General features: G+C 60.6%; 45 protein-coding genes and 2 pseudogenes (1 of these 47 running past the window's edge). 36 read left to right on the top strand and 11 right to left on the bottom strand.

The genetic code is table 11. The features are described 5' to 3' along the window. The 4 genes in view from P0D73_RS33170 to P0D73_RS33155 are tightly spaced (at most 49 nt apart) and all read left to right on the top strand, a layout consistent with a single transcriptional unit that may run on beyond the window. A protein-coding gene (locus P0D73_RS33170; RefSeq protein WP_408285911.1) for a porin crosses the window boundary here: on the top strand, positions 1 to 261 show its end. Its footprint begins 801 nt before the window's first position; the window shows 261 of its 1,062 coding nt (coding positions 802–1,062); the start codon falls outside the window, past its left edge; its stop codon occupies positions 259 to 261. 14 nt (positions 262 to 275) lie between these two features. After that, positions 276 to 1,637, top strand: a complete 1,362-nt coding sequence (locus tag P0D73_RS33165; RefSeq protein ID WP_132377152.1) for an MFS transporter — start codon at positions 276 to 278, stop codon at positions 1,635 to 1,637. Positions 1,638 to 1,662: 25 nt separating this feature from the next. Next, a complete protein-coding gene (locus P0D73_RS33160) occupies positions 1,663 to 2,652 on the top strand; it encodes a substrate-binding domain-containing protein (protein WP_408434666.1) in 990 nt (329 codons plus the stop codon). A gap of 49 nt (positions 2,653 to 2,701) precedes the next feature. Beyond that, a complete protein-coding gene (locus tag P0D73_RS33155; protein ID WP_408315210.1) occupies positions 2,702 to 3,622 on the top strand; it encodes an alpha/beta hydrolase in 921 nt (306 codons plus the stop codon). Between the two features lie 31 nt (positions 3,623 to 3,653). Here the strand turns inward: P0D73_RS33155 and P0D73_RS33150 are convergent, their stop codons facing one another. Next, on the bottom strand, positions 3,654 to 5,624 hold the full coding sequence (locus tag P0D73_RS33150) for an APC family permease (RefSeq protein WP_408434664.1): 1,971 nt from the start codon (positions 5,622 to 5,624) through the stop codon (positions 3,654 to 3,656). A 685-nt stretch (positions 5,625 to 6,309) separates the two neighbouring features. On the opposite strand from P0D73_RS33150, the gene P0D73_RS33145 reads away from it, so the two are divergent. The 5 genes from P0D73_RS33145 to P0D73_RS33125 all read left to right on the top strand — a co-directional run bounded on the left by P0D73_RS33145 (position 6,310) and on the right by P0D73_RS33125 (position 15,120). Next, positions 6,310 to 7,602 carry an ATP citrate lyase citrate-binding domain-containing protein gene (locus P0D73_RS33145; RefSeq protein ID WP_408434662.1) on the top strand — a complete coding sequence of 431 codons (1,293 nt, stop codon included), beginning with the start codon at positions 6,310 to 6,312 and terminating at the stop codon, positions 7,600 to 7,602. Between the two features lie 42 nt (positions 7,603 to 7,644). Next, positions 7,645 to 10,350, top strand: a complete 2,706-nt coding sequence (locus P0D73_RS33140; protein ID WP_408434660.1) for a CoA-binding protein — start codon at positions 7,645 to 7,647, stop codon at positions 10,348 to 10,350. A 70-nt stretch (positions 10,351 to 10,420) separates the two neighbouring features. Continuing rightward, the gene (locus tag P0D73_RS33135; protein WP_408434658.1) at positions 10,421 to 11,812 is read left to right on the top strand and encodes a 2-hydroxycarboxylate transporter family protein; all 1,392 of its coding nucleotides are present in this window, start codon (positions 10,421 to 10,423) and stop codon (positions 11,810 to 11,812) included. A gap of 91 nt (positions 11,813 to 11,903) precedes the next feature. Next, positions 11,904 to 13,769 carry a sensor histidine kinase gene (locus P0D73_RS33130; protein WP_408434692.1) on the top strand — a complete coding sequence of 622 codons (1,866 nt, stop codon included), beginning with the start codon at positions 11,904 to 11,906 and terminating at the stop codon, positions 13,767 to 13,769. Continuing rightward, positions 13,759 to 15,120 carry a sigma-54-dependent transcriptional regulator gene (locus P0D73_RS33125; RefSeq protein ID WP_408181346.1) on the top strand — a complete coding sequence of 454 codons (1,362 nt, stop codon included), beginning with the start codon at positions 13,759 to 13,761 and terminating at the stop codon, positions 15,118 to 15,120. The genes P0D73_RS33130 and P0D73_RS33125 overlap by 11 nt, the downstream gene beginning before the upstream one ends. Positions 15,121 to 15,257: 137 nt before the next feature. Here the strand turns inward: P0D73_RS33125 and P0D73_RS33120 are convergent, their stop codons facing one another. Further along, positions 15,258 to 17,156: a serine aminopeptidase domain-containing protein gene (locus P0D73_RS33120; RefSeq protein ID WP_408434656.1), complete on the bottom strand. Its 1,899-nt coding sequence runs from the start codon at positions 17,154 to 17,156 to the stop codon at positions 15,258 to 15,260. A 1,756-nt stretch (positions 17,157 to 18,912) separates the two neighbouring features. Between P0D73_RS33120 and P0D73_RS33115 the strand changes: the two genes are divergently transcribed. The 15 genes from P0D73_RS33115 to P0D73_RS33045 all read left to right on the top strand — a co-directional run bounded on the left by P0D73_RS33115 (position 18,913) and on the right by P0D73_RS33045 (position 36,075). After that, entirely contained in the window at positions 18,913 to 20,097 is a 1,185-nt protein-coding gene (locus P0D73_RS33115) for a hypothetical protein (protein ID WP_408434654.1), read from the top strand. Between the two features lie 1,082 nt (positions 20,098 to 21,179). Then, positions 21,180 to 22,223: an NAD(P)-dependent alcohol dehydrogenase gene (locus P0D73_RS33110; protein ID WP_408315222.1), complete on the top strand. Its 1,044-nt coding sequence runs from the start codon at positions 21,180 to 21,182 to the stop codon at positions 22,221 to 22,223. A 36-nt stretch (positions 22,224 to 22,259) separates the two neighbouring features. Further along, positions 22,260 to 22,577 carry a hypothetical protein gene (locus P0D73_RS33105; RefSeq protein ID WP_408315224.1) on the top strand — a complete coding sequence of 106 codons (318 nt, stop codon included), beginning with the start codon at positions 22,260 to 22,262 and terminating at the stop codon, positions 22,575 to 22,577. After that, positions 22,574 to 23,596: a CobW family GTP-binding protein gene (locus P0D73_RS33100; protein ID WP_408315226.1), complete on the top strand. Its 1,023-nt coding sequence runs from the start codon at positions 22,574 to 22,576 to the stop codon at positions 23,594 to 23,596. Before P0D73_RS33105 ends, P0D73_RS33100 begins: the two co-directional genes overlap by 4 nt. Beyond that, positions 23,593 to 24,687, top strand: coding sequence for a WD40 repeat domain-containing protein (locus P0D73_RS33095; RefSeq protein ID WP_408315227.1), 1,095 nt, complete (start codon positions 23,593 to 23,595; stop codon positions 24,685 to 24,687). Before P0D73_RS33100 ends, P0D73_RS33095 begins: the two co-directional genes overlap by 4 nt. Positions 24,688 to 24,726: 39 nt before the next feature. Further along, a complete protein-coding gene (locus P0D73_RS33090) occupies positions 24,727 to 24,930 on the top strand; it encodes a hypothetical protein (RefSeq protein WP_132377162.1) in 204 nt (67 codons plus the stop codon). Between the two features lie 469 nt (positions 24,931 to 25,399). Further along, the gene (locus P0D73_RS33085) at positions 25,400 to 27,070 is read left to right on the top strand and encodes an aromatic/alkene/methane monooxygenase hydroxylase/oxygenase subunit alpha (protein ID WP_132377163.1); all 1,671 of its coding nucleotides are present in this window, start codon (positions 25,400 to 25,402) and stop codon (positions 27,068 to 27,070) included. Between the two features lie 57 nt (positions 27,071 to 27,127). Further along, positions 27,128 to 28,210, top strand: a complete 1,083-nt coding sequence (locus tag P0D73_RS33080; RefSeq protein WP_408285889.1) for an NADH:ubiquinone reductase (Na(+)-transporting) subunit F — start codon at positions 27,128 to 27,130, stop codon at positions 28,208 to 28,210. Between the two features lie 60 nt (positions 28,211 to 28,270). After that, on the top strand, positions 28,271 to 29,353 hold the full coding sequence (locus tag P0D73_RS33075; protein ID WP_132377165.1) for an aromatic/alkene monooxygenase hydroxylase subunit beta: 1,083 nt from the start codon (positions 28,271 to 28,273) through the stop codon (positions 29,351 to 29,353). 44 nt (positions 29,354 to 29,397) lie between these two features. Then, entirely contained in the window at positions 29,398 to 29,751 is a 354-nt protein-coding gene (locus P0D73_RS33070) for an MmoB/DmpM family protein (RefSeq protein ID WP_018434416.1), read from the top strand. 82 nt (positions 29,752 to 29,833) lie between these two features. After that, on the top strand, positions 29,834 to 30,859 hold the full coding sequence (locus tag P0D73_RS33065; RefSeq protein WP_408434652.1) for an amidohydrolase family protein: 1,026 nt from the start codon (positions 29,834 to 29,836) through the stop codon (positions 30,857 to 30,859). Then, the gene (locus P0D73_RS33060; protein WP_408315234.1) at positions 30,856 to 31,740 is read left to right on the top strand and encodes an iron-sulfur cluster assembly protein; all 885 of its coding nucleotides are present in this window, start codon (positions 30,856 to 30,858) and stop codon (positions 31,738 to 31,740) included. Before P0D73_RS33065 ends, P0D73_RS33060 begins: the two co-directional genes overlap by 4 nt. Before the next feature lie 42 nt (positions 31,741 to 31,782). After that, positions 31,783 to 33,420, top strand: coding sequence for a molecular chaperone GroEL (locus P0D73_RS33055; protein ID WP_408285880.1), 1,638 nt, complete (start codon positions 31,783 to 31,785; stop codon positions 33,418 to 33,420). 100 nt (positions 33,421 to 33,520) lie between these two features. After that, complete coding sequence (locus tag P0D73_RS33050) at positions 33,521 to 33,727, top strand: hypothetical protein (RefSeq protein WP_408285878.1); 207 nt, start codon at positions 33,521 to 33,523, stop codon at positions 33,725 to 33,727. A 356-nt stretch (positions 33,728 to 34,083) separates the two neighbouring features. Further along, a complete protein-coding gene (locus P0D73_RS33045; protein WP_408434690.1) occupies positions 34,084 to 36,075 on the top strand; it encodes a sigma-54-dependent Fis family transcriptional regulator in 1,992 nt (663 codons plus the stop codon). Between the two features lie 213 nt (positions 36,076 to 36,288). Here P0D73_RS33045 and P0D73_RS33040 read toward each other — a convergent pair whose 3' ends face one another. Beyond that, positions 36,289 to 37,506, bottom strand: a complete 1,218-nt coding sequence (locus P0D73_RS33040) for an FAD-dependent monooxygenase (protein ID WP_408434650.1) — start codon at positions 37,504 to 37,506, stop codon at positions 36,289 to 36,291. A gap of 173 nt (positions 37,507 to 37,679) precedes the next feature. Here P0D73_RS33040 and P0D73_RS33035 point away from each other — a divergent pair, with 173 nt between their 5' ends. Then, positions 37,680 to 38,624, top strand: a complete 945-nt coding sequence (locus P0D73_RS33035) for a LysR family transcriptional regulator (protein ID WP_408434648.1) — start codon at positions 37,680 to 37,682, stop codon at positions 38,622 to 38,624. 84 nt (positions 38,625 to 38,708) lie between these two features. Here the strand turns inward: P0D73_RS33035 and P0D73_RS33030 are convergent, their stop codons facing one another. Further along, positions 38,709 to 39,116 (bottom strand): DUF427 domain-containing protein, encoded by a 408-nt coding sequence (locus tag P0D73_RS33030; RefSeq protein ID WP_408434646.1) that lies wholly within the window; start codon positions 39,114 to 39,116, stop codon positions 38,709 to 38,711. Between the two features lie 68 nt (positions 39,117 to 39,184). Next, the gene (locus P0D73_RS33025) at positions 39,185 to 39,832 is read right to left on the bottom strand and encodes a glutathione S-transferase family protein (RefSeq protein ID WP_408181373.1); all 648 of its coding nucleotides are present in this window, start codon (positions 39,830 to 39,832) and stop codon (positions 39,185 to 39,187) included. A gap of 325 nt (positions 39,833 to 40,157) precedes the next feature. Between P0D73_RS33025 and P0D73_RS33020 the strand changes: the two genes are divergently transcribed. The 3 genes from P0D73_RS33020 (at position 40,158) to P0D73_RS33010 (ending at position 42,816) form a co-directional block, all read left to right on the top strand. Next, positions 40,158 to 41,057 carry a LysR family transcriptional regulator gene (locus tag P0D73_RS33020; protein ID WP_408181414.1) on the top strand — a complete coding sequence of 300 codons (900 nt, stop codon included), beginning with the start codon at positions 40,158 to 40,160 and terminating at the stop codon, positions 41,055 to 41,057. Between the two features lie 259 nt (positions 41,058 to 41,316). Then, a complete protein-coding gene (locus P0D73_RS33015) occupies positions 41,317 to 41,784 on the top strand; it encodes a MaoC family dehydratase (RefSeq protein ID WP_408181375.1) in 468 nt (155 codons plus the stop codon). Positions 41,785 to 41,925: 141 nt separating this feature from the next. Further along, a complete protein-coding gene (locus P0D73_RS33010) occupies positions 41,926 to 42,816 on the top strand; it encodes an NAD(P)-dependent oxidoreductase (RefSeq protein ID WP_408181377.1) in 891 nt (296 codons plus the stop codon). A gap of 10 nt (positions 42,817 to 42,826) precedes the next feature. On the opposite strand, the gene P0D73_RS33005 is transcribed toward P0D73_RS33010, so the two are convergent. After that, the gene (locus tag P0D73_RS33005; protein ID WP_408181378.1) at positions 42,827 to 43,420 is read right to left on the bottom strand and encodes a TetR/AcrR family transcriptional regulator; all 594 of its coding nucleotides are present in this window, start codon (positions 43,418 to 43,420) and stop codon (positions 42,827 to 42,829) included. A gap of 102 nt (positions 43,421 to 43,522) precedes the next feature. Between P0D73_RS33005 and P0D73_RS33000 the strand changes: the two genes are divergently transcribed. From P0D73_RS33000 to P0D73_RS32985, 4 genes are all read left to right on the top strand, one after another. Further along, a complete protein-coding gene (locus P0D73_RS33000) occupies positions 43,523 to 44,491 on the top strand; it encodes a quinone oxidoreductase family protein (RefSeq protein WP_408181380.1) in 969 nt (322 codons plus the stop codon). A 180-nt stretch (positions 44,492 to 44,671) separates the two neighbouring features. Further along, positions 44,672 to 45,403: an SDR family NAD(P)-dependent oxidoreductase gene (locus tag P0D73_RS32995; protein ID WP_408181382.1), complete on the top strand. Its 732-nt coding sequence runs from the start codon at positions 44,672 to 44,674 to the stop codon at positions 45,401 to 45,403. 197 nt (positions 45,404 to 45,600) lie between these two features. Continuing rightward, on the top strand, positions 45,601 to 46,569 hold the full coding sequence (locus P0D73_RS32990) for a zinc-dependent alcohol dehydrogenase family protein (RefSeq protein ID WP_408181384.1): 969 nt from the start codon (positions 45,601 to 45,603) through the stop codon (positions 46,567 to 46,569). 424 nt (positions 46,570 to 46,993) lie between these two features. Continuing rightward, a complete protein-coding gene (locus P0D73_RS32985; RefSeq protein WP_408434642.1) occupies positions 46,994 to 47,560 on the top strand; it encodes a cysteine hydrolase family protein in 567 nt (188 codons plus the stop codon). Positions 47,561 to 47,722: 162 nt separating this feature from the next. Here P0D73_RS32985 and P0D73_RS32980 read toward each other — a convergent pair whose 3' ends face one another. Next, entirely contained in the window at positions 47,723 to 49,324 is a 1,602-nt protein-coding gene (locus P0D73_RS32980; RefSeq protein ID WP_408434640.1) for a 2Fe-2S iron-sulfur cluster-binding protein, read from the bottom strand. A 61-nt stretch (positions 49,325 to 49,385) separates the two neighbouring features. Beyond that, a complete protein-coding gene (locus tag P0D73_RS32975) occupies positions 49,386 to 49,931 on the bottom strand; it encodes a carboxymuconolactone decarboxylase family protein (RefSeq protein WP_408181390.1) in 546 nt (181 codons plus the stop codon). A 136-nt stretch (positions 49,932 to 50,067) separates the two neighbouring features. Here P0D73_RS32975 and P0D73_RS32970 point away from each other — a divergent pair, with 136 nt between their 5' ends. Beyond that, complete coding sequence (locus tag P0D73_RS32970; protein WP_408285866.1) at positions 50,068 to 50,994, top strand: LysR family transcriptional regulator; 927 nt, start codon at positions 50,068 to 50,070, stop codon at positions 50,992 to 50,994. 215 nt (positions 50,995 to 51,209) lie between these two features. Here P0D73_RS32970 and P0D73_RS32965 read toward each other — a convergent pair whose 3' ends face one another. Together P0D73_RS32965 and P0D73_RS32960 are read right to left on the bottom strand one after the other, a co-directional pair. Continuing rightward, positions 51,210 to 52,091, bottom strand: coding sequence for an alpha/beta fold hydrolase (locus tag P0D73_RS32965; RefSeq protein ID WP_408181392.1), 882 nt, complete (start codon positions 52,089 to 52,091; stop codon positions 51,210 to 51,212). Between the two features lie 127 nt (positions 52,092 to 52,218). Next, the gene (locus tag P0D73_RS32960; RefSeq protein ID WP_408181394.1) at positions 52,219 to 52,941 is read right to left on the bottom strand and encodes an ABC transporter ATP-binding protein; all 723 of its coding nucleotides are present in this window, start codon (positions 52,939 to 52,941) and stop codon (positions 52,219 to 52,221) included. Positions 52,942 to 53,000: 59 nt separating this feature from the next. On the opposite strand from P0D73_RS32960, the pseudogene P0D73_RS32955 reads away from it, so the two are divergent. Next, positions 53,001 to 53,443, top strand: a pseudogene (locus P0D73_RS32955) (acyl-CoA dehydrogenase family protein); the annotation flags it as partial. 147 nt (positions 53,444 to 53,590) lie between these two features. Here P0D73_RS32955 and P0D73_RS32950 read toward each other — a convergent pair. Continuing rightward, a complete protein-coding gene (locus P0D73_RS32950) occupies positions 53,591 to 54,262 on the bottom strand; it encodes a hypothetical protein (RefSeq protein ID WP_408434638.1) in 672 nt (223 codons plus the stop codon). A 616-nt stretch (positions 54,263 to 54,878) separates the two neighbouring features. Here P0D73_RS32950 and P0D73_RS32945 point away from each other — a divergent pair. Further along, entirely contained in the window at positions 54,879 to 57,404 is a 2,526-nt protein-coding gene (locus tag P0D73_RS32945; RefSeq protein WP_408434636.1) for a type VI secretion system Vgr family protein, read from the top strand. A 5-nt stretch (positions 57,405 to 57,409) separates the two neighbouring features. After that, positions 57,410 to 57,671: pseudogene (locus tag P0D73_RS32940) on the top strand (M23 family peptidase); the annotation flags it as partial.

The following is a 57,671-nucleotide window of genomic DNA, read 5'->3' as shown; positions in this document are numbered from 1 at the left end:
CTGGGCGCCACGTGGCAGGCGAGCGCGCCGCTTACGCTATCGCTCGGCGGCTATCAGGAGCGCATTCGCGGCAGCGGGCAGAAAACATCGAGCGGCGTGCTGCTCGCCGACTATTTTCTGTCCAAGAGCACCGACCTCTACGCGGAGGTCTCGTATGTCAGCAATTCCAACGGCCTGAACATCGGCGTGCGCGCGATCGGCGACGTGACGACGGGCAGCAACCAGACCGGCGCGATGGTCGGCATCAAACACAGTTTCTGAGAGCGGAGAAGATCATGGCTCAACTTAAAGTGTCGATGCCGGCCAGCCGCATCGATGTTCGGCAGGAACTGGAGGAGGCGCGCCTCGGCCGCTTCCACATTCGTCTGGGTATCCTGATCTCGCTGATTCTGTTGTTCGACGGCTACGATCTGTACAACTCGGCGTATATCGTTCACTACGTCACCGGACCGTGGGGCCTGTCGCCGGTGCGTATCGGCGTGATGCTGTCGAGCGGGCTTGCGGGGTTCGCCGCCGGGTCGGCCGTCAGCGGGCTGCTCGGCGACCGCTTCGGGCGCCGCAAGATCCTGCTGCTCGGCTGCTGGGGCTCCGGTGTGATGAGTCTCGCGATCGCGCTGTTCGCGCACAATCTCGCGTCGTACATCGCATTGCGTGTGACGATGGGGCTGGCACTCGGCCTGCTGATGCCGCTCGCCGTCACCTACATCAACGAGATCGCGCCGACGCGCTCGTCCAACGTCTTCACGATCGTGTTCTTCTCGCTCGGGTGGGTGAGCGGATCGTCGTCGGCGGGGCTGATCGCGGCCTGGCTCACGCCGCATTACGGATGGCAGAGCCTTTACTACGTCGGCGGCATTGCGCTGGTGTTCGCGATGGCGATCCAGCTATGGCTGCCGGAGTCGCCGCGCTTTCTCGCCAATCGCGGCCGGTGGGACGAGTTGAAGCCGCTGCTCTACAGGTTGCGCCCGGAACGCGCCGCGGCGTACGACATGGGCGAGTTCGCCGCGGGCGGCACGCTTTCGCACAAGAGTCCGCTCGGTCGGTTGCTGGCCCAGGATTACCGGCTGCGTACCTTGAGTTTCTGGGCCGCCGGCGCGTTGAGCCTGTTCGCCGCTTATGGTCTGTCGGGCTGGCTGCCGACCATCATGCTCAAGCGCGGCGAGAATCTGTCTTCGAGCTTCGCCTACGGCTCGCTGTTCGCCGGCATGGCGGTGGCGGGCGGACTGATTGCCGGTTTCGCCGCCGACCGCGTCGGCGACCGCCGCAAGGTCCTTGCGCTATCGTATCTGCTTGGCGCCGCGATGGTCGCGCTGCTGGCCTGGGCGACCGACCGCACGACCACGCTGCTTGCCGTGGCCGGCGCGGGCGCCTTCGTGGTCGGCTCGCAGATGGTGCTGAACAACCTCGTCGCGTCGGCGTATCCGACCGAAATGCGCGGCACGGGCGTCGGCGTATTCCTCGGACTATCACGCGTCGGCGCGATGTTCGGACCGGCCGTGGCCGGCCTCCTGCAGCAGTGGTCGGGCGGTCCCGGCATCATGTTCGTCGCGATCGGCGCGGCCGTGCTGATGACGGCGACCCTGGTGCTGACCGTCGGTCCGTCGCAACCGCATGCGGTCGTGACCAACGCCCATTGAAATTTTCGCTTCTACGAGAACCGTTATGTCAAGACTGTCCTTAAGCCTCGCCGTCAGTGATTACGACCACGTGCGCGATCTGGTCTCCGGGCGCGTGCAGCCCGAAGGCATCGAACTGCTGCCCTCGGTCCTGAACGTCGAGGAGATTTTTTATCGCACCACGCATTTCCAGGAGTGGGACATCTCGGAGATGTCGTTCGGCAAATACTCGTCGTTGCGTTCGCAAGGCGACGACCGCCTCGTCGGCTTGCCGGTGTTTCCGTCGCGTTCGTTCCGGCAGTCGTCGCTCTACGTGCGCCGTGGCGGCGCAGTGCGACGTCCGGAGGATTTGCGCGGCAAACGCGTCGGCATTCCCGAGTGGGCGCAAACCGCGGCGATCTATTCGCGCGGCTGGATCGAACATTCGCTGGGTATTCCGCTGTCCGAGATCGAATGGGTGCAGGGTGGCGTGAACCAGGCGGGGCGTAAGGAAAAGGTCGACGTGCGAGTGCCGGAAGGCGTGTCGTATCGATCGGAACCCGGGCATTCGTTGACGTCGCTACTGCTCGACGGCAAGATCGATGCGGTCATGAGCGCGCGTCCGCCCGAGCCGGACAGCGGCCGCGCGGACGAGATCGTGCGGCTTTACCCCGAATTCATCGATGCGGAGCGCGCGTACTACGAGGCGACCCGGATCTTCCCGATCATGCATCTGATCGTGCTGCGCCGCGAGACTTTCGAAAAACACCGCTGGATTGCCGGCAATCTGCTGAAGGCCTTCGAGGAAGCGAAGCGCAACAGCCTGTACCGGCTGAGCGATATCACCTGCTCGCATTTTCCGCTGCCGTGGATGCCGTCGCGTGTCGCCGAAGCGCAAGCGTTGTTTGGCTCGGACATCTGGCCATATGGGCTCGAACCTAACCGCACGACGCTCGAAGCGTTCCTCAAGTTCGGCTACGAGCAGGGCGTGTGCCATCGGCTGCTGAAGCCGGAGGAATTGTTTCCCGCTGAAACGCTCAGTGCGGTGCGCGTATGAACACGAAGCGCGGCAGGCAGGCGAGCCGTGACAAGAACCGGTGCGGCCGATGATCACGCTGCGCAAGACGGGTAGCTTCTTCGTCGGCGGGCGGCGTGTGAGCGTGAGTGGCCGCACGCCGTATCGGGTCACGCTCTCTTCGACATCGACGCGCGACTATGATCCGAACGGCACTTACTGGATCGAGGCGGCCTACGTGCAGTACTTCCTGCAGGCCACGCCGCGCTATCCGGTGCCGCTCGTGCTGATGCATGGCGGCGGTCTGACGGGCGCGATGTGGGAAGACACGCCCGACGGCAGGCCCGGCTGGCTCCAGCGGCTGCTGGAAGAGCGCGTGTCGGTGTACGTGGTGGATAACGTCGAACGCGGACGCGCGGGCTTCTGCGCACTCGACGATGTCTGGCCCGACCAGCCGTTGTCGCGCAGCGATGAGGAGTCCGCGAAGATCTACCGCTTCGGCTACGCTGGCCACCGTTTCCCGCTCGGCGCGCTGCGCGGTCTGTCAGCGCAAACGGTGCCGCGTTGGCCTGGCACGATGGCGCTGCAACGGCAGGCGCTGATCGATGTAGTGACACGCGTTGGCCCGTGCGTGCTGCTCGGCTTTAGCCAGGGTGGCGGATTCGTATTCGACGCGGCCGATGCGGCGCGCGACCTGGTGCGCGCATGCATCGCGCTGGAACCGCACGGCGTGCCCGCGTCGTTCGATGCCGGTTTGCCGGGCACGCCGGCGCTCGTCGTGTTCGGCGACTTTATCGAAGAAGACGAAGCGTGGCGTGCCCATTCTGCTCGCGCGAGCGCCTCGATCGCTGCGTGGAATGCAGCGGGCGGACGAGGCGAACGCATTGATCTGCCGGCGCTCGGCATGCGCGGCAACACGCACATGATGATGATGGACACCAACAGCGACGACGTGTTTCGGATCGTGCTCGACTGGCTCGACGGTTGTGCGGGGATGCGGGTGCCTGGCTGATCGTGACAGGTCGTTACGCCAGGGCCGCCCGTCAACCGATCTTCATCGGCAGGAGCACCATCCGTTTGCCTTGCGACTGTAGGCGCTTCCGGATCTCGGCCGGAGTCCGATTGTGCAGCCACGCCGACAAGTTGACCCGACTGAAGGCGAGCTTGCTGGCGAAACACACACTGTTCGGAAACTCGTCCATGGTGGCTTCGGTAAGTCGCACCAGTCCGTCCATCGGACGCGTGACGAACTCGATCCGGCAATCGGCTGCAAACCCCTGATAGCGGCTCTGGGCCATATAGTACGCAAGCGATGACGACATCTCTTGCCGCAAATGCTCGATATGGTTCGTGTCTTCCCAGCTTTGCGCGTCCACTTCGCCGACTGTCAGGACGATCATGTTGTCGAACCGCCCCGGAAACATGCGCGCAACGCAAAGCAACGCGTGCATGCTTGTACCGCGATGCCGGTCGACAAGCACGATCGCAGTTGACCGGGATGGGTCCGGCCTGAGCGCCGTGTCGCCATCGCCATCGACCTCGGGCGCCGCGCCGGCAAACAGTGCGTCTTCCTTCGCCAACTGCATGGAGATTTCCCTGTAGTGACGCCTGACGAGAAAACACAGCACGATCACCACGCCTGTCACCAGCACGGTCAGCCAGCCGCCCGCAGTGAATTTTTCGACAAGCGTCACGGCGAGCACCGTGACCGTCGTCGAAAGACCGAGCACCGCCAGCGCAAAAGGCCGCAACCAGCCTCCGCGGTCGCGGCGGCCCCACCGGTAGATGCACAGGCCGAGGAACGACAGGCTGAAGGTCAGGAATACGTTGATGCTGTACAGCACCACCAGCGTCGTCACATCGCCGTGCGTCCATAGCAGGATCGCGAGATTCGCAACGCCGATGACGACGACGCCGTTCCGTCGTACCAGCCGCGTCGACAGTTGGCGGAAACAACGCGGCATCCATGAGTCCGCTGCCATGTTCGACAAGACCGTTGGTCCGTCGAGGAATCCCGCTTGCGCACCGACGAGCAGCAACCCTGCCTCTAACGCAAGCACTGCAGCCAGCAGGGCGTGGCGTGCAAGCGACGAGCCCACCCCGAGATGATCGATCACGCTGCCAAACACGACAGCGTTGAGCGTTTTGCCCTCGACCGGCCTGGCGTGCCAAAGCATGTAAAGCATGATGATGCCTCCCGCCGTGAAAGCGAGCGACGCCGCCATGGAAAACATGGTCCACTTGCCATTGCGCACGCGCGGCTCGACGATCATGTTGACGTTGTTCGACACGGCTTCAAGGCCGGTATAGGTGCCGCCTCCCAGCGAGAACGCTCGCATCAGCAACGCCGCGACCACGAGCGGGCCGAATGCATGCGACATGCCGCGCGCCTCGCCCACGGCGGCCGGCACGATAGCCGTCAGTTGACCGCTGTGGACTGCCACGCCATATACGATCAGCGCCGCATGAATCACGACGAAGCCAAGGAAAACCGGCAGCAGCACAAGGATCGACTGCTTCATGCCGCGCAAGTTAAGGCAGCTCATCAACACGATCAGGCCTAGCTCCGTGACGAGCCTGAACGCCTGGGCGGTCGCCGGCAACAGACTGAATAGGGCTTCGACACCGCTCGCAATGGACGTCGCGACGGTCAGCACATAGTCGACCAGCAGCGCCGCACCGGACACGACGCCACAGCGCGGGCCGAGCAGTTCGGTCGCGACGCGATAACCGCCGCCACCGGCGGGAAACAATTCGATGATCTGGCTGTAACCGAACGAGACGATGAAGACGGTGGCCGCCGTCGCCGCAGCGAGAAACAGAGCGAGCGGCATGTGCTGTCCGAGCGCGAGAAACGCCTCTTCGGGACCATAGCAAGCTGAGGACAGTCCATCGGCGCCGAGACCGATCAACGCGAACAACGGCGTAATCGCGATGGCCTGGCGCGTGCGCGGGTCGAGCGGATCCAGCGCCTCGCCGGCAATCAGCTTCTTTATTTTCCGGAAGGCGGTCACGGCGGACGAGTTACCGTATGAGCGTCCGGGGATAAATCACGTCTTCAAAACGGACGATTTGAACGGCGTTGTTTTTAGTCATTTCTGGATATACGGCCGCGTAAAGCAGGTTCCACCCGACAGGTACAAGGGAATCTGTCATGCTCGGTGGGAGTGCAGAGGATACTTCTGGCGAGATATATTCGTTATAAAATTTCCGCGAATAGAATTAAAACCCCGTATCTGCCCATCTGAATCCACAGCGACATCTGCCGAGCAATCGCAACGTTCTGCTGGATGAACTTTAAGCCTGCGCCGCGGGCGAATTCTGAGGTTCGAGACTTTCCCCGCCGATCCGGCACTTTCAATCAACACTAAAGCCATATAAATCAAAGGCATACGTCTGTTCGCCAACCGTCGATCATTTGGCATGGGCCTTGCGTTAGTGGATGCATAGGCGTTCAACGCCATCAAGGCGTCCGTTCAGGGCGCGATTACGGAGACGACACCCATGATTCGATTGATCGCCCTTTGCGCAAACGCGCGGCGCTAGCGCACCGCAAATCACCTTTTCCCAACCGACTTCAGCACCGACCGCCTCACGCGGCCGGCGGGAAAGATGCGTCCGTCACGGGCTCTTCAATGCTTGCCCCCGACGCTGCCAACTCTCAGTTTCATTCAAGAAGCAACTCTGAAAGGAGACGATATGCAAGTCACCGGAATGTTGTACGGCGCAAAACTGCTGAAGTTCGGCGGCTTTCCAACTGCCGAAGTGCTCGGCCCGGACGCGAGTGAAGAGCAGATCAAGGCCCTCATCGATCGCCATGGTTCCGTGTTTGTGAAGCCGATGTTCAAGGGCGGGATAGGCAAAAAGGGCAAGGCAGGACTGATCGGGCGCGCGAGCGACCTGAAGACCGCATTGAAGGAGAAGGAGCGCCTGTACTTCGCCGAACACCGGCATGGCAATCAGACGGCCAAGGCCAATGGCGTGACCTTCGAAGGCGCCGTACCGGCTCAGCACGAAGTGTATTTCTCGATCACCGATTCGACGCGTTTCAGGGCGCCGACGATGACGATCACGCATCACGGCGGCGTCGATATCGAGGAACTCGACCCCAGCATGATCGCGCACGTGCCATTCGATCCGCTAACCGGCCTGAAGGCGTTCGTCGTCGCCAACGCGCTGTCACGCCTGAATGCGCCTAAAGAGATTATTTCGCCGCTGGTCCAACACCTGCCGAAGCTCTGGGAGCTGTATCACAACTTCGGCATGACTACCCTCGAACTGAACCCGATTCGCATGCAGCCGGGTCGTGACGGCCGACTGACGCCCGTCGCCTGCGACTTCAAATGCGGCTTTGACCGCGACGACGTTCGCTGGCAGCGCCTCGACATACCCGCGCATGTGTTCTCGGTCGACTATTCCGATTTCGAATCGGAGATCAACCAGTTGCGGACCTACCAGGGCCAAAGCGACGTCTACGTGATCAACGAAAGCGGCACCATCCTCGCGCCGACATTCGGCGGCGGGGCGAATTCGCTGGTGTCGGAGATGCTCGGTGACGACGCGATCATCTCCTCGGACTTTGGTGGAAATCCGCCCTACGACAAGATGAAGGAAGTGGCTCGCATCTGCTTCAAGCACTGGCTGAAGCAGACCAACGTGCTGTTCATCATCGGCGGGAAGTCGAACAACACCGATATCTTCGAGACCTTGCGCGCCATGGCCGATGCATTGCGCGAGCACTTCAGCAAGAACGGGCCGACGCCGCTCTACGTTGTGATCGGACGTGGTGGACCGAATCTCGTGCGCGGCATGGGTGCGATGCGCGATACCTGCGATGCGCTCGGCCTGCCGTACAGCATCTTCGGATTCGATTCGGATATCAGCGAAGTGATCCAGTACGCGAAGGCAGCGGATGGATGGATGAAGGCAGGCGGCCGCGAACAGGTGGCCGCGCGGCTCAATAGTGCGCAAATCGAGCCCGCCCAGGCATGAGCCGCCACGACTCGCGTGCATAGATCAATCCGGAGGAAGACCATGTACAGGCAAGGTGCAGGAGATTTCAAATACTACGTCGGCATCAGTTCGCTCGCGCAGGCGGCCAGCCGCGAGGACCGCGTGTGCGTGCTGAACATACTCGGCGGCGAGTCGCGGCAGGTCACGCCGGTGGGCCACGTGTATTCGGGTGGCAACGTCGTTTTCGGCACATCGCCCGGGCGGCGCGGACAGGTGCTCGAGACTTCGCTTGGCGATATCCCCGTGTACAACAGTGTGCTAGAAGGGCTGCAGGACGGCCACCGTTTCAATTGCGGAGTGATCTACTTGCCGCCATCCGCCGCACGCGATGGCGTGGCCGAACTGATTCGCGTCAACCCCGAACTCAAGAAGATCTTCATCGTCACCGAGAAACTCTCTGTGCATGATTCGCGCGAAATACGGGCGATGGGGCAGCAAAACGGCATCGACATCTTTGGCGGCAACAGCCTCGGTATCGCCGATGCATGGAACCGCGTGCGCATCGGCGGTGCGCTCGGCGGCGATAGTCCCGACGAGGCGCTGAAGAAAGGTTCGATAGCGATCTTCTCCAACTCGGGCAACTTCACCACGACGATCGCCACCTACCTGCGAATGGCCGGGTGGGGGACGACCACGCTCATGTCGAGCGGCAAGGACGTCTATATCCACTTCGCGGCGCCGGAGTTCGCGTTCGCGCTCGCCAACGACGCGCGCAGCAAGGCGGCCGTCCTGTACTCGGAGCCGGGCGGCTATTACGAGCTCGAAGCGGAATTCAGCAAACCGGTGGTAGCTTGTGTGGTCGGCCGCTGGAAGCAGAAGCTCACGCGCGCCGTCGGCCATGCGGGAGCATTGGCCGGCGGCAATGACGACGCGGCGTCCAAGGAGCGCTGGTTCATGGAGAAGTTCGGCGTCGACCGGCCGTTCACACCGGACGATCCGGTATGCAGTGTAAAGGGCGCGCTGGTGACCAACATCGCCTACATCCCGGCCGCGCTGACTGCGGTAATGCGCGAAAACGGCGCGCGGCCGGATTTCGAGCCGGAAGGAAGTCTCGCGCTCAAACCGTGGTTTCGTTCGTCGAACGGCATTGCCATGCCGCCCGAGCTCGACCTGCCCGTTGTCGCAGCGCTGTCGCCGTACGACGCGCAGATCGCCACACTGAACCAGCAGGTCGGCATCGTGTTTCCGCGCCAGAACATGAAGGACGCTTCCGGCGCATCGCAGATGGACCCGGGCACGCAGGTGACGAGCCTGCATGGCGTTCCGGTGCTGCAGGCCGCGCAGTATTCACTCGAGGGCAACCTTTGTCTCGCGCTGCTGCATGAGCCGGGAGGCGTGAACGACGCCAGGCTTGTCAGAGTCGCGGTCGGAGCCGAGCTCAATCTGCTTGGCGACGCGACGCTCGCAGCGGCGCAGGCCGCACGCGACGCGGGCAACGCGCCAAACAGCGTACTCGCGGCGGCGGCGAGCATTGTCGGGCCGCGTCGCGCGGACGGCGCGCGCCGGGCCGCGCGGGCGCTGGTCGAACTCGGCACCGCGGCGGGCTTGCGTGATGCGCTTGACGAAGCTTTCGACGTCACGTCGATGCATTCCGATGCCGAGGCGCGCACGTTGCTCACGTGCGATGCGCCTGACGAAAAGGCCACGGCGATGCTCGCGGGTCTCACGAAAAGAGAGGCGCAGTCCGTGTTCATCCGCTATTTACAGAGCCTCGACGGGCATCCGAGTTCGGATGCCGTGCTGGCTGCTATCACCACGACGCTCGCGTGGGGACCGTTGATGCGTAAGCGCGTATCGCGGATAACCGTTGAAAATCTGCCATGGTGGATGCGCCTGTTTGGGACGTTGATCGGCGCGTCGGTCGATGCAAGCCAACATGAAGTGGGGCGCTTTTGCGGTATTGCGATGGACGAGATACTAGGACAACGCTCACTGACCGATGTTGCGTGCGCTGCGTTGATCGGGGGTAAGCCCGATGAAGCCGAACTCTTCGGATTCCAGACACTCGTGGGCCTGCTGCTCACTAACGGACCCGGGGCGATCTCCGCGCAGGGAGCGAAGGGCGCGGTATCGGCGGACGGTCCCGAGACGCCGGAGCGCGTGCAACTGAACAAGGCAATGGTTGGCTTTCTGACGCACGCGGGCTACGCACATGGCGGCAATGGCTTCGAGGGTGTGGCGTTCCTGCTCGAGCGCTTCGAGCAGATCGCGATGTCCGACCCCGGCGACTCGGCGCACGGTATCGACCTGAAGGCGATGGCCGCCGGATTCGCACGTGCCTATGGCGAGGAGCGGGCACAGCGCAAGGAGGTCGGCGCACAGCAAGCGACCGCGCTGCCCTGCATCAACCATCCGGTGTTCAAGGGCAAGCCCGTCAACGTCGATCCACGTGAAGTGTTTGTACGTCAGTGCTTCGAGGCTCGCGGCGAATACAACGTGTTCCACCACTACTATCGGGAGCTGGTGCAGGCGCTCTACGACGAGAACGTGACACGCAACGTGTTCGCGGTCAACGTCGATGCAGTGATTGCTTCGGTGCTGCTAAAGATGCTGTGGGCGCGACATCGCGCGGGCGACTTCCCCAATGAAGCACTCGAGACCGCAGCCTTCACTGTCTTCCTGTATGGCCGGATGATCGGCTGCGCCGCGGAGATCGACGACCACCTGAATCGCGGACGAAATCTCGACACTCGCACGCCTCAGGCGAATGTCCGATTCGTCGCATGAACGGGCTGAAGGCTGCCACTATCATCCACTGATCAGACAAAGACCGGGCCGCATTCGACCGCTTATTGCAATGCGGCACCGGTCTTCAACCGCGAGGAGACGCTTCGTGCACATCACTTCACACACATCACACCCGACGCCGGCGCAGCAACCCCAAATCAAGCCGCACTTCTGGCCTGAGGGCTGGTGGAAGCTGATGGAATACCGGATCGGTATTATTCCGCTGCCGGTGTACGTCATTCTGCTTGCGCTGATCGCGGGCTTCGCGATCACCGGAAAGGTGCCGGGTGAGATCTCGATGGCGATCGCCGTGCTGGCCTTTTTTGGTTTCACCTGCGCGGAGATCGGCAAGCGCCTGCCGATCGTCCGGAACATTGGAGCTGCCGCAATCTTCGCAACTTTCATCCCCTCGGCGCTGACCTACTACCATTTGCTGCCCAAGCCGATCCTCACGCTCACGACGGATTTCACGAAGTCGACCAACTTCCTCTATCTGTTCATCGCGTCGATCATCGTGGGCAGTATCCTGAGCATGGACCGCCGCGTGCTGATCCGGGGCTTCATCAAGATCTTCGTTCCGCTCGCCCTCGGCTCGGTCGCGGCAGGCATTGTCGGGACACTGGTCGGCACGGCACTTGGCCTCGGCGCACGCCATACGTTCTTCTATGTGGTGGTGCCGATCATGGCGGGCGGCATCGGCGAAGGCGCAATACCGTTGTCGATCGGCTATTCGGAAATCCTTCACCTGCCGCAGGGCGAACTGTTCGCCCAGGTGCTGCCGCCCGTAATGCTCGGCAGTCTCACCGCGATCATCTTTGCAGGGGCGCTCGACATGGTCGGAAAACGCCTTCCGCATCTCACGGGTCAGGGCCGTCTGCAAGTCGGAGAGGAAGACGAAATGGATCCGGTGCAGGAGGAAATTCGCGGACATGTCGACGTCTCCCATATCGCAGCGGCGGGAATCACCGCCATCACGCTGTACCTGCTGGGGCTGATGTGTCGCAACATGTTCGGGCTGCCGGCGCCGGTGGCCATGTTGTTTCTCGCGGTGCTGGTCAAGCTCGCCCGGGCAGTGTCGCCGCCGTTGCAGGAAGGGGCCTTTGTCGTCTACAAGTTCTTCTCGACGGCCGTTACCTATCCGTTGCTGTTCGCGATCGGCGTGGCGATGACGCCGTGGGACAAACTGATGGCGGCGTTCACGTTAGCCAACATCATCACCATCGTCGCAACAGTGGCAACGCTAATGGGGACCGGCTTTGTGGTCGGACGCATGTTGAAGATGTACCCTATCGACACGGCGATCGTGAACGCCTGTCACAGTGGGCAGGGCGGGACCGGTGACGTTGCCATCCTCACAGCCGCCAACCGCATGCAACTCATGCCGTTTGCGCAGATCGCCACCCGCATCGGCGGGGCGATTGTCGTCACGATCACGTTGATCGTGCTGGCGCACATGGGATGATCATTGCTATTGGCGACCGCCGGGACGCCGCTCTGCACGTCGGAGTCGGCGGTCATTCTGCAATCGGGCGACCGGTGGGGCGACCTTGAGCATGAGGAAAAGCGGTATTCCATTGTGGGGCTTGGTGGCGGCAGCCGCGCTTTACTTCGGCGCGGCTGCCGCCGCGGTCGAGTTCGCGTGGGACCGGTCGATCAATGCGCTGGCGGAAATCGGCACACACCGGCTCGACTTGTATGCCGCCAGCCTCAAAAGCGAACTCGGCCGGTACGAGATGATGCCCTCCATCGTCGCGCGACAGGAAAGCGTGCGTGCATTGTTGGGCGCGATGCCCGACCCGGCGGCCGGACTTCTACAAACGGTGAATACCTATCTCGACGCAGTGAATCACGAGGCCGGCAGCGTTGCCGTGGATGTGATCGACCAGCACGGCTTGGTCATTGCCGCGAGCAACTGGAATCGGCCAGAGAGCTTCGTCGGCACAAACGTGTCCTATCGACCGTATTTCCAGGACGCGCTCGCGCATGGCGCGGGTCGCTTTTTCGGCATCGGTACCAACACCGGCATGCCCGGCCTTTATTTCGCGAGCGCGGTGAGGGATGCGGGTGGGCCGATCGGTGTGACGGCAGTCAAGGTAAGCGTCGACGCGCTCGAATCCGCGTGGAGGACGCCGGGCGAAGCGTCGATGGTGATCGACGCTAATGGCGTAATTGTCATTTCGACGATTCCGGCGTGGAAGTTCACCGCGCTTAGACCGATTACCGCTGAGCAGCAGCACCGGATCCAGGCGTCGCGGCAATACGCGGGCCGCAGCGTTGAAGCGCTGCCGTATCGGCGTCTCGATGATTGGGGTACCTCGGCGTGGTTTGCACGCTTTCCCGACTGGGCTCACCCTGGCCACGAGCGGCGCTATCTGGCGATGTCGCGAACCGCGCCGCAGGCCGGCGATTCGATCCTCGTTCTGCTCGACATCGCCGGTGCGCGGCACCAGCAGCAAATCGCGCTCGCGTTCGTCACGGGGGCCTTCCTCATCGTGGGTCTTTATTGCCTCTATGCGATCCAGCGCCGTCGCGCAATTGCGGAAAAACTAAAGGCACAGGACACCTTGCGCAGCGCCAATGATCGACTGGAGATCACGGTTCGCGAGCGCACGGCGGCACTGACGCAGGCCAACGAGCGGATGCGGCAGGAGATCGTCGAGCGCACACGCGCTGAGCAGCTTCTGCGGGACTCGCAGCAGGAGGTCGTGCATGCGGGCAAGCTTGCCGTGCTCGGACAGATGGCGGCCGGTTTGACGCATGAGTTGAACCAGCCGCTCGTTGCCATCAAAACGCTTTGCGAAAATGCAGTCACGTTTTTCGAACGCAATCAACCTGCACCTGCCATCGGAAACCTGCAGCGTATTTCGCGGCTGGTCGACAGCATGGCGGTACTGACAAGTGAACTCAAGACCTTCGCCCGCAAGCCTGATTTCGAACGGGTTGCCGTGTCACTGAATGAGGCGGTGACGCATGCGGTGCTGATCTACGAAGCGCGAATTCGCGACGAACACGTGCAACTAGACGTCCTCATCCCGGCCGGCACGAAGATATGCGCGGAGCCGAGCCAGTTGCAGCAGGTGATCGTCAACCTGCTCGGCAATGCGCTCGATGCAGTCGCCGGCCAGGCCGAGCGTATTATTTCCATTGAAGCTTCCAGAAATGAGCAGCCGGGCCGCGTGCTCTTCAGCGTCAGTGACAGTGGCCCCGGCATCGCGCCAGAGGTGCTGTCGCATCTGTTCGAACCATTCGTTACCACGAAGCCGCGAGGGCACGGCCTGGGACTCGGACTCGCTATCACCTCCCGTCTTGTCAACGGCTTTGGGGCGCGAATCTTCGCCGCCAATCGACCCGACGGCGGTGCACAATTCACGATCGAATTCTCCGAGACGACGGCACAGGAGACAGCAAATGGGCGATGAGATTTGCGTTGTTGTAGTCGAGGACGATGAGAACGTTCGTCTCGGCGTCGAGCAGGCGGTTGCCCTGGCGGGATTTCCTGTGCGGGCTTATGCGGCTGCGGCTGAGGCGCTGGCGGAGGCCACGCCCGGAGCGCCCGTAGTGATCGTGTCCGACGTTCGGATGCCGGGCATCGACGGCCTGAAGTTGCTCGAACGCGTCCTCGCGGTCGATGCGCAGATCCCGGTGGTACTGATCAGCGGGCACGCGGACATCGCGACCGCGGTGGGTGCGATGCGAACGGGTGCCTATGACTTCATTGAAAAGCCTTTCTCGTCGGACCACATCGCGAGTCGAGTGGCGCGCGCTGTCGAGAAGCGCCGTCTGACGCTCGAAGTACAGGGCTTGCGCGCGGCGCTGCGAAACTGGAAAGGCATAGAAGGCCTTGTGCTCGGCAAGTCACCCGCGATCGTCGAGGTTCGTAGGAAAATCCTGCGGCTCGCGGATACATCTGTGTCAGTGCTGATTACGGGAGAAACGGGCACGGGCAAGGAACTGATCGCGCGCGGGCTGCACGATTTCGGCGGCCGCCGCGATCATCATTTCGTTGCGCTCAATTGCGGCGGTCTCCCGGAGCAGCTATTCGAAAGTGAGTTATTCGGTCATGAAGCCGGCGCGTTCACGGGTGCGATCAAGAATCGCATTGGCAAAATCGAATGGGCCAACGGCGGCACGCTCTTTCTCGATGAGATCGAAACCATGCCCATCGCACTGCAGATCAAGATGCTGCGAGTACTGCAGGAACGCCGAATTGAACGGCTGGGCGCGAACGAGGAGATCGCCGTCGATTGCCGGATCGTGGCTGCGTCGAAGGCGGATCTCGCCGAGCTTTCGACAGATGGACGTTTCCGGGCCGACTTGCTGTATCGGCTGAACGTCGCGCAGATCGAATTGCCGCCTTTGCGCGAACGTCGTGAAGACGTACCGCTGCTATTCGAGCACTTTGTACTCGCTGCCGCGGTTCGTTTCGGGCAGTCCGCTCCGATTGTGTCGGCATCGCAAGTCTCCGAGCTGATGTCGCACCAGTGGCCGGGCAATGTGCGGGAACTGCAGAACGTCGCAGACCGATTCGTGCTGGGTCTCGGCGGCGATTGTCTGTTGCCGAACGGCAGTCAGCGAATCAAAAGCGGAACGCTTGCGGAGCAACTTGCGCATTTCGAGCACATGCTGATCGAAGATATGCTGCGCCGGCACAATGGAAACATTGCTGAGGCCAGCGCGGAACTGGGAATGCCGAAAAAGACGCTGTATCACAAGGTGCGTCAATTGAAGTTTTCGGCTGGAGACGCGCAAAGCGAAGGGCTCGACGTGTGAGAGTCGGTCATACCGATGGATCATGTGCCTTTCCACGATGCGCGGGATACGGTGCCGTGCGCGACATAGTGAGTCATATCGGCCAGCACGATGACTATCACCAACGCCGCTTTCAAATGCACCCGCACAAATCGTTTTCACCACCTTCTCCGTAGTGGAGCGCGGCTCAAGACAGTCGGAGCCTGTCTTGACCCATCGTCGGATGCCCGAGCTCCGGCTTCTTGCCCACGCTGCTGCGACATGGCCAACACCGGATCGACGACCTTGGGCGCCACCGCCTTCTCGTGCAGATCCTTGATGAACGCCTCGCTTAGCGCAATGACCTTCGCGGATGCTCGCGGATCGAAAAGCGCGTGATCGAGCTCGTCATAAACAACCGCCTTGACATTCGAAAAGCGCGCCAGCTTCTTTCCGCGTTTGCCGAAATGCGCGTTGAACTGCTCCATCCCTTCGTCGCCTGAACCGTAGATGAAGAGAGTCTGCACGCCTTTGCGTTCGAGCGCATGAACGACGCTATGCGGGTCCGTAGCGGCTTCGGCCGCGCCGGCACCGTTGCCGGTCACGCCCAGCGTATGCGAACGCAGGCGCGCGATCAGGTTCGAAGCGACGGCCTGCGCGATGGGCCGGAACTTGCGCTTTCCGCTCAGGACGAGCCACCACTTGGACGGCTTGAATATCGCAGGCCCGACACGCTTCATCGAGTTGCGCTGCTCCTCCTCCAACTCCGCCATCGACATGCCTGGGGGTATGTAAAAGCGCGCGATATTGACCGCGATGACGGCCGTGAGCGTCGGCTCCACGAGCGATGCGTGCAAGGCGCTGTAGGCGCCCGAGCAGATCCCGAACGAGATGACCGTGTGATAGCCCTTGCGCTTGAGCCAGGCGGCTGCCGTCGCGACATCCTCGATGGTTGTGGATGCATGAATCGACGGAACCAGATCGAGCGGCCCTTGTGCGGTGCGCGGCGGACTGTCGCCGATGCCGCGCGCATCGATACGCATGGATGCGATGCCGCGCCGAGCCATTTCACGCGCGATGCGAACCGACAGCCGGCTATCGCCGTGATGCACGCTGCCGGCGGTATTGGTGATCAGCATGACGGGCCCGAACGCGAGCCTGCCGCGCGGTTCGCACAGGATGCCGAACAGGCCGTTGGCGCCGAAGATGACCGGGTGCTCGCGGGCTTCGGGCGTTTCGATGATCGCTTCGTCGTCGAGTGATACGCTCGGCCGTGCGCCTTTATTCCCCGACCTTTGGACGCGCGTGCCCGGGGCGCCGTCCACGATCCACTGCACGGCCCGGTCAAACGAGCGAGCCGGCACGACCGACGACTTCGTCTCATCCACATATTCGAAGTAGCCTTCCAGCATGCTCGTTTCGACCTCGACGCCGCGTCCGCGCAGCGTCGAACACAGTGCGGCGCTAGCGCGGAAACGTGCATCGAGCACGAGAACGCGTGCGGGTAACGAAGCGTGTTCGTCCATTGACTTCGAGAGATCGAGCGCTTCCAGTTCACCGCAAAGCCGGTCGCTGTAAACCTGTCCGAGCACGTTAAACGGCCTGTCGCGCTGCGCGGCACGCAAGGGCGGGACGAGATTGTCGAGCCAGACCTTGCGCACTGCCGCCAGTTCGCGCAGATAGGCGTGCCCGCGTGTGACAGGCGCGAGCAACACGAGCGAGTCGGCCGCGCATCGACGCGACGCCAATGCTGCCACGGCCGCACCGAAACGCAAACCGCAGAGCGTCACGCTCGTCACACCGGTTTGTTCCTTGAGCCGCTCGACGGCCGCTACGGTATCGGACACGAAGGCATCGAGGTGATGGGCATTGCCGTCGACGCCTACGGAGTCTCCCGTTGCCAGATAGTCGAAGCGCAGCACGGGAATGCCGTACGCGGACAGCTCTTCGGCGAGGTAACGGATGCCCTTGTGGCACCACGGCTCTTCATGGCCAAAAGGACTGCAGATCACCACGCCATGTGTGCCATGCCCAGGATGAAGCCATCCAAATCGTCCACCGAATGCGATCGGCCTCATGGGTTACCTCGACCGGCTTGGTTATCGTCGCCTGTTATGGCCGGGTGGCAAAGAGCGGATGTTGCAGCCTCTTTTGCAACTTCGCCGCGCAATGTTCTTGTCTCGTAGCGCATGAGTGTCGAACCTCTTTTTTGTTTTGAGCATTTCGATCGATTGGATCGCTCTTTAGAAATGAGTTCGGTGCGCTAAACAACACTGCAGAAGCAGGGAACGAAGTTGACCTGGACACAGGGCATTGATGAGATCGCGCTGCAAGCAGTTGCCACCGTGTGGCGCTAAAGCTCCACGGTGGATGGAAAGGTTGTATTTTCAACGAGTGCTCGGGGACGCGGCCGAGGACTACGCATATCTCTTTCGAAGAGTCGATTGAGGCTTTACCCGTAACCCGCGCGCTTTATCGTGATGCCACTCGGGACTGTGGGAGTTCGCACATAGCATTGTTGCCCGGCGCAGTAATCTGTATGCGAGGGAGCGGAGCTCATCGTCAAGTACGGGGCATTGTTGGAATGCGACTGTTCGCCGGTGCCAGCCGGACGACAGATAAATACGCTATGACGCGTTGTTCCAATACGGGTGCGCGGACGAATCGCGAGAACTTCTTCAGGGGAGGCGTGCGCATGTACGCGCGCGAACCTTTGTTTCACAACATATCGGAGCGAGTCGCTCAGACACGCATGTCGCGCTTTGGCGCGGCGCTTGAGGTCTTCACACCGGCGAGCGTTTTGCGCGCTTCTTCCCAAGCTCGAGTTGAATTACGCGCAAAGCCTCCTCGGTCGGGAGATCGCGCCGGAGGAGTCGTCGGCGTTGACCGCTATAGCGGCTCGTCGCCGATGAGCGCGCGACCGTTTCGGCATGAGTTCGGAATATCTGAGCATGAGCGAGGACGCGGGAGTCGAACCCGGCGAACAGTTCGCACTCGATGCGCTGTGCTCACACATCAAGCGGCCGCAGTTCCAATCGATTTCCGGCTGCATTCGTGCCGGACGTGATCGCCGATCTTCCCCCGGCTGGGCCTGATGGTGAAGAACGTCGACGGCGCACATACCTGTCTCGTCGTCGAACCTCGCGACGGTCGCGAATATGCTCGCGCGCAGACTGATCGGCGCTTGCCGAGAATTGCGAGAGCAGTGTGAGTCGCCGCGCTTCCCATGCGCCTGGAACCCAGGAGTTTCAGGCGCAATCTCTCTTCAATTATTTTCTTTCAACCAAATTACTCATACGGTTAAAATCAGATTTAACTGACACAATGCGTGTACTCGATTATTCTTCATACGTTTAAAATCAACATCCAAAATCATCGGTATTGACATCCATACAAATGGGGATGTTCAGGAAATTTGTTCCGTGTTTGGTAAAAAGTATGATGATATGACGTACATGTTGTAACAAGTGTGACGTAGAACTGACTTTGGTAATCTGATACGATTGTTAAAAGACGGTAATATTTTACCGTCTAGCTATTCTTCTGCTCTCATCGGCGCTTTGCGTCATCGAAATGCAGGTCTGGCGATACCTTCCGGAAGACCCTGCTTTACCAATCCTGAAGTTCTCTTTGCTTTAAGCGGAGATTTCTTCGGGAATTCGCTCGCACCTTCGCGTATTCGCATCGCCGAATACGCGGGGCAGTGCGTATGTAAGCGTTCGGGCTTTTTGCGCCCGTTATCTCGCTTAATTTCCCTTTAAACGCCTGTGCGGTCGAGGTCGTCTGCTTGGGTTTTGGCTTTTCGATCGCGCCGGCATAGTTGGAACGACTTGAATGATTAAGAATACACCAGCTGCAACACTCTCAGTTTCTGACACTCAACTCGCGGTCCGTCGTAAATTTCTGACATCGTTATTGGCCGGCAGCGGTGCACTTGTGCTCGCCGCATGCGGCGGCGGCAGCGATCCCGCCAATGTCGACGCGGTAGCGAACAGAGGCCGGCACGGCGGCGGTGCCTCGAATCCGCGCGGCGCCAGTTCCCCGAGCGGCGCCAGTTCCCCGGCCGGCGCGAGCACGCCGGCTGCGCCGAGCACGCCAGCGAGCACGCCGTCAAACACCGATGGCGTTCTTCTCGACACGTCTTTCGGCGTAAAGGGCGATGGAACGACCAACGATCGCGCCGCGCTTCAGCGCGCAATCGACGGCTCCATCGGGCAGATTCTGCTGATTACCGGAAAGAGCCGGATCGATTCGGCCGGTCTCGATCTGCGCACCAATAGCCATGTGCGATTTGCAAGCGGCGCTTCGATCAAGTTGCTCCCGCATAATACCGACACTTATGAAATTCTTCGATTGGCGGACGTAAGCAACGTCACGCTCGAAAGCCCGTATCTCGACGGCAGCAAGGAATTGAATTCGGCGAAGTCGGGGGAATGGGGAATGGGGATTTCGATTAATGGCGCGACGAATTGCACCATTACGTCCCCGACCACGATTAATTGCTGGGGCGACGGAATTTATATCAATAATAGTGATAGTCAGAGTAGTTCCTACAGCAAAAACATTACGGTCAATTCTCACCATGCGACCGGATGCCGTCGCCAGGGTGTATCGATTATTAGTGGTAGTGGGATCACGTTCAATACTCCGCTTTGGGAAAATATCGGAGGGACGCAACCCGGATGCGGTCTTGATATCGAACCGAATGATAATACCGCCGTGTTTGAAAACATTCGCATCGTCAGCCCGACGACGAATAATTGCGCCGGTGGCGGGATTCTCATTTATTTCGGTTTCTTGCCAGGTCCGGTCAACAAGACGGTCAGCATCAGCATTACCGGTCATACGGATACGGGCAGTCCCGGCGGCTCGTTCAACGTTCAGGGCCTCCATCTGAACGGCTACGTCGTGAACGGATCGATTACCAGCGCCAATCCGGTCTGGAAACGCGCGATGAGCCTGGAAGACTGGGACAAGGGCGGCCCGACGGTGACGGTCACCAACGCGCGCATCGGGTGATGTGATTGTTTAGTCGGTGGCGCGATGCCGCAATGGATCGCGCCCCGGCTGTTTAATCGTCTGGTGGAACATTCTCCAGAGGAAAATGGCGATGGGTAGTTAAAAATCAGCGACGCTCCAGTTTGCCGGAATCATAGAAAAGCCTTCTTGTCGGAAGGAAGTTCCTTCGAGCGATTTCTCATCCGACGATCGATTCATATGTTTGGCGCGCAAGAGCTAAGTTGATGCGTTATACCTCAGTTGAATCCGCCGGTCTGTTCGGTTAAATCCGCCAATCAAATAAAAAAACGCAGCATTCTGGCGTTAATGGGCGAAGTCTGTGAAAAATCTCACAATACCATTTCCGCTTTATAGCTTCGCCGCATGGGTCCTCCGCGTTATTCAGTGCAACTTGGCGGTTTAGCTTTCCGTTCAAGGAACTGACACCGCGGCGCTTCGTGAGTGGACTTAGTAATGGGTGAGCGCCTTAAGGCGAAGGGCGTCACACTGACCAGCCACTTCGCCGAAGACCGCGTCGCAGTCTGCGGCACCTTATCGGTCACGATGCCGGCTTCGATGCATCGCGACATCGAGCTCGGAAATTCGCCTGGAATTGCCTTGACTTAGCGGTCGCGTCGCCGAGACGGGCAGGGAACTGAGCATTCCCACATCCTGAAACCAGGCGGATCAGACATCGTGGTACTTCGCGTTTCGAGAACGCACAAACAGGCGAGTTGGACGACGCCGGGTATGTCGGGCAAGAGCGCAGGCACGCAGCTAGCCGGGCGATGATGTCCCGCTACTGGCAATTCGAAATTCCGCGCGGCGTCAGCAAGCCTTCATGCCGGATGCGTCCCATTTTCGGACAAGCCGCCGATCCCCACCCACACTAAGCGTCCGATTTTGCGACAGTGCTCCAGCACGCGAGCCATCTGGTCGCTGCGGATAGCACCGCTTCCCATGCTCACGCGCCTTCTTAGGGAGGCGCGATCGCTTCCTTCTCCTTTGGCATGGACATTGCCTAGTCTGTGTCGGCCCCGCGCAAAAGCGCCGCTCGTATGGTTCGTGCATTTGCCGGCCATACATAAACGGAGGAGACAAAAGTGAAAGCTGCCGTGCTACATCAGTACGACGAGTCATTGACTCGTGAAGAATTCGTGCGCTACGAAGATGTCGACGATCCGAAGATCGAGCGACCCACTGATGTCATCGTCCGGATTGGCGGCGCCGGTGTGTGCCGCACCGATCTGCACGTCGTGGAAGGCATCTGGCGCAGCAAGGTCGATGTGACGTTGCCCTACATCATGGGCCACGAAAACGCCGGCTGGGTCGAAGAAGTGGGCCGCGGGGTGGAGAGTGTCAAGGTGGGCGACCCGGTCATCTGCCATCCCCTCGTAACGAGCGGACATTGCCTCGCCTGCCGTCGTGGCGACGATATGCACGCCACGGAGAGCCGGTTTCCCGGCATCAATGCCAACGGCGGCTACGCGCAATATCTGGCGACGGGCGAACGCTCGCTGATCCAGTTGCCGAAATCGCTCGCGCCGAAGGACGTCGCACCGTATACCGACGCCGGCTTGACCGCGTACCGCGCTGCGAAAAAAGCGTCGCGCCATTTGCTCCCCGGTCAGTTTGCCGTCGTGATCGGCGGCGGTGGTCTGGGGCACATCGGTATTCAGGTTTTGAACGCGCTTTGCGCGGCTGAAATCATCGTAGTCGACCGCTCCGAGGTCGCGCTGCAGCTTGCGAAGGATTGCGGCGCGCATCACACGGTCAAGGGCGACGGTGATGAAGTGGAGCGCGTACTCGAACTGACGGGCGGCAACGGCGCCGAAGCGGTGATCGATTTTGTCGGCGAAGGCGACGCAATCGCAAAGGGCCTCGCCATGACGCGCAACGCGGGCTTCTATTACATCGTTGGCTATGGCGGAAAGATCGAGTTGCCGACCATCGACATGATCACCAGCGAGAAGACGATCGTCGGCAACCTGGTCGGCACGTATCCCGAACTCGTCGAACTGATGGCGCTCGCCGACCGTGGCCTCGTCCATCTGTCAACCCGCGAATACCGTCTGAGCGAGGCGAACCAGGCGCTCAAGGATCTGCACCACGGCAAGGTCAAAGGCCGGGCGGTGTTGATTCCGTAGTCGCCTCGACGGGCGCACCTCAACGTGGAGATCGCCGTGACTGTGGAACGTGATGCAGCCGCGCTTTTCGAGCGCATGCGTCTGGTTATTGCACTGACCGAAGTCAATTCCCACCACTTGCGCGGAGAAAGCAGACGCGCGGGCGCGGAGATCGAACTGGCGTGCGCACTGGCTTGCGAGGAGCGCGACGGTGTGTCGCCAGAAGGAACGTCGCATATCGAGCAATTGCGCGAGCGCCTCGGCGAGGCCGAAAGCGCGTTGCGGGCGATCGAATCCGAGCGGGAGCGGCTTGCGAACGAGCTGGCTCAACTGGACAGTCGAGCTTCGTCTGAGACACAAGGGGGCTGGCAATGAATCGGATTCCGGTTACGGTGCTCACCGGCTTTCTCGGCGCTGGCAAAACCACGCTGCTCAATCGCATTCTGCGCGAGCAGCACGGCCGGCGTTATGCGGTGATCGTCAACGAGTTCGGCGCGATCGGCATTGACGGTGGTCTCGTCGTCGGCGCGGAAGACGAGGTCATCGAATTGAACAACGGCTGTGTCTGTTGCAAGGTGCGCGGTGATCTGATTCGCGTGGTGGCGGCGCTGGTCAAGCGTAAGGACGGCTTTGACGGGATCCTGATCGAAACCTCCGGTCTGGCTGACCCCGCGCCGGTGGTGCAAACCTTCTTTATCGATGATGAGATCCGGCAGCGCACGCGGCTCGACAGCGTAATCTGCGTGGCCGATGCCGCGCATTTGCAGGCGCGCCTCGCAGACAGCCGCGAGGCCGCGGAGCAACTCGCGCAGGCCGACATCGTACTGATCAACAAGATCGACCTCGTCGATCCGGCCGGTCTCGCTTCGGTTCAGGACGCCGTGCGGCGCATCAACCCGACCGTGGAATGGCGGACCAGTGTGCGCTGCGAAATACCGCTTGCCGCGCTGCTCGATCGCGGCGCGTTCGATCTCAAGCGCATGGCGCTTGCCACATCGGCGGGTGAGGGCGGTGAATCATCACGCGGCGAGCGGACTTACCACTACGTGCCGCTTCGTGCAGGCGCCCCCGTCAAACAGGGTCGCCATAGTCACGGTATCGACAGTGTATCGCTGCGTGTCGAGCGCCCGCTCGAACGCACGCGCTTCCTCTCCTGGCTGCAGCAGTTGGTGGTCGAGCAAGGCCAGAACCTGTTGCGTGCAAAAGGGATTGTCGATCTCGCCGGATCGGAGCGTCGCTTCGTGTTTCAGGGCGTGCACATGACGATGGATACGGATTTCGACCGGCCCTGGCGAGCCGGCGAACACCGTGACAGCCGCCTCGTGTTTATCGGCCGCAATCTCGACCGGCGCGAGTTGCGGGAGAGCATCCGGTACTGCGAGATCGACTCATGAACGCGCCTCCCGTTCTGATCGAACTGCTCGGGGCGTGTTGGGTCACCGACGCGTCCGTCGTCGAAGTCGTGTGGGACGCGGCGGGGCAATCCGCTGGATTCGCCCTCGGTGACGGCACGCTTGCGCTCGCCACGGGTGTCTGGGACGGCGGCCCTCGACTCAAACCACGCGAGAGCGGCGGCGTCGAGGTCGTGCAGGCGCAGGCACCACCCGCGCCGCTCGCGCGCTTCAGCGTGCATGAGGGCACGTGCCTGGCCCTTGCCGCCGACCCTGCGGGCGGCTTCTTGAGCGGTGGTGATGATGGCCGTCTCGTCCATCTGCGCCTCGATGGCACGAGCGAACTCGTCGCGCATGAAGCCGGCGCATGGATCGACCGCGTGGCCGCCAGCCAGGCGGGTGGTCGAGTCTATGCAAGCGGTCGCCGGATTCATTGGCTTGGGGCCAAACCTGCCTGCCTGATGCTGCCCGGATCGGCGACATCGCTGGCTTTCGACCCAACTGGTACACAACTGGCGATCTCGCATCATGGTGGCGTCACGCTGTGGGCAGCCGACACGCTCCGGGAGCGTCAGCTTGCGTGGCCGGGCTATCACCGCAACGTGGCGTGGAGCCCTGATGGCCGCTATCTCGTGAGCGGTATGGAAGAGAATGCGCTGCATGGCTGGCGGCTGCCCGACGGCGCGGACATCGAGATGGGCGGCTATCCCGGCCAGCCGCGCTCGCTATCGTTTTCCGCTGACGGCCGCTTTCTCGCCACCAGCGGCGGCATGCGCGCAGTGTGCTGGCGCTTCGATCCGCCCGGCGCGAACGACGAACCACACGAATGCGGCGTTCTCGGCAAGGCGCCGGTAAGCCAGGTGGCCTGCCATCCGGCTCATCCGCTGATTGCGGTGGGTTATCACAGCGGTGCGGTGTTGCTGTGTCAGCCAGGCAGTAGCGACATTTTGTTTATCAAGGATTCCGGCAACAGTGCGGTCAGCGCGATGGCCTGGTCGCCGGACGGTGGGCGGCTCGCTCTGGGAACCGAGGCGGGCGAGTTGGCGCTGGTGTTTCTGCCCGACGAGCTGTTCCGCTTCGGACGCCGCGGATAAACGGGCGGTGCTTCCATCCATGTCAAAACGGAGACAAACATGCATAACGGACACACACCCAAAGAGCAGTTCTTCGAGCGCCTTGGCGCCGTGGCGGACGAGATGATCGAAGCGTACGGCAAGGACTTCGCGCTAGGCGCGCTAATTCTTACGGCACGCTTTGTCGCCGAAGGAAAAGAGCCCGACGGCGCTGCCCGAAGCGTGATTCTTACGGGTGAAAGCCACGGCAGCGTTGCGACGTAGCAGCGCGCCACGGTTCACCCCGTTAGCCATCACTGAAAATATGGTATCCGAAATAATATAGACGATCGATTCAGCGCCCGCCACCCGATCCAAACGTCCCAATATCGGACAGCGTCGTGAGGCGGAGTTGTCGCAGAACACAACATGGCGCACTGCAAGAATTTCCGGCAAAAGCCCGTGCTCGTTACCAGGCTTGATGCGGAATAAAGAATTCCTTCTGGCACGCTTATCGCTCTATCAGTGCAGGTCAAACCGGAAGCGTCGACGTCACAAAACGCGAGCCGAAAACAGCAGGAGACACGATCAATGAAGACCGGCCCAACAGGCTTGTCCTTCCGTTCCTTCTCCCGAACTTTTCGCTTGCCAACGAGACGGCCCGCCCGTGTTGTTGACTCTGGTCCTGGCGGTAGCCGGCCCTGCCCGAAGCGTCGCATTGCGACAGTTATCGAAATGGAACTAGGAGAGCTCAATGTCTGATGGATTAACGCTCAACAAGATCACGTCCCAGCGCGGGATCAGCATTGGCGAAGCGGCACGCCGCGTTGCCGATCTCGGTTGGACTCCGAGTTACGTCCAGGAGGCCATGACCTTCCCGACGGACTACAAGATCAGCAAGGCGCCACGCGACCCGATGAAACAGGTGCTGCGCTCTTATTTTCCGATGCAGGAGGAAAAGGACAACCGCGTCTACGGCGCACTCGACGCGGCATTGCGCGGCGACATGTTCCGCAACGTCCAGCCCCGCTGGGTCGAATGGATGAAGCTGTTCCTCGCCATCATTCCGTTCCCCGAGATTTCTGCGGCGCGTTCGATGGCGATGCTCGGCCGGCTCGCACCGGGAGAAGAGCTACGCACCGGCTTTACGATGCAGATGGTCGACGAGTTCCGGCACTCCACGATCCAGATGAATCTGAAAAAGTGGTACATGGAAAACTATATCGATCCGGCCGGATTCGATATTACTGAAGCCGCATTTGGCAAGTGCTATGCCACCACGATCGGCCGTCAGTTCGCCGAGGGCTTCCTCACCGGCGATGCGGTTACGGCCGCTAACGTGTTCCTGCAGGTGGTGGCCGAAACGGCGTTCACGAACACGCTGTTTGTCGCGATGCCATCGGAAGCCGCCCGCAACGGCGATTACGCGTTGCCGACCGTGTTCCTTTCGGTGCAGTCGGACGAAAGCCGCCACATCGGCAATGGTCACTCGCTGGTGATGTCGATCATCAACGATCCGGACAACCATCTGCTGCTCGAGCGCGACCTGCGCTATGCATTCTGGCAGAACCACGCAATCGTCGATGCCGCTATTGGCACCTTCATCGAGTACGGCACCACGGACCGCGACAAGAACAAGGAATCGTACGCCGAGTTGTGGCACCGGTGGATCTACGAGGATTACTACCGCACCTACATGCTGCCGCTGGAAAAGTACGGCATCAAGATTCACCACGACGACGTCGCCGCCGCCTGGGACCGCATTGTCAAGCAGAACTATGTCCACAAAGTCGCACAGTTCTTCTCCGTGGGCTGGCCCGTCAACTTCTGGCGCATCGAAGCGCAGACCGAAAAAGACTTCGAATGGTTCGAACACAAGTACCCCGGCTGGTACGCCGAATTCGGCGACTTCTGGAAGTGGTACGCGAAGAAGAGTGTGCCGGGCGAAACCAACATGCTGTTCGATCAGGAAAACGGTTACGTGTATCCGCACCGTTGCTGGAGCTGTCTGGTGCCCTGTCTGATCCGTGAAGACTTCGTGGTGGACGAGGTCGACGGCCAACTGTATACGTATTGCTCGGAGCTGTGCCGCTGGACGCATAAGGTGGCGTTCGCGCCGGAATACGAGGGCAGACCGACCCCGGCTATGGGCCGCTTCAGCGGACGCCGCCAATGGGAAGAGTGCTACCACGGCTGGGATCTGGCTGATTGCATCAAGGATCTCGGCTTTGTGCGCAGCGACGGCAAGACGCTCGTGCCGCAGCCCCATCTGCGCTTTGACGACAAGCAGATGTGGACGCTCGACCACGTGCGCGGCAACACGATCCAGAGCCCGATCGTGCTGCTGCGCGCCATGACACCGGAGCAGCGCGAGAAACACATTGCCGAGTATCGCGCCGGCTTCAAGATCAATCCGGTGAATTGACGAAGCTATCCGATCCGGCGGCGCCTATATCGCCGCCGGACGGATCAGGAGCACAAGATGAGCGACACGCAAGAGACGAGGCACGAGATGACGGACACAGGCGACGACAAAGTATTCCATACCGTTTCCTTCGAGCCGGTCGGTGTGCAGATGTCAGTGGCGGAAGGCGAGACAGTGCTCGATGCAGCGTTTCGCCAGGGCATTGCGGTGATGCATGGATGCAAGGAGGGGCAGTGCAGCAGCTGCAAGTCGCTGTTGATCGAAGGCGATGTCGAACTCAAGAAGTACTCGACGTTCGCGCTGCCCGACTACGAACGCGAATCCGGCCACATCCTGCTTTGCCGCACGCTCGCCTATAGCGATCTGACCGTCGAGCTACTGAATTATGACGAAGACCTGATGCGCCGCTCGATCGCGGTGAGCGAATATGATGCGACGCTCACGAAGATCACCGCGCTCACGCACGACATCAGGCTGCTGGAAGTGAGGTTGTCGAGGCCGTTGCGCTTTTGGGCCGGACAGTATGTCGACCTGACGATTCCGGGCGCGGGCATCACGCGATCTTTCTCGATGGCGAATACGCCTGACGGCGAATCGACGCTGAAATTCATCATCAAGAAGTATCCCAATGGCGCGTTTTCGTCGCAACTTGACGGTGGTCTGAGCCCGGGCGACAGGCTGATCGCGAAGGGGCCGTACGGCACCTGTTTTCGTCGTGAGGACCAACCCGGACCGATGATTCTGGTGGGCGGAGGGTCGGGCATGTCGCCGCTGTGGTCGATCCTCAGCGACCACGTGCAAAGCGGCGAAGAGCGACCGATCCGTTTTTTCTACGGCGCGCGCAGCCGTCGCGATCTGTTCTATCTCGACGAGTTCGAGGAGCTGGAACAAAAGCTGCCGGATTTCCGCTTTATTCCGGCGCTCTCGAATGCCGAACCAGATGACGGCTGGATGGGTGAGACCGGCTTCATCCACGAGGTGCTCAGCCGCACCTTGCGCGAAGAGGCGCTCGCTGGCGAGATCGACGCCTACACATGCGGTCCCACCCCGATGATCGAGGCGGTGATGCCGGTTCTTCAGATGGCGGGTGTCGCGCCAGAGCGGCTCTATTTCGACAAGTTTACGCAGGCGGTTCGCTGACCGAATCTGGCAACACGCCTATTCGAAGTGCCTATAACCGAAACACGATGGAGGACTAACATGAGTACGTTGGCAGAGCAGTCGCCAGTGAAGTCGGGCGCGGCCGGCGCGGCCCAGTTTTCCGGCTGGGACAGCCGCAAGTACAACTACTTCGAGCCGAAGGGACGCAAGGCGAGCCACTACGAAGACATGACAGTGGATGTACAGCCGGACCCGAATCGGTATCTGCTGCAAGACTGGATTCTTGCATTCGCTGACGGCACGCCAACGTATTCGAAAACCTGGACGGCGGCCAAAAGCTCGGACTGGCATCGGTTCCGCGCGGTGGACGAAGAGTGGGAGCGCACCCATTACCAGCGTCAGTCGACCATTGTCGGCATGATCACCGGCGCGATCCAGAACGCGCGGCGCTCGGGTGCGGTAAAGCGCTTCGATAAAACCTGGATCAAGGTGCTGGAACAGCATCTGGGCGCATACAAGCATGCGGAGTTCGGCTTGGGCACGGCCACGATGCATGCGCAGCGCTACGGCTACACCCAGATGATCAATAGCGCCATCCTCACGAACGCGTCGTACAAGCTGCGCTTTGCTCAGGACCTGACGCTTTATTTAGGCGAGATCGCGTTGGACCTGCCCAACCTCGACCTCGATGCCGGCAAGCAGCATTGGCTCACCGACCCAATCTGGCAGGACACGCGCCGGGCGATAGAGACCATCGGCGGCGCCACCGATTTTCTCGAGAAGTACTTCGCCGTGAACATCGTATTCGAGCCGCTCGTGGCAGATCTGTTTCGCAGCGGATTCATCATGCAGGTCGCCGCCTCGCAAAACGATTTTCTGACTCCGACCGTCGTGTCCGCGGCGGAAGGCGACTATGAGCGCAATCTGGCCAATGCCGTCGAACTGTTCCATATGCTCGCCAACGACCCGCAACACGGCGAAGCCAATCGCAAGCTGTTCGGCGAGTGGCTGGAAAAACACGGTGCGCTGGCCTCGGCGGCAGCAAAACAGTTGCAGCCGATCTGGTCGATTCCGCACGTGAAGACGGCCCAGTTCAACGACTGTCTGAACAGTTCCATAGAGCGGGCGGAGATGATCGCGAGAGAAATCGGCGTTCACTTTCCGTCGTCGATCCGCGCCTGAGCGCTTCTCGAACCCATCGAACCAACCGCGAAGAGGAGTACGCAATGTCAGTGCATACCGACAATATTTTCAAGTCGATGAAGGACGTCCGCTTCGAACAGACCATTTCGCATCAATGCGGCGTGACGATGAACGACAGCGTCGAGGCCCGGGCGATTGCCGAACTGATGTCCGCCAAGCCGGGCATCACGGTGACCTATCTGCCCGCGATGATCCGTATCGACGGGCAGGGCAAGATCGAGTTCAAGATGGGCGAGATCAGCGAAGTGCTCGGTCGCGAGATGACGCCGCATCTGTTCGAAATCTCCACCTCGACCCACTACGGGCGGATGGTGATGATCGACGACGAGACGGTGGTGCTGTTCGGCAATATGGACGATGCGATGGCTTACGAGTGAGCGAACACCCCGCCAGCTAATCAGGCGGCCGCGTGTCCTCAAAGGGCGACGGGCCGCCCATGCAACCAAGGAGACGAATGCCATGTATCGAACCACGGACGGTGAAGAAATCTTCGTCATCGACGGACACGTTCATCTATGGGACGGCAGCAAGGCCAACCTTAAAAACGTGCACGGTCAGCAATTCATTGACTGCTTCTACGCGTATCACTCGAACCTGAGCCCCAAGGAGTATTTGTGGCCGAAGGAGAAGTTCGACAAGTACGGCGAAGAAGCCATGTACAACGACCTGTTCGTCACGGGTTACGACGACATGGCGATCTGTCAGCCAACCTATCTGACGGACTTCTACAAGAACGGCTTCAACACGACCGAAGCCAACTACGTGCTCAAGCAGAAGTATCCGCACCGCTTTATCGTCAACGGCGCATTCGATCCGCGCGATGGGGAAGCCGGACTCGATCGTCTCGAGGAGCTTGCGTCCCTCTACACGATTCAGGGCGTCAAGCTTTACACGGCGGAGTGGCGCGGCGACAGCAAGGGCTACAAGCTGTCGGACCCCGGCGTGCAGCGTTATTTCGAACGCTGCGAGAAGCTGGGCATCAAGAACATCCACGTGCACAAGGGACCGACGATTCTGCCGCTGAATCGCGACGCGTTCGACGTGGCCGATGTTGACGATGCCGCCACCAGCTTTCAGAACCTGAATTTCATCGTCGAGCACTGCGGCTTGCCACGGCTTGACGATTTCTGCTGGATCGCGACCCAGGAGACGAATGTCTACGGTGGTCTCGCTGTGGTGCTGCCGTTCATCCACACCCGGCCTGAGTACTTCGCGCATGTGATCTCGGAACTGCTGTTCTGGATCGGCGAGGACAAGATCCTCTACGGCAGCGACTATGGCATCTGGTCGCCGAAATGGCTGATCGAGAAGTTCATGGCCTTCGAACTGCCCGAGTCGGTGAGTAAGGAAACCGGCGTGCAGTTGTCGCTGACGGCCAAGAAAAAGATCCTCGGGCTCAATGCGGCGCGGTTGTACGGCATCGACATCGAGGCGCAAAAGGCGCTGCTGGAGGACGTCCGGCAACCGGCAGCGGTCGGCGCATGAGCACCGCGCGCGCTGTGCAAGCACCGGCTGTCGTCGTGTCGAGGAGCGCTGTCGACCGGGTCGCCGAGGTCTGGTCCCGGCTGGCGGCGGTCGACGACCCGGAACTCGATGAGTCGGTGACGGAGCTGGGTTTCGTCACCGCGGTGGAGGTCGACGGCGGCTCTGTATCGATCGGTTTTCGCCTGCCGACCTACTGGTGTGCGGCCAACTTCGCCTACCTGATGGCGGACGACATGCGACAGGCGATAGCGGCCTTGCCATGGGTGACAGACATCACGATCACACTCGACGAGCATATGTATGCCGCCGAGATCAATCGAGGCGTAGCCACCGGACGGTCGTTCCAGCAAACCTTCGGCAACGAAGCGAATGGCGAAGTGGAGGACGTGCGGCGCATTTTTCTCGTCAAGGCTTTTCAGCGGCGGCAGGAAGCGCTTTTAAGCTGGCTGCTGGCGCAAGGCAACGAGCCTGCGATGCTGGTGCGCTTGAACATGGCGCAGCTGTCTGCGCTCGCAAGCACAAGCACGGACGACGACGGGAAAACCCAGCGCCTGGTCGCGCGATATCGCGAGCGGCGTTTTGTAGTGGGGCGCTGTATCGACGAAGCAGAGCAGACGGATGAACCGGCTTTTATCGACACTGAAGGTGCGCCGCTGAATCCTGACGGGCTGGGTGCATACCTGCGCGCGTTGCGAAGGGTCGGCGTCAATGCCGAATTCAACGGCGCGTTATGCCGCGGTCTTCTGGCTGCCCGCTATGGCGAAAGCTGCACTCCGGCGTCAGCGGTCGAGATCAAACCGGTGCATTTCGTCCGCACTGGCGGTTCGAAGCCCGGAGGCACGTTCGCGCCACCGCGAGAGACACGCGGCGCAGCAGAGTAAAAAACACCAATCCGAACTAACCGGATCAGGAGGAGCAGGATCATGCCGAATATCATGCTGCATGACGACGACGCGCGTATGGCGCTAGGTCGAGGCGTTGCGAAACTGGCCAAGGCAGTGCGAGGCACGCTCGGCCCACGTGGAATGAACGCGATCATCGACCGGCCAATCGGCACGCCGATCATTTCGCGCGACGGTGTCAGCATTGCCAACGAGATCGAACTCGAAGATCCGTTCGAGAATATCGGTGCGCAAGTCGTCCGCGAAGTGTCCAAGCAGACCAATGAAGTTGCCGGGGACGGCACGACCACCGCGACCGTTCTGGCCGACGCACTGGTCCAGGACGGGCTCGCTTGCCTCGCGCAAGGCGCCAATCCGGTCGAACTGGTGCAAGGTCTGGAACTAGCCGTCAACGAAGCAATCGACGCGCTCAAACGCGCTGCGACGCCTCTGCGCAGCGGTGACGAAGTGCGCGCCGTGGCGGTGGTGGCAGCCAACGACGAATTCACCGGCAAGCTGGTGGCCGAAGCATTGGAGCGGGTGGGCGCCGATGGGATTGTCGATGTGGAATACGGCACCACCGTCGAAACCCGTCTGGAAGTAGTAGACGGGATGGCTTTCGATCGCGGCTACCTGTCACACCATATGGTGACGGACATCGAGAGAATGCAGGTGGTGCTGGATAACCCGCTCATTCTGATGACCGACCAGCGGCTGCAATCGCAGGAAGAAGTCGCAGCGCTTCAGGCATTGGCGAGCCGGAGTAAACGTCCGCTGCTGATCATTGCCGAGGAGGTGGCGCCGGCCTGCGTCATGACGCTGCTCGCATGGCGCGACAACGGCGGCATGCCTGTCGCGGCGATTCATCCACCGGAGTACGGACACTGGCGCAAGGCGATGCTCGAGGACATCGCAATCGTCACAGGCGGTAAGGTCGTTGCCCGCGACCTCGGCGGAAAGCTGGAAGCCACCGAATTGCGCGACCTCGGCAGCGCGCGGCAGGTGCGCATTTCGTCGAACCAGACCATCATCACCGCCGGCGGCGGCGATCCGTCGGCGGTAGCGGCGCGTCGTCAGCAGGTGGCGCGCCAGTATGAGATGGCGCCGGAGAACGTTGAGCGCGACAAGTTTCAGGTGCGCCTTGCAAAACTGTCGGGCGGCACCGCGCTGATTCTCGCGGGTGGCGCGACGCCGGTCGAACAGAAACGTCGACTGCATCTGATCGATGATGCGATTCACGCGGCGCGCGCGGCGATTGCCGAAGGCGTCGTGCCGGGCGGCGGCATGGCCCTGTTGCGGGTCTCGTCCGAACTGGAGGGCGTCATTGCGCGTAGCCACGGCAGCGTGCAGCAAGGCGCGCGGCTCTTGCAGCGCGCCTTGGCGAAGCCGCTCTTTCACATCGCGACGAATTGCGGCCTCGACGGCGCGGCCATCGTAAGTGAAGCGGTGCGGGCAGAACCCGGCATGGGTCTCGACGCGCGTAGCGGCGCATTCGTCAATCTCGTCGAGGCCGGCATCATCGATCCGGTAAAGGTCAGCTACAGCGCGGTGCGCAATGCGGCATCGGTTGCGGGGTTGATTCTGACCACCCAGACGCTGATCGCCAAGAAACCGGAGACGATCGATCCGACCGTCGGACCGGCACTAGGCGCAGGCGCCGAACTGCTCGGCCGCCAATAGACGCGTGAGATCGACATAGCCGGTCTCCGTATCCGGGGACCGGCACAGCAAGGCCGCTGCCGGCACGAATCGGGCGGCCACCGGTAGAAGGAGACGAACGATGGCTACAGGAACGGCCCGCCGCTTCAACGCAATTGCGATGACTGCGCGTTATCTTTGCGCGATGCCTTCGACGCGTCTGCTCAAGCTCACACTGGGCTGCAGCATTACACTGTGTGGGACAGGTATTCTGGTAAATGATGTAAGCGCAACGATCGCTCCGTTTTTACGTGGCGTCGCCGGTGCGATCATTAAAGCAATGGCATAGTCGACATGCTTGCCTGCCTGGGCGGTCGCTCTTGCGGATTGCGGCGAGAAGGAGAACGCACGCCTGGATGATCGCGTTCAGCGAACGTGCGTGACGAATTCAGGGGCACGACAAAAGAAGCTAAGAAAGGGGCGCGATCCGGTGCGCTGACCGTGTTTCCCCCAAAAGACATGTTGAAGATCCAGGGCTATACTGCACGCGCGTTAGCTGCTGGGTTTGAAAAAAATAGAAGTCCACCAGATACGCCCAGCCATAACATCCTAGCTAGTCAAGACGAAGCCAGCCGTAGAGCCCGGTTCCGCGTTAACCCATCGCCCAGGAGGAAAGTTGTGGCGAGGAGACATCAGATTGGCAGCATGTTGGGTCTAGGTAATCAGGCCGCGATGCGCAGCATCGTGGCCAACGCGCAGCGCGCCAATCTCCGTCATTCCGATCGGGGTACGATGCTCGCGTGGGAACGTTTTCTGGCGGGCGAGCCGTCGACGTCTGCTCCCCCGGCGCTTATCGACTCATGGCAACGCAGCTTGCAGTCCGGCGTCAGTCCGACCGCGGTCTCGGCGCCGATCGCGGTACACGGCGACGCGGTTGCGGCGCTGTGCTGGCGCCATCGCGACCTGCTGGCAGCGGCCGACCGCCTGTTCACGGTCACGGCCGACCTTTTCGCCGATTCACATTCAATTCTGCTGCTCACGAACCAGGACGGCGTGATCCTCAAAGCGGCGGGCGATTTGCGCACGCGGGCGGCGGGCGAAAAAATCCATCTGACGATCGGTGGCGACTGGGGCGAGGGCAGAGCCGGCACGAATGGGATCGGCACCGCGTTGGCGACCCGCGAGCCGACCTATATCCATGCCTCCGAGCACTTCTGTGAAGGCATCAAGTCATGGAGTTGCGCAGCCGCGCCGATTTGCGAACCGGGCACTGGTGCGGTGATCGGTGTGCTCGATATTTCCGGACCGCCTTCCACCTATCAGATCAACAACCTCACGTTGGCCGTGACCGCGGCGCGCCAGATCGAAATGGTGCTCGCCGAGCAGGCCGCGCGCGAGCATATGCGTTTGTTGGCCTTTTGTCTGCAACGGTTGTCGTCGTCGGATGCAACCGGCATGGTGGCGATAGACCGCAGCGGCCGGCTCGTGCATACCACGGGCAGAGTCGCATTGCCGGTCGGCATCGGTGAGCGTTTCCCGGGGATGAGCGAGACTTCCGCCGTGGAGGACTGGACGCAGCATTTGCCCGCAGGGTTGCACGCCGAATGGTTCAATCCTGTGGTCGTCGACGGCAACACGATTGGCGCGATGCTGGTCGTGCCCGCGCGAACGCGCCCCATCCATGCGCGAGTCGCGGAGCGCAGCGGAGAGGCTGATCCGCTGCGCAACTGCTTCGCGCAGATTCAGGGGCGAAGTGCGGCGATGCTGGCGGCCGTCAATCGTGGACGCCAACTTGCCAGCAGGCGCGTACCGGTACTGATCGAGGGCGAAACAGGGGTTGGCAAGGAACTGTTCGCGCGCGCCATTCATGGCGAAGAAGGAGGAGGCGGCCCGTTCGTCGCGTATAACTGCGGGGCGGCGTCGAAAGAACTGATTGCGAGCGAGTTGTTCGGGCACGTGCGCGGCGCTTTCACTGGCGCGACGACGGAAGGGCGGGCCGGCCGTTTCGAGCTGGCTCATGGTGGGACGCTCTGTCTCGACGAGATCGGTGAGATGCCGCTCGAACTGCAACCTGTCCTGTTGCGTGTACTGGAAGAAGGCATCATCTACCGGCTTGGCGACACGCAGCCGCGGCGCGTCGATGTGCGCCTGCTGGCAATGACCAACCGCAATCTGCGCGAAGAGGTCGAGTCCGGTCACTTTCGCCGCGATCTGTATTACCGGATCAGTGTTACGCGCATACGTATTCCGCCGCTGCGTGAACGGGACATTGATATCGATCTGCTCGTCGAGCACTTTAACCGCAAGCTTGCCTTGCGCCACGGGGTCGCCGAACGACAACTGAGCGCGGAGATCATGGCGGTGTTGCGCGCCTATTCGTGGCCAGGCAACGTAAGGGAAATGCGCAACGTGATCGAGAATATGCTTTTGACGTCCGGCGAACCCGCTGTGTCGTTCGATGATCTGCCAGCCGAGTTGCTCGATGAAATCGCGACGTCCGGGGACGTGCCGTTGCTGCGGGACGAGGGGGCGAGTCTCGAAGAAACGGAGCGTTTAGCCATTGCACGCGCGGTGCACAATGCGCACGGCAATCTTGCGCAGGCCGCCCGCGCCTTGGGCGTTTCGCGCAGCACCCTTTATCGCAAGATCGAGCTTTATCAGTTGGAAGGGATCGTCAAGCCAGCGGGAAAGGAATGAGGTTGTGCGGAGACCTGTGCATTGGCTGCTCGCGGGGGGCGGCAGATGACCGCGTCGTGCGCAGAGGGACTGCGCACCTGATCCGAGCGACCCAGACGATTTCGCCTGGTTCTGCTCCGAGCGCGATGAACCTTATCCGTTTTTTTCGGCACAGTAGCTTGTGCAACGACTCGTTGCACAAGCGTCGTGGCCACACGTTGTCACACGACTTACTCAAAGCCAGGTGCCACCCTGCCGTTCACTCGGCTCTTCCGTAAGCGCATCGAAATCGTGAATCCAGTCCAGGTGATTCAGCACGCTGTCGCGTGCGCGCAGGCGCGCGTTGCGGGCCTGCGCGGCCGGTCCGTCGGGCAAGTGCAGCACGTCCGCAGTGGTTATCGACGCGTACTGCACCTTGCGCGTGCGGCCCCGGCGCAGGCGCTCGTAGGCTTCCTGCGCCTCGCGCCAATTGCCTGGACCCGCCGAGGCCAATTGAGCGGCCAACACCACGGCATCTTCAATCGACTGGTTGGCGCCCTGGCCGTGATGCGGCACAAGCGCATGCGCGGCATCGCCGATCAGCGTCACGCGGCCTTTGCTCCAGCGGCCGAGCGGGGGACGGTGGAACAATCCCCAGCGCTGACTGATCGGCACAGCCGTAATCATCTGCACGACGGCCGGATGCCAGTTCTTGAATAGGCGCAGTTGCTCGCCCTCGCTGGCGGGCATCACCCAGTCGCGTAACGGCCACGGCGATGGATGACGCTCGACCAGGAGGAAATTCTGGTCACCGTTGTCGCCGATGGGATAGTGCAGCAGATGGCCGCCGGGCCCGACCCAGAACTGGATGGTCTCGGGATCAGGCAGCAGGTCCATGCGTTCAGCCGGCACCACGCCGCGAAAGCCCGAGCAACCCGAATACAGAGCGTCGTCATAGCCGAGCATCCAGCGCCGCGTGATCGAGCGCGCCCCGTCAGCGCCGATCACGAGGTCGGCGTCGATGCGCTGGCCGTTATCGAACGCCAGACTCACGCGATCCGGGTGCTGCACGAGGTCGACCAGCCGATGGCTCAGTTTGATGCGCTCAAGGCCGACGGCTCTGGACAGCACCGCCTGCAGATCAGCACGATGAATGCCCCAGTACGAGCCGCCGAACTGCTCGCGATAGCTGGGCGCGCCGCGATGATGGCCGATGACCGTGCCGCTGCGTCCGTCGCGATAGATGAGGCCCGGCACTTCAGCACACACCTTGACGAAGTCCGGACGCAGTCCCATGCGCTCGTAGAAGCGCGTCGCGTTGGCCGAGAGCGCGACGGCCGCGCCCACTTCGCGCAGCTCTTCGGTCTGCTCGTAGAGTTGCGCATCGATTCCGTGCTCGCGCAGCGCGAGCGCCAGCGTAAGGCCGCCGACGCCGGCGCCGACGATCGCAATCTTTAGATCCCTCTGCTTCATGACTGTGTCTCCGATATCCAGATTGGTGGGTTTGGGCCGCCATGGCATTTCCCGGCGCCATGTCGAATGCGCATGCCGTGTCAGTATTTTCAGCACTAGACGTTCATTCCTCAATAAGATGAAATGAATCTGCTTCATCACTGGATTGAATGAGACCCGGCTAGGCGTGAGTCATGGAACTGAGTGAAATCGACCTCAATCTGCTGCTGCTGTTTCAGCGGCTGATGCAGGAACGGCGCGTGGCGAGCGTCGCCGAGCAGATGAACATGAGCCAGCCCGGCGTCAGCAACGCGCTCGCCAAGCTGCGTCGCCGGCTTGGCGATCCCTTGTTCGTGCGCGGGCCGGGCGGAGTCGTGCCCACGCCATTCGCGCTGCGTCTGGCGGAACCGGTCTCGCAGGCGCTCGCCACCCTGCACGCCGCACTCAATCCGGTAACGGGTTTCGATCCGCTGCGCGCGATGCGCACCATCACGATCGGCATGACCGATATCGGTGAAGTCGTTTTTCTGCCGGCGCTGCTCGAACGACTGTCGCGCGTCGCGCCGGGCGTCGCACTCAACACGGTCCGCGACACAAGCGTCAATCTGAGCAACGAGATGGCCGACGGTCGGGTCGATCTGGCCATTGGCTTGCTGCCGCAGCTCAAAGGTGGTTTCTATCAGCGCCGCCTGTTTGATCAGCGCTATGTCTGCCTGTTCAGACGCGGCCATCCGCTCGATGACGCGCCGCTCACGCTCGCTGCATGGCGCGAGGCCGAGCATCTCGTGGTCGTGTCGGCCGGCACCGGCCACGGGCAGGTGGAGGAATGGCTGAAACGGCGCGGCGTACGGCGTCAGGTGCGACTGACGGTGCCGCACTTCATGAGCGTGGGCTACATCCTGCAACGCACGGATCTGATCGCCACGGTGCCGGAGCGACTTGCGTTGCAACTGGCAACCCCCTTCTTGCTCAACCTGCGCGCGTTGCCCATGACGCTGCCCGCCGCACCGATCCATCTGCTCTGGCACACACGAGTCCAGCAGGACGAAGGCAATCGTTGGCTGCGCGGGGTAGTGATCGAGCTGTTTGCGGACACGGCAACGCATGTGCGCAACGCCGGCGCGCAGCAAAAGAAATAGCGCTCGAGGTCGAAAGGGCCGGTCGCTTCAATCATGGGCGATCGAGGCAACCGGGTGCGTGCGACGTGGAGCGACTACGGGCGCTCAACTCGACGCAGCCGGCCGCTCGTCGATCGAGTCCACGCGGTCCGGATAGAACGCGAGGTGATCGCGAATTCGTGCGACGGTTTCGTAAGGATGCTCGTAGCTCCAAACGGCGTTGACCGCACGCACGCCGCCAGCCGGAATCGAAAAGTACGCGCAATCACCCTTGTATGGGCAGTAGGTTGCGTGGTCGGTGCGCTCGAGCAACGTCATGTCGATATCCTTTCGTGGGACATAGACAACTGCCGGGTAATTGGCCTCGCGCAGCGTCAACGCGTCCTGCGTATCGGCAATGACCTTGCCGGCCACCGTGACTACCACCCGCGATGGGTTGCGTCCGATGGTGATCGGATGGCCCTTACCCGGAATCTTCACTGGCCGGGGGGCGGGAGTGGTGTTAGTGATCATGGGTTTCTCCTTGAGTTGGCGCCTCAGGGGCGTTCGTTCCGGCAACGAGTCGGCGCCGGAGCAATGCGTTATGCGTTAGCGCTCGGCCGGGCAGATACCTCGTCGTACCATCGCTTAAACGCGGTGTGTTGGACTGGAATCGGCATCCTCAGCGCGTTGGCCGCGAAGTCGGTCGTCACGAGCGTCGTGATGTCCGCAGCGGAGAAATCATCGCCGGCGACGAACCGGACTGTCTCGAGCCGTACGTTGAAGTCGGCGAAGAAGTGGGCTACGCGCTGTTTGCTTCGCGCGATCAGTTCTGGAATCTGGTCATAGTCATGCGGACCTGACAGTGCACGACCTTTCAGTCCCGCGACCGCGTTACGTACTCCTTCCATGACTGGCGCGAAGCCGTCCAGTTCTGCGCGGCGTTCCCACATCGTGACGAGGGCTTTCAACTTTGCCGTGGTGCCCAGCAATGGGGTCTGCGGATACGCTTCTTCCAGATAACGCCAGATGGCGGGCACTTCGGCGATGACGGGGCCGTCGGGGAGGGCCAACGCTGGCACCTGGCTGCGCGGGTTGATTGCTCGGTAAGCATCGGAAAACTGCTCTTTGGCGCCCAGGTCGACAGGCTTCGTCGGGATGTCGATTCGCTTCTCGGCGATGAAGATGCGTACGCGGCGTGAGTTCGGAGAACTCTTTGATTCGTACAGTATGGGTGTTTCGGTTGTCATTTGAATCGTCCTCTATGATGCTTCGATAAATATGGATACCTGATTAATTAGGCGTCTCGACGACACCGGAAACAGGCGTGAATCAGGTTGATCTGGAGTCTCGATCCGCCGTCGACACACAGCGTTTCACCGTTAATCCAGCGCGTTGCATCCGGGGCGAGAAAGGTATGGCTTGAGGTGCACGAACTGACTGAGCGGCGACCCCGGCCCGAGCGCTGGGAGCACACTCCATGAAACGTCCGTGGGAAAGAATCTAGAGACTTGTGGCAACATTGAAAAAGACTTTATAGGCTGGTCGGCATACTTCACAGGCATGGGATCCGCAATGGAACTGCGACATCTTCGGTATTTCATCGCTGTCGCTGAGACGGGCAGCCTGACGGAGGCAGCCGAACGGCGCCTGCACACTTCGCAGCCGTCACTGAGTCGGCAGATTCGGGATTTGGAGGATCAGGTTGGGGTCGAGTTGCTGAGTCGCAGCGCACGCGGCGTGGAACTGACGCCAGCGGGCAAGGCATTCATCGATCACGCCCGACTGGCGCTGACCCAGGTGGAAGCCGCAGTCGAAGCTGCCCGAAGGGCAGCGCAACCTGCCAAGCAGCGCTTCTCTCTCGGCTTCCTCACTGGGCAGGAAATGACCTGGCTGCCTGAGGCCATGCGCATTCTGCGCGGCGAGTTGCCGAACATCGACGTCATCGTGTCCAGCGACTATTCGCCGGATCTTGCCGAAGGACTCGCGCGCGGCAAGCTGGATTTGGCGTTCCTGCGTGCCGAACCGGACTTCAATCTCGCCTATCAGGTCGTGGGTCGGGAACCGCTCGTGGTGCTCATGCCTGGTGACCACGCGCTGACGTCCCGCGTTGCAATCCTTCCACAAGAACTCGTTGGTGAGCCTTTCATCGCCATGGGTGACAAGGCCAAGGTGCTACGCGCGGTGATCGACGATTACCTGGATCGATCTGGAGTCCATATCACGTCGGCGCAGAGTGTGGACAACCCCGCGGTGGTGATGTCACTTGTTGCGTCGACGCGAGGCGTGACGCTGATCCCGGCCTATGTCGAAAACCTGATGCCTGGGTCGGTCGTTAGCCGTCCGCTCGAAGGCGGGGCGCCGACGATCGACTTGGTTATCGGTTACAGAAAGGCAAATACCTCTCCGATTCTGAAGCTGTTCCTCTCGAGAGTGGATGAGCTAATCGCCGGCGTCGCGAAGAGATCTTCGTGATTCTGCTTAAGCTGACGGCAGCCCTCCGGGGTCGGACTCCTGCCTTCATATCCGTAAGCTCCTTCCGCTCCGATTTCTCCCTTGACAAAGTAACAGACCTGTTCCTATTATTAAAGTTACGTACAGGTTGGTAACTTTATTGGAAATAATTCGATGTGCCGTGATGGCTACGAGTCGGGCACTGTCACCTTGTGCACTGGCCGCGGGGGAAGACTTCGCGCTTCCGCTTGAAACCATCACCCGAACCTGGAGTTGATTCATGAATCAGTTGACCGAGCGCTATTTAGAGGATTTTGCGGTGGGGCAGGCGTTCGGGTCAGGACGGCTGCGTATCGACCGGGAACGGGCCATCGCGTTCGCTGCCGAGTTCGATCCGCAGCCTTTTCACCTCGATGAGGAGGCGGCCCGCCGCTCGATTTTCGGTGGACTGGCCGCTAGCGGCTGGCACACCGCTGCCGTGACGATGCGCTTGCTGATAGAGACCGAACTCAAGCCGGCCGGCGGCTTCATCGGCGCTGGACTCGATGAGTGCCGCTGGCCCCGGCCAGTGCGCCCCGGTGACGAGTTGCGCGTCGAGTGCGAGGTGATCGAGGTGCGACCGTCGAAGTCGCGTCCGGAGCAGGGTCTGATCAAGCTCCGAACGACCACCCTGAACCAGGACGACGAGGCCGTGCTGATGTATGTCGTGAACATGGTCGTGCCGCGCCGGAAACAACCTCCGTGTTGATGCCGCAAAGCGGGATCGCCGGAGAAGAATGCTCATGATCGAAATTTCGGATCCCGAACCGAATGCGTCGAATCCGAACGGGCCCTGGCGTTCGCGGGCAACGTATCCGACCGTGTCGCCACAAGCGCCAACCGTCTTGGGATGGAGGTGAATATGGACATCGGTTTCATCGGCTTGGGCGTCATGGGACAACCCATGGCGCTCAATCTTGCCCGCGCGGGCACACAACTCGTTGTCTGGAATCGCTCCGCTGACAGGAACGAGACTTTGCGAGCGGCGGGCGCAACGGTCGCGACGAATCCGGCCGAGATATTTAAACAGACCCGCACGGTATTCCTGATGCTGGTCGATGGCGACGCAGTCGACACCGTGCTCGGCCGCGGCACATCGCAGTTCAGTGCGAACGTTGCGCATCACACGATCGTCCACATGGGGACGACTTCGCCCGACTACTCGCGCGGACTTGAAAGCGACATTCGCAACGCCGGTGGCAGCTACGTGGAAGCGCCCGTCTCGGGCTCGCGCAAGCCCGCCGAGGCGGGCCAGCTTGTAGCGATGCTGGCGGGCGAAGACGCGGCCGTCGAAAGCGTCCGCCCTCTGCTCGAGCCAATGTGCCATCAGACGATTGTGTGCGGCCCGGTTCCGAATGGGCTTCTCATGAAGCTTGCGGTGAACCTGTTTCTGATGACCACGGTCGCCGGCCTTGCGGAAGCGGCTCATTTTGCCGATCGGCATGGTCTGGACATGCAGCAGTTTCGCGCCATCTTGGACGCCGGTCAGATGGCGAGCGACATCTCACGCGTGAAGATTCTCAAACTGGTGATGCGTGACTTCGATGTTCAGGGGTCGATCACCAATGTGCTGACGGTCAATCGATTGATTGCGGAGGCGGCCAGGGAAGCCGGGGTCGCGTCGCCGCTATTGGATGTCTGCCATGCACTATTCGGCGAGACGCTGGCGTTGGGGCACGGACAGTCCGACATCGCGGCCGTTGTCCACGCACTCGAGGCAAGAACCGATTCCAGCAAATGATCGCGTTCGACTAGGCCAATAACTTCGTGGCGGCATCAATGAGGTCGCCACGCAGATCACCCGACTCCGCTATTAAGCCGGTGACATATGCGCCGTTAATGAGGAGCGCTATCTGAGACGCGGTACGGTTGGGATCATCAACGCCCAGCCTGATCGCGATCGTTGCGAGCCGCGCCCGCATTTCGTCCTTATTGTCTCGGGCGATAACCCGGCCAGGATGGCTGTCGTCGGGAAACTCCGCCACCAGGTTAAGAAAGGGGCAGCCACGAAAGGCGGGGTGCGCAATCCGTTTCGCGATTCCTGATAGCAGCGCGTCCAGCAAAGCGCGGGGGTCCTCAGCGTGCTTCTTTTCAACGTCATCCCACCACGCCCAGAACAACCGATCTTTCTCCGCTGCGAAAGCAGAGATCAAAGCGTCCTTGGAGTCGAACACGCGATAGAGGCTCGTCTTCGACACCCCGGATTGCTCGACGACCGTGTCGACGCCGATGGCACGGATGCCCTCGCGGTAGAACAGATCGCTTGCCGTCGCGAGGATACGCTCCCGTGCGCTTACTTCGCCCTTTGGCGGGGCTCCCCTGCGGGGTCGGGCTCCTGCCTTCATATCCGCCAACTCCTTTCATTCGGATTTTCTGGTTGACAAAGTAACAGATCGGTACCTACTATGAAAGTTACGTACAGGTCTGTTACTTTATAGGATACGCCAATGCGGGTGATCGAAGCGGAAACCTTTTCGGGCTATGACGGGTTGCGGCAGATCGAATCACCCAAGCCGCAACCGGCAAAGGGCAGGGTGCTGGTTCGCGTGAGGGCCGCTGGCGTCACGCCGCTCGAATACACGCTCCTGTCGGGCGGACACCCACGCGCCAAGGCGCCGCTGGTGCTCGGCAACGAGGGCGTCGGCGTTATCGAGGACGCAGGCGACTCGGGGTTCGAGGTAGGAAGCCGCGTGATGTTCACGGGACCCTATGGCGTTGCTGAGAATGGCGCATGGCAGGAATGGCTGCTGGTGAGGCCGGAACATCTGGCGTTGGCTGACGCGATCGGGGACGTCGTCGCAGCCAGCATTCCGGTGGCCTATCTGACGGCACAGATCAGCCTCACCGACGCCGGGTTCAAGCCGGGCATGACCGTTCTGGCTCCTGGAATCGGCGGGTCGGTCGGCAACGCGACCTATCAGCTCGCGCGGGCACAGGGCGCCGGCAAGGTGATCTCTACGGCTGGCAGCGCGGCGAAAGCCGCGAGGGCACGCGAACTTGGCTTCGAGCACGTGATTGACCTCACCGCGGAAGGTCTCGCCGACGGTGTTCGTCGGATAACGGCCGGCAAGGGCGTCGATATCGTCATCGAGAGCATCGGTGGCACTGTGACGAGTGAGGCGCTGAGCAGCCTGAGTCGCGACGGTGTCTTGATCACGTTGGGCTACTCCGCTGGCCGCAGAACGACCATCGACGTCACGGACCTCATCTGGAAGGGCGCGCGGATGGCCGGCTTCTCCCTGTTCGCCCAGTCACCGGCGACGATCGCCACCGCGTGGCAGCACATCATCCCATTGATCGTAAGCGGATCAGTCAAACCGATCGTCGAGCGGGTCTACCCCCTCGCTGATGCGGGCGAAGCCCTGCGTCACCTGATAGAGGATCGGCCATTTGGAAAAGTCATTTTAACGATGTGACCGGCATCGCTAGCGGATATTCACAGCTCCCACGCGCACCTATTCCATTCGTGCAACGGGACGGCGTTCCGGTTCGAGGTCTAGCCGCCGGACAGCCAAGGAGATGATCGACTGGCTGGCAGCTGACCGCCAGCCCAGAGGCGTTGTCAACCGGAATCAGCAATCAACGGAGTAGTCGTTATGGATAAGTTGCAGGGAAAGGTGGCCGTCATCACTGGCGGTTCGTCGGGGATAGGCCTCGCCGCCGCGAAGCTCTTCGTCGCCGAGGGCGCCTACGTGTTCATTACCGGCCGTCGCCAGAAGGAGCTCGACGAAGCGGTGAGGGCCATCGGAGGCAATGTGACTGGCATCCATGGAGACGTCACCAATCTGGATGATCTTGACCGTCTCTATGAGAGCGTCAACGCAACAGGGCGAAGAATCGACATCGTCTTCGCCAACGCTGGCATCGCTGAGTTCGCCGCGTTGGGCAATATCACCGAAGCGCATTTCGACAAACTGTTCAATACCAACGTGAAGGGAGTGCTCTTCACCGTCCAAAAGGCTCTGCCGCTCCTGAATGACGGCGGATCGATCATTCTCACGGGCTCCGTCGCGAGCGCCAAAGGGACGCCCGCCTTCTGGGTCTACGGCGCGACCAAGGCCGCCATCCGCAATTTCGTACGCGGTTGGACTGTGGAGTTGAAGGATCGTCGCATCCGTTCCAACGTCCTTAGCCCGGGGCCAATTGATACCCCGGTCATTGGTCAGCAGCCTCCGGATGCTATTGCGAGAATTCTATCTACCATCCCGATGGGACGCATGGGGGAAGCCGACGAAGTTGCTAAAGCTGCTCTATTTCTCGCTTCGGATGACTCGAGTTTCGTCACGGGCATCGAACTCTTCGTGGACGGGGGCAGGGCTCAGATCTGACATCGATCGATTCGCTTCGCCGCCTTGTTCGCACGTCGAAAACCGAAGAATCGACGTGTTGCGCGAAGCTCCGAATATCGTGACTACAGCGCGCGCCTTCCCCAAATGGATTGGCTGACATTCCGCAACCCGATGTCCTATGAGGCATGCCCGGACGCCGCGTCCACTTAGGCGTCCATCGAAGATGGAGTTTCATCATGAAAGTTATTGTGCTCACCGCATATGGCGACCCTGCAACGGGACTTGAATTCCGTGAGTTGCCCGAACCCGCCAGTCCGGGCGCGGGCCAGGTGATGGTCGCGGTCGACTACGCTCCTATCAACTTCAGCGACATTCTCGTCGCGCGGGGCTTGTATCCGCTACATCCGGAATTGCCATCCGTGATCGGCTACGAAGGTGCGGGGCGTGTGCTGGAAGTTGGCGCCGGAGTCAGCAACGTCAGGGTCGGCGATCGCGTAACTCTCCCGATGGGCAGCTTCACCTGGCGCGAGCGGATGGTCGTCAACGTGGACGGCATAGTCGCGCTTCCCGCCGACGCCGACCCTAGTCAGTTGGCAATGCTTACTATCAATCCGCCCACCGCGCACCTGCTGCTCGAAACATATGTGCACCTTGGGTCGGATGACTGGATTGCAATCAACGCCGCCAACTCGGCCATAGCGCGCTGGATAGTCGGCTTCGCCAAGCAAAAAGGTGTCAGGACTCTCGGACTCGTGCGCCGCGCTGAGGCTGTGAGTGCCGCGCAAGAAGCGGGATGCGACCTGGTCTTGCTGGACGATGATGACGCGCCGACGAAGATGACAGCGGCGCTGAACGGAAAGCGCGTGCGGCTTGCATTGGATGCTGTCAGCGGGGAAGCTGCTGGCCGTCTGGCGAAGCTGCTGGGCCCTCGCGGCACACTGGTGTCGTATGCCGCACCAAGCTTTGCTGCTATAGCGGTTAGCCCTTTCGACGTCATCTTCAATGACCTGACCATTCGTGGCTTTTCTTTGGGCAATCCGGACTTCGCCGGACAGATTCCCGGCGCCATCATGCAGGCGTCAAAGATGGTGGCGGCAGGCGAAGTTGCAATTCCAGTGGCCGCGACATATCGGCTGGAGGAAATCGGCGCCGCAATCTCCCATCAGATGCGAGGCGGAAAAGTTCTTCTGAAAGTCAGCGGCTAGGTGCAGCACATCAGGCAATGGCCAAACTGCGAGTGCGTGATATTTTGCCTTGGTCAACGCGTTGCATCGCGGGCAACGCTGAGGCAGCAGAAGCCGCAATTTTTAGCCACGGTCGCTGGGACGGTAGTCGGTCGCTGTCCGGCCACGAACGGTTCTTAGCGTCTGATGTCGTCTTCAATGCGCGGCGATAAGAACACATCACGTCAAACACGTTCTGGCGCAACGGCGAGTCAGGAAATTCTTCCCTTAGTACGAACAGTGCACTCTGCAATTCGATCATTCCGCCGGCTACATGTTTCGAGCAATATAAGTCTCAGTGCGCGGCAGTCATGCTGCACCTGAAAAAGGTGTGCACGCGCATCTGGCACATTCATGAAGCGCCTATGGCGCCCGAAACTTACTCACCGTTCGAGGTGGAGGCAATATGACGAAACAGGCACTTATCGTGGTCGATATACAGAACGACTATTTCGCTGGAGGTAAATGGATACTCGACGGGGTCGACGACGCGGCAGACAACGCACGTGACGTTATCGATGCTGCAAGAACCAAGGGCGACCTTGTCGTCCATATACGCCATGAAACCCTGGCGAAAGATGCGCCGTTTTTTGTGCCCAGCACCGAGGGTGCCCAACTCCATCCGAAGGCTGCGAATCTGCCTGACGAGCGTGTGATCGTTAAACATCACATGAACCCCTACCGCGAGACCGACCTTCAGAAGATTCTCGAGAATCACGGAATCGAAGCGGTTGTCGTAGTCGGAAATATGAGCCACATGTGCATCGACGCGGTCACTCGCGCTTCGGTCGACTTCGGCTACAGGACGACAGTCGTTCACGATGCGTGCGCCACTCACGATCTTGAATTCAACGGTGTAAAGGTGCCCGCTACGCAAGTGCATGCCGCGTTCATGGCAGCACTGAGTTTCGGGTACGCCGAAATTGTTTCTGCCGCAGCCTTTTTAGACTCCAAGGGGCAAAGAGCCGCTTAAAGAAACGAAAGCCCGGCACGCATGCCGGGCTTTCGTCAATCGGACTTCCGCATCCGCATTGTCTGGCGGCTCATGCGCAAGCGGCCCCTCAAGAGCCACGCAGGGTGGTCTTGAGCGGCCGGCAAATCAGGACTATTGCGAGTACTTCGGCATCGCATCCATCTATAAATCCAGCGTCAGATTCGCGCCGGTCGCACGCGAAACGCAGATACACATCAGTTTTTCATCATTACGCTGTTCGCTCGACAGCACGTCGTCGCGATGATCCGGGCTACCGCTAGTCACCTTAACCGCGCACGTGCCGCACTGACCCGTGTGGCACGACGCAGGTGCGTCGATGCCGGCGGCGTGAACGGCATCCAGAACAGTTTGATTTGCCGCTACTTCAATGACTTTCCCGCTCCTCGCGAGCGTCACTGTGAGTGGGTGATTCTCTGTCGCGCTAACAGCACTCGTAAAGCGCTCGAAACGGATGCGCTTTTCATCAACGCCGGCAATGCGGCCGCCGTTGCGGACAGCATCGATCAGGCGCGCCGGTCCGCAGACACAAAAGAGCGTGTCGCGCGGCGCCGCGCCAATCAATGCCGCGGGATCGATACGCGTACCTTCATCAGCCGGATAGACGACGAGGCGCCCTCCGAATTGTGCTTCGAGTTCTTCGAGGAATGGAGCTTCGCTGCGCGACCTGACCGCGTAGTGCAACTCGAAAGGCTGGCCTCGCGCAGACAACGCATGCATCATCGACTTGATCGGCGTAATGCCGATACCGCCTGCGATCAATATCGTGCGAGGCGCATGATCGTCGAGACGGAAGTGGTTTTCCGGCAATCCGCAATGAAGCGTCAGACCCAGCCGGAACGCGTCATGCACGCTTGTCGAGCCGCCGCTGCCGGCGTCCTCGCGCAGCACCGCGATTTCATAGACGTTGCGCTGTCCCGGATCCGAAGCTATCGAATAACGGCGCGTGCCTGCAGTGCCATCGGCAAGCCTCACCGGCACCTCCAGGTGCGCACCCGCGCTGATTTCGGGCAAGGCCGCGCCGGCGATATCGCGCAGTTCGTACGCGCGCACGCGTGCCGTCAATTGACGCACGCCAGTGATCTTGAGCGTGAGCGGGCCATCGCCGAACTGGTCGGGTTGACGCTGCGCCGACGCCTCGGCCGACACTTGCGCCAGTTGTTCTTTCATGTGGCGCAACCGCGCGTGAACTGGCGCGACCATGCGGGTTATTTCCGCTTCAGTAAAGCGCGGCGTGATGTGTTGCGGACAGTTCCAGTCGAATCCTTCGATGCTAATCACAATGACCCGTTCGACGCGGCCGTCGTAGCCCGGCGTGCGCACGCGCTCGACAAGTGCGGGATCATCCGCGATCTCGACGGTATGCGCGCGGCCCAGAAGCTTCAGGCGCCGCTGGTTCGCGTAGTCCATCACGATCATCGCGATACGGTCGTCTTTCTTCAGATTGCCGACGCTGATGTACTGGACGTTGCCGACGAAGTCGGTAAAGCCCAGCGTCCTGTCGTCGATGACTTTCAGAAAACCGGCCGGGCCGCCGCGATGCTGCACATAGGGCCAGCCGGTTTCGCTGACGGTGGCCTGATAGAAGTGGTCGGCGGCCTTGATGAAGTCGATCTCGCGGCGGCCCAGGCGATCACCGCGGTCCGACGTCCGGTCCAGATGCGCATACTGTTCCCGGCTCCCCATCAGGGTCTGGATTTCGCGCACCTGGGCGGTGAATGCGATATCGGAAAAAGCACGTCCCATGGTCAGCTCCTCGTCGTCGAGTCAGGCAATCACGTCATCAAGTTGTCGGCACGCCGGCGCCTCAGGCGGCCAGCTTCAAGCTGACCTTCGGGAAATCGATATCGACCTGGCTCGCCTTGCCCAGCACGTTGGTCAGGAAGTTCATGCCGACATGAGTGATGATTTCGACGATATCGGAGTCGCTGTAGCCGGCACTGCGCACCTCGGCGAGTTCGAGTGTGCTGATTTCGCCTTTGTTTTCCATCAGGCTGCGCGCGAATTTCACGGCAACCGCGGCTTGTTCATCTTCACTGGTGCCATTGCGGGCCGCCGCGACTTCTTCCGCGGACAGGCCGGTTTTACGGCCGATGGCGGTATGCGCGGAGACGCAGTATTCGCAGCCGTTCTGTTGCGCGAGGGTCAGCGCGATCCGTTCGCGCGTCAATGCGTCCAGGGTGCCGGCGTTCGCGATGCCGTGCAGGCCCAGAAAAGCGCGCAGCGCGACCGGAGAGTTGGCGAAGATCTTGAGGAAGTTGGGAACCATGCCCAGTTGGGCGTGGATGGCGTCCAGCAGGGCTTGCTGTTCTTCGTTGGCGTTGGTGTTGTCAACGGTGGTAATGCGGCTCATGGTGATTCCCGGATTGAATTGAAGGGGGACCGCTGCGGCAACCGCCGTTTTGAGCGGACGACCTCAGTCTGGTTGATTCCCGCCATAATAGGAATCGTTGCTACCGGGAATGGATTGTTACCAGACGAGGAATAACGTGGATCGACTCGAAGCAATGACCATCTTCGTTGCGGTGGTCGAGGAGGGCGGGTTCGCCGCTGCGGCGCGCAAGATGAAGATTTCGCCGCCGGTGGTCACACGCGCGGTGAATAACCTGGAGGCCATGATGGGCGTGCGGTTGCTTGCAAGGACCACGCGCATCGTCCGGTTGACCGAGGTCGGGGCGCGTTACGCGAACGATTGCCGGCGCGTGCTCGCCGACCTGGCGGAGTCAGAGGAGGCTGCGGCGGGCACGCATCGCTCGGTGCGCGGGCGGCTGGTCATTACTGCGCCGTCGCTGTTCGGGCGGATGTTCGTCACGCCGATCGTGACCGCTTATCTGCGCCGCTATCCCGACACGGAAGTCGAGTGCCGTTTTCTGGACCGGGTGGTCAACATGATGGACGAGGGGGTCGACGTCGCGATCCGAATCGGCCCGCTGCAGGACTCGAGCTATCAGGCGCTACCCGTGGGGCAGGTACGGCGGGTGGTCTGCGCGTCGCCTTTGTATCTGCGGCAGCACGGCACGCCGCTCACGCCGGCGGATCTGACGCAGCACGTGTTGATCTCGACGGCAGGCCTGACGCCGTCGCCGGACTGGCGGTTTGCCCATGCCGAGGAGCCGGCCGTCGTTCATGTGCGTCCGCGGCTTACGGTGTCGTCCAATGACGACGCGATCGTCGCGGCGCTCGATGGATTCGGCATCACGCGGCTGTTGTCATACATGGTGGCGAAACATCTGGCGGCGGGGACGCTGACGGAAGTGTTGCGCGAGCATGAAACCACCGTTGTGCCCATTCATGTCATGCAGCACGAAGGACGTCACGCACCAGGGAAGGTTCGGGCGTTTCTGGACATGGCTACGGAAGCACTGCGCGGCGACCCGGCTTTGACTTTGAAGAAGCGCGGCAGGACAGGGCGCTAGCTGGCGGGTTGCCACGGTAGCCGCGGGCGCTTGGCGCTCAGAGGTTTCATGACAGCACGAGCTGTGGCTCAGTGATGCGGTGAATCGGCGTGGGATCTGCGCAATCGGACGGTGGCCGCACGCGAAACCGCATCACACCTTGAGCGGGCAGAAGGCACGGCAAATCCATTGCCAGTCGAGGGGCTGCGGCGCCGCACTACGTCACGCTCGCTAACTCACGAACGCCGCCGCAGGAAGTCGACGACAAGTCTTGTAGTCGCGGCCGGCTGTTCTTCCGTGATCCAGTGGCCGCAATCCGGGATGATCACATCTTCCACGTTATCAGCCGCACACCGTATCACCGTGCCGATCATAGGACCGAATGTAGCTTCGCCACCCAAGGCCAGGACCGGCATCTGAAGCTTGCCCTGAGCGAGGAACGTCCTGTTGTCGATCGCATCCTGGCTGAACGCCAGGAACTGGGCAAAGCCCGCTCGCATTGCGCCGGGTTGCGCATAGAGCGCCGCATAATGCTGGCGCTTCGCTTCATCAAACCGCCTCGGGTCCCGGGAAAGTTCGTTCCAGAAACGGTCGAGATAGATGCGCTCGCGGCCGGCGACCAGGCGCTCCATGTCTTGACCACCGAAGCCGAAGTGCCACATCGCCGGATCCTGTCTGATCTGATCCCATGGTCCGACGCCGGGCAGCGGCGCATCGATCGCCACCCATCGGCTCACACGCTCGGGGTGGGTGGCGGCAACTGCGAAGCCGACCATGATGCCGATGTCGTGCGTCACCAGTTCGGCCGTACGCACACCCAGGGCGTCCAGGACGCCCACCACGTCCGCCGCCTGATTCTTCTTGTCATAGCCGCCGTCAGGCTTCGACGAGAGGCCCAGCCCACGCAGGTCGGGCACGACAATCATGTGGTCTTCGATGAGTGCGCTCGCCAGATGACCCCACATGTCGCCCGTTGTGCCGAAGCCGTGCAGCATGACCACTGCCGGGCCATGACCGCCGACCCGCACATGGATGGATGCACCGTTGGTTTCGATCGTCCGCGTCTGCATCTCAGCCGGGAAGGGATAAACCCCGTCTACGTGGGCATGCTCGCTCATCTGTGTACTCCAGGATTGCTTCTAGTTGACGGGATTGGCGGCTCGTTGTGCGGTGGCGAATCGCCCGGTTAGTCATGCTAACAACGTAGAAGTGCGCTTTGAAGCGGTTCGAGTTGGGTTCATGCGGTCATCCTATCCGGGCGGCTTGACGTCGACAAGTGAACAGGTTGCTCATTCTTTTTCCACCTGCGCAACAATGTTGATACATCTCTGGCCGGCCCTCTTGTTGACGGCAGCGAGAAAAATACAGGTCGTGCAACTGCGTCAAGTTCACTTCGGCGGCGGGCTTCGACAATGTCACTTTGCCGCCTTGCACCAGATACACATGATCGGCGACATCGAGCGCCATATGCGTGTTCTGCTCGACCAGCAAGATCGTGCGGCCTTCTGACTTCAGCCGTTTCAGAATATCGAACACCTCTCGCACCATAACGGGCGAAAGTCCGAGCGAGGGCTCGTCGATCAGCAGCACCTTGGGGTCCGAAATGAGTCCGCACCCCATCGCCAGCATCTGCGCCTGACCGCCCGAGAGGGTGCCTGCCTGATGACGGCTGCGTTCGCGCAGCAGCGGAATCAGCTCATAAACGCGTTCGAGGTTGGTTCGAACCGCATAGCGGCATGGCTTCGCGAATGCCTCCATCATGAGATTCTCTTCGATGGTCATGTCGCGGAAAATCATGCGGCCTTCCGGAATCAGTGCCACGCCCTTTGCGGCCATGTTCCAGGTTGGTTCGCTCGACGTGTCCCTACCAACCAGCGAGGTATGGCCACGCAACACCGGAATCAGACCCATGATCGTGCGCAGCAGCGTGGTTTTTCCCGCGCCGTTAGGCCCGACGATCGTTTTCATCCCGTCGACTACGAAGGCCAAGGCCTGCCCAAGCTGATCGCCACACCGTGCGTCGCACCGAAGTGCAAAAACAAACCTATGTGCCGAAGCTGATTTCCGGCGAGTGGACCGGCACGATGAACCTGACCGAGCCGCAGGCCGGTTTCGATCTCGCGCTGGTGCGCACGCGTGCCGAGCCGCAAAGCGACGGTTCGTTCAAGCTGTTCGGCACGAAGATTTTCATCATGTGGGGCGAGCACGCCATAGCGGAGAACATCGCGCATCTCGTGCTGGCGCGCACGCCGAATGCGCCGGAAGGTGTGAAGGGCATTTCGCTCTCCATCGTGCCGAGGTTTCTCGTGAATGAAGACGGTTCGCTCGGCGAGCGCAACGACGTGCACCGCGTGTCGATCGAACACAAGCTCGGCATCAAGGCGAGCCCGACCGCGGTGCTGCAATTCGGCGACCATACATGTTCATCATGATAAATGCGGCGCGTTTTGCTGTCGGCAGGCAAGACGTCTGTTCTTTAATTTTACATAATATAAATTATCAATGTCAGTGGTACCTAAAGAGGTGTTGCATAGTTTGCCTTCATAGCCTAGATCGAACGCAACGGTCATGTATCATTTGGCACCTTTTTACCGTTGCATCGATCAATGGCTTTCCTTCAGGCTTGGAGTGGGAAGCTGAGCGACAAGTCTGGACCATTCGTTACGTTCGATAACCGCTGTAAGAAATCTTCGGCGATATCAATTCTTACAAAACTGTTGCGATCGAGAAATTGACCCCAGAGGGGCATGTTGCGAAATCGCGATTTCGCAACCTTCGCGCTCGCCATGTACCCCTTTGGAAAGCACAGTTGATAAGCGCGTAGGTTATAGAGCCATGAAGTTCCGGCAACGCGTGTCGCCTCTGGCTGGTTGCGCCTTACGTGATCGAAAAGCGAGCGGAGTTCTGCAAGTCGCACAGGCAGGCGGTCGATGCTTAAAGGAGAAACCATGGGCGGCTCTATATTCTGGAAGTGAATGCGCACGCATTTCGCATCCTGCTTAGCATATGAAAAACAACCGAACGTCGCGACCATGGATTGCGGCTGGGAAGCTTCAGTTCGCGCAAGATAAAAACGATATGTCCAGTCGCACAGATCGGCCGCTTGGCTCAAACCATCTACGTAGCAGCGCCAGGTAGGATGATCTTGGTCGAAGTCCCGGCCAAGCCCGAAGCGGACGTAGATATTCGTATAGTCGAGCAACGCACGCTCGATTGGCATATCGATCAAAGCGACAGCGGCCCGTGCAAAGTCGATTTGCAGATCAAAGAACTCCTTGCTGTATCGCATCCAGGCACCCCTCTTAAGCAGGGATTGTCGGCGATCTAGGGAGCTTCGTCGACTGACCGCTCGTGGCCGATACTGTTGAAAAAGTCGCCGCGGGGCTTATTCAGTTTCCCCTCTAGAAAATCGGCCTCTCAGATCGCCCTACAAACCGCTCGCGCACGCCGGTCAAGGGTAAGAAGACCCCTGAAAACCTAGCGAGAACGACGGTCAGCGACTTTTTCAACAGTATCGGCCGACTGCACGCGTTCAGTCTCCCGCACCGTAAGCAGCCGGTCGGAACGATTCGCCCGGGTTAGTGGCAGCTTCATGGCGTCATAACTCAGCGGGTGCAACCGGCCATGAAGAGACGGTCGACCTTGTGTCTCAGATCGCTAACAATTCTACGGGGTCTTGGACCAAGGTCCATTCGAATGCAGCAACGTTCGTTACCTTACAAATTAGAAATAACTTAAAAACAGCGAGTTAAATTTACCTTTATGCCTGATGCATGTTCAGCCGCGATAAATAAACACCATTTAACACTCAGATAATATCAACTGTATAGTCGGCCGATCTGAAGTTTTGTAGAATCGCGCGACGGCGGCATGGCTTGATCAGCTAACAAGAAGAGAGAGGCGGTATGGGCGCGCAGGACATAATCGGGGCAATAACTGGCGGACTCGTCCAGAGTGACCGCCTGCTGAAGCTGGATACTTCGCTCGGAAATAGTGTCCTGGTGCCCCAGCGGGTCGTCGGTCATTCACGAATCGGCCGTAATTACCAGTTCACGGTAGACGTTGTTTCAACATCCGCCACGGTTGAGCTCAAGACGCTGATTGCCCAGCCCGCCACGCTCTGGGTGCAGCAGAGTGACAGGTCGTATTTGCCTCATCACGGCTATGTTCACACGGCCCGCCGTCTCGGGTCGGATAGCGGGCTCACGAGTTATCAGATCGGCTATGCGTCATGGATGCACTTTCTGCGTTTTCGCAAGGATGCGCGAATCTGGCAGGACAAACCGGCTGACGAAATCCTGACGGATGTATTCAACATGCACCCACAGGCTCAAGGTGCATTCCGCTTAGCCCTGAGCAAACCATTACCCTCGCGCTCGTTCTGCATGCAATACGAGGACGACTGGAATTTCGTGCACCGTCTGATGGAAAGCGAAGGCCTGTTTGGCTACTTCGAGCAGGCGAGCGATGGCAAGTCGCATACGCTCATCGTGACGGACAGTCTCGACACCTTCCAGCCACTTTCGCCGCAGACAGTTGAGTTTTATCGCGCGGGCACGAACAACGAAACCGATGCCCTGGTTCAGTGGTCAGGCACAAGAACGCTGCAAAGCACGACGCTCACCACTCGCACCTTTGATTACAAGGTCCCCGCTTCATCAGCCAACCCGAAAGGCACCAACATCCCAACGCTGCCTACACAGGGAAACCTGCCCCAGCAAGCCGAGGTGTATGAATATACCGGGGCCTATACCTACGGCATGCAGGACCGGGGCGATACGCTCTCAAAGATCCGCATGGAAGAGTGGGAATCGCGGGCAAAGCGTTTTTACGGTTCAGGCGGTATGCGAGGTGCGGATGCCGGCTGCTGGTTCGAACTTGACAGTCACCCTGACCACGCCACGGATAGCGCACAGAACCGACAGTTCGCCGTTATTGAAGCCGCATGGTTCATCGAGAATAACCTCCCGGTGTCCAGCCAGGCGGCCGACTTCCCGCATAGCCTGAAGGGCGACCTTGCGACGATCAGAGCGAGTCACGCCTCTGACGAGTCATTGAAGGTCGGACATGCTGATGGCAGTGAAGGCTTCTTCCTTGCGGAAATTGAGGCACAACGCAAGGTTGTTCCGTTTCGCAGCCCGTTTGACCATCACAAACCGAAGATGCACTTGCAGACCGCGATTGTTGTCGGTCCAGCCAACGAAGAGGCCTACACAGATTCACTGAACCGTATCAAGATGCGCTTCCACTGGGACCGGCTCAATAACGGTGACGAAAAAGCGTCATGCTGGGTGCGAGTTGCCATGTCCAATACGGGGGGCGGATACGGTGGCGTGCATGTGCCACGAATCGGCGAAGAAGTGTTAATCAGCTGGGTAGACGGCGACTGCGACAGGCCGCTCGTAACGGGCCGGGTCTACAACGGCGCGACGCAACCGATCTGGCATTCCAATGGCCTGCTGTCAGGCTACAAGTCAAAGGAATATCAGGGCAGCGGCTACAACCAGATGGTGATGGATGACTCGACGGGTCAGAACCGCGTTCATCTCTATAGCACCAGCACAAATGCGCACTTGCATCTGGGTTACCTGATCGATCAAAGTGGTAACGCTCGTGGACCATATCTCGGCAGCGGCTTCGATCTGAAGTCCGACGCTTACGGTGCAGTGCGTGCCGGTCAGGGCCTGTATGTCACGACCTATCCGGTAACCAGTCAGCCGCTAGATGCACGGCAGGCAACCTCGCAACTGGTGAATTCGGAAAGCGTGCTGGAATCGATGTCCGACGCCAGCACCACACATCAAGCCGAAAGCCTCAAGGACGGTCACGATTCGCTGAAGTCCTTCACCGACGCAACACAGAACAGCGTGTCGGGCTCATCATCGGGTGGAAACACCGCCGGCGGTGGAGTCGGAAGCACGAATGCGTTCAAGGAACCGGTCATGCTGTTCGCCAGTCCGTCCGGCATCGCACTGTCCACGCAGAAATCCATTCATATCACGAGCAATGCACAGACCAACCTCGTGAGTGGCCAGAGCACGCATATCGCGAGCGGCAAATCGCTGCTTGCGAGCGTCGCCGAAAAGCTTAGTCTGTTCGTACAGAATGCAGGCATGAAGTTCTTCGCGGCGAAGGGCAAGGTAGAAATTCAGGCCCACTCCGACAACATCGAAGTGACAGCACAAAAGACTATGAAATTGCTGTCCGCGACGGAAAACGTCGAAGCAGCAGCGAAGCAGGAAATTCTGCTGACATCGAGCGGTGCCTATATCCGGATCAAGGACGGCAACATCGAGATTCACGCGCCCGGAAAAATCGACGTCAAGGGTGGGCAGCATTCATTTGCCGGACCGACCAATCTCGAAACACCGCTTCCCGTTCTTCCGCAAGGCGATGTGAAAATCGGCAACGCGTATACCCTCTCGCGATAACAACAATGATTATCAGCCCCCCTTTCTTGCCCGCGGCGGGGACGACGTCCAACGACGCGAACGCCTTAGATCCTGTGATGGACGCCGTCGACCAGTTCGAAATGGCACACGGTATCTATCCCATCGCCTTTGACCGACGGTGGCATACCGGCATCCATTTAATGCCAGCTATGCAGAACGAACGCGTCAGGGCCATCGCGGACGGTGAAGTCGTGGCGTATCGTGTGTGTCAGAAAGCGATCGACGGCGGTAGCGGAACACCCGACG

Source organism: Paraburkholderia sp. RL18-101-BIB-B (genome assembly GCF_046026985.1).
GTDB lineage: Bacteria > Pseudomonadota > Gammaproteobacteria > Burkholderiales > Burkholderiaceae > Paraburkholderia.
This window is presented reverse-complemented; position numbering and strand designations above follow the sequence as displayed.

What these genes read in the sequence shown, in the direction of transcription:
- P0D73_RS33165 (WP_132377152.1), top strand. Translation starts at nt 276, where the DNA reads ATGGCTCAACTTAAAGTGTCGATGCCGGCCAGCCGCATCGATGTTCGG.
- P0D73_RS33160 (WP_408434666.1), top strand. Translation starts at nt 1,663, where the DNA reads ATGTCAAGACTGTCCTTAAGCCTCGCCGTCAGTGATTACGACCACGTG.
- P0D73_RS33155 (WP_408315210.1), top strand. Translation starts at nt 2,702, where the DNA reads ATGATCACGCTGCGCAAGACGGGTAGCTTCTTCGTCGGCGGGCGGCGT.
- P0D73_RS33145 (WP_408434662.1), top strand. Translation starts at nt 6,310, where the DNA reads ATGCAAGTCACCGGAATGTTGTACGGCGCAAAACTGCTGAAGTTCGGC.
- P0D73_RS33140 (WP_408434660.1), top strand. Translation starts at nt 7,645, where the DNA reads ATGTACAGGCAAGGTGCAGGAGATTTCAAATACTACGTCGGCATCAGT.
- P0D73_RS33135 (WP_408434658.1), top strand. Translation starts at nt 10,421, where the DNA reads ATGCGGCACCGGTCTTCAACCGCGAGGAGACGCTTCGTGCACATCACT.
- P0D73_RS33130 (WP_408434692.1), top strand. Translation starts at nt 11,904, where the DNA reads ATGAGGAAAAGCGGTATTCCATTGTGGGGCTTGGTGGCGGCAGCCGCG.
- P0D73_RS33125 (WP_408181346.1), top strand. Translation starts at nt 13,759, where the DNA reads ATGGGCGATGAGATTTGCGTTGTTGTAGTCGAGGACGATGAGAACGTT.
- P0D73_RS33120 (WP_408434656.1), bottom strand. Translation starts at nt 17,156, where the DNA reads ATGAGGCCGATCGCATTCGGTGGACGATTTGGATGGCTTCATCCTGGG.
- P0D73_RS33115 (WP_408434654.1), top strand. Translation starts at nt 18,913, where the DNA reads ATGATTAAGAATACACCAGCTGCAACACTCTCAGTTTCTGACACTCAA.
- P0D73_RS33100 (WP_408315226.1), top strand. Translation starts at nt 22,574, where the DNA reads ATGAATCGGATTCCGGTTACGGTGCTCACCGGCTTTCTCGGCGCTGGC.
- P0D73_RS33095 (WP_408315227.1), top strand. Translation starts at nt 23,593, where the DNA reads ATGAACGCGCCTCCCGTTCTGATCGAACTGCTCGGGGCGTGTTGGGTC.
- P0D73_RS33090 (WP_132377162.1), top strand. Translation starts at nt 24,727, where the DNA reads ATGCATAACGGACACACACCCAAAGAGCAGTTCTTCGAGCGCCTTGGC.
- P0D73_RS33085 (WP_132377163.1), top strand. Translation starts at nt 25,400, where the DNA reads ATGTCTGATGGATTAACGCTCAACAAGATCACGTCCCAGCGCGGGATC.
- P0D73_RS33080 (WP_408285889.1), top strand. Translation starts at nt 27,128, where the DNA reads ATGAGCGACACGCAAGAGACGAGGCACGAGATGACGGACACAGGCGAC.
- P0D73_RS33075 (WP_132377165.1), top strand. Translation starts at nt 28,271, where the DNA reads ATGAGTACGTTGGCAGAGCAGTCGCCAGTGAAGTCGGGCGCGGCCGGC.
- P0D73_RS33070 (WP_018434416.1), top strand. Translation starts at nt 29,398, where the DNA reads ATGTCAGTGCATACCGACAATATTTTCAAGTCGATGAAGGACGTCCGC.
- P0D73_RS33065 (WP_408434652.1), top strand. Translation starts at nt 29,834, where the DNA reads ATGTATCGAACCACGGACGGTGAAGAAATCTTCGTCATCGACGGACAC.
- P0D73_RS33060 (WP_408315234.1), top strand. Translation starts at nt 30,856, where the DNA reads ATGAGCACCGCGCGCGCTGTGCAAGCACCGGCTGTCGTCGTGTCGAGG.
- P0D73_RS33055 (WP_408285880.1), top strand. Translation starts at nt 31,783, where the DNA reads ATGCCGAATATCATGCTGCATGACGACGACGCGCGTATGGCGCTAGGT.
- P0D73_RS33050 (WP_408285878.1), top strand. Translation starts at nt 33,521, where the DNA reads ATGGCTACAGGAACGGCCCGCCGCTTCAACGCAATTGCGATGACTGCG.
- P0D73_RS33045 (WP_408434690.1), top strand. Translation starts at nt 34,084, where the DNA reads ATGTTGGGTCTAGGTAATCAGGCCGCGATGCGCAGCATCGTGGCCAAC.
- P0D73_RS33040 (WP_408434650.1), bottom strand. Translation starts at nt 37,506, where the DNA reads ATGAAGCAGAGGGATCTAAAGATTGCGATCGTCGGCGCCGGCGTCGGC.
- P0D73_RS33035 (WP_408434648.1), top strand. Translation starts at nt 37,680, where the DNA reads ATGGAACTGAGTGAAATCGACCTCAATCTGCTGCTGCTGTTTCAGCGG.
- P0D73_RS33030 (WP_408434646.1), bottom strand. Translation starts at nt 39,116, where the DNA reads ATGATCACTAACACCACTCCCGCCCCCCGGCCAGTGAAGATTCCGGGT.
- P0D73_RS33025 (WP_408181373.1), bottom strand. Translation starts at nt 39,832, where the DNA reads ATGACAACCGAAACACCCATACTGTACGAATCAAAGAGTTCTCCGAAC.
- P0D73_RS33020 (WP_408181414.1), top strand. Translation starts at nt 40,158, where the DNA reads ATGGAACTGCGACATCTTCGGTATTTCATCGCTGTCGCTGAGACGGGC.
- P0D73_RS33015 (WP_408181375.1), top strand. Translation starts at nt 41,317, where the DNA reads ATGAATCAGTTGACCGAGCGCTATTTAGAGGATTTTGCGGTGGGGCAG.
- P0D73_RS33010 (WP_408181377.1), top strand. Translation starts at nt 41,926, where the DNA reads ATGGAGGTGAATATGGACATCGGTTTCATCGGCTTGGGCGTCATGGGA.
- P0D73_RS33005 (WP_408181378.1), bottom strand. Translation starts at nt 43,420, where the DNA reads ATGAAGGCAGGAGCCCGACCCCGCAGGGGAGCCCCGCCAAAGGGCGAA.
- P0D73_RS33000 (WP_408181380.1), top strand. Translation starts at nt 43,523, where the DNA reads ATGCGGGTGATCGAAGCGGAAACCTTTTCGGGCTATGACGGGTTGCGG.
- P0D73_RS32995 (WP_408181382.1), top strand. Translation starts at nt 44,672, where the DNA reads ATGGATAAGTTGCAGGGAAAGGTGGCCGTCATCACTGGCGGTTCGTCG.
- P0D73_RS32990 (WP_408181384.1), top strand. Translation starts at nt 45,601, where the DNA reads ATGAAAGTTATTGTGCTCACCGCATATGGCGACCCTGCAACGGGACTT.
- P0D73_RS32985 (WP_408434642.1), top strand. Translation starts at nt 46,994, where the DNA reads ATGACGAAACAGGCACTTATCGTGGTCGATATACAGAACGACTATTTC.
- P0D73_RS32980 (WP_408434640.1), bottom strand. Translation starts at nt 49,324, where the DNA reads ATGGGACGTGCTTTTTCCGATATCGCATTCACCGCCCAGGTGCGCGAA.
- P0D73_RS32975 (WP_408181390.1), bottom strand. Translation starts at nt 49,931, where the DNA reads ATGAGCCGCATTACCACCGTTGACAACACCAACGCCAACGAAGAACAG.
- P0D73_RS32965 (WP_408181392.1), bottom strand. Translation starts at nt 52,091, where the DNA reads ATGAGCGAGCATGCCCACGTAGACGGGGTTTATCCCTTCCCGGCTGAG.
- P0D73_RS32960 (WP_408181394.1), bottom strand. Translation starts at nt 52,941, where the DNA reads ATGAAAACGATCGTCGGGCCTAACGGCGCGGGAAAAACCACGCTGCTG.
- P0D73_RS32950 (WP_408434638.1), bottom strand. Translation starts at nt 54,262, where the DNA reads ATGCGATACAGCAAGGAGTTCTTTGATCTGCAAATCGACTTTGCACGG.
- P0D73_RS32945 (WP_408434636.1), top strand. Translation starts at nt 54,879, where the DNA reads ATGGGCGCGCAGGACATAATCGGGGCAATAACTGGCGGACTCGTCCAG.